The sequence below is a fragment of the Limobrevibacterium gyesilva genome, assembly GCF_025989185.1.
GTDB lineage: Bacteria > Pseudomonadota > Alphaproteobacteria > Acetobacterales > Acetobacteraceae > Limobrevibacterium > Limobrevibacterium gyesilva.
This window is the reverse complement of record NZ_JAPDNT010000001.1, coordinates 506,581-564,251: the sequence shown is the minus strand read 5'-3', so window position 1 is coordinate 564,251 and position 57,671 is coordinate 506,581. Positions and strand designations below refer to the sequence as shown.

The window sequence follows — 57,671 nt, the reverse complement described above, 5'->3', positions numbered from 1 at the left end:
CGTGGCCTTCGATCCGCCGCCGCCGGGCGGTCGCCAGTGGCGGATCGCGCATCTTTCGGACCTTCATGTGGTCGGCGAGCGCTACGGCTTCCGGATCGAGAGCGGGCGCGCCGGCCCTCGGGGCAACGACCGGCTGGAACGTGCCATGTCGCGGCTGGCGGAAGTGCATGCTGTGGCACCGCTCGATCTCGTCCTGGTTACCGGAGACATGACCGATTCAGGCCGACCGGCGGAATGGGCGGAGTTCCTGGACATTGTCGCCCGGTATCCGCTCCTCGCCAAGCGGATGCTGATCCTGCCCGGTAACCACGATGTCAACGTCGTGGACAAGGCAAATCCCGCGAGGCTCGACCTGCCGGGGAGCCCGGGCAAGCGGCTGCGCCAGATGCGGGCGCTTTCGGCAATCGCGGAAGTGCAGGGCGAGAGGGTCCGTCTCGTCGATCCCGCCACTGGTCGCCTCGGGAAGACGCTGTCGGAGGCGCTTGCGCCGCATCGTCAGGAAATCGTCGCCTTTGCTGACGCCGGCGGCCTCCGGCACGCCATCAGGTTGCGGCGTGTCTGGGACGCGGCCTTCCCGATGGTACTGCCGCCCGAGGCCGAGGACGGGCTTGGCACTCTCCTGCTCAATTCGAACGCCGAGACCCATTTCTCGTTCACCAACGCCCTTGGCCTGATTCCAGTCGAGCAGGCGCGCGCCGTCGCAGCCGTGATCCACCAGTTTCCCCGCGCATGTTGGATCGTGGCGCTCCACCACCACCTCGTGGAATATCCGAAGCCCGCAAAGGCCTTTTCGGAGCGAATCGGCACGGCGCTGATCAACGGGACGTGGTTCGTGCGCCAGTTCCGGCCGCTCGGCAGGCGCGTCGTGGCGATGCACGGTCATCGGCACATCGACTGGATCGGCGGCTGCGGCGATCTGCGTATCATCTCGGCGCCGTCACCCGTCATGGGCGCTGTTGGTGACGCGGAGAGCCACTTCCACGTCCACTCCTTCGCGGCCGGCGCCGATGGGCTGCTGTGCCTGTCTGCGGCGGAACGGATCACAATTCCGGGCGCTCCCGCCGCGCGCTGAGTCTATCCGCCGGTCTCCGTCGATGCGCGGGGAGAGCCGCCGAGCAGGCCAGCCAGCCAGCGGCTCGAAGGATGCTGCGCGCAGAAAGTGATCACGGCGATGACGATCGGCACGCCGATGAAGGCGCCGAACAGTCCCCACAGGAAGGCCCACAGCAATACCGCGAACAACACGACGAAGGGCGAGATCGAAAGCACCCGACCGGCGACCCGGGGTTCGATATAGCTGCCGACCAGGAATTGGATGGCGTTGAGGCACAGAAAGATCCCCAGCGCGTCCTGCCACGTCTCGAACTGCGCGATGGCGAAAAGAGTCGGAAGGACGGTAGCGAAGAAGGGACCGATGAACGGGATATAGTTCAGGGCGAACGCGATGACGCCCCATTCGGCGGCGAACTGGAGCCCGGTCAGCCGGGCAAAGAGCCAGACGAGTACACCTGTGATGACGCTCATCACAGTCCTTACCAGCATATACTTGCGAAGCTTGATTGCCGTCTGCGTGGCCCCATCCATCAGGACCCGTGCGTCTATCGGACTCTCGATGGCGCGGATCCTCCGCGCCATATCGTCTACCTCGGCGAGACCGATGAGCACGTAGACGAGGACAACGAGCCAGAAGCTCGTTGCGGTGTTGACGCGGCCCGTGATCTCCTGCGCCGCGCGCATCAGCCACCCGACGTTGAAATGTTCGGCCCACGGGGCGGCAACGGCGACGCCGTGCCCTTCGAGCCATGCCATGACCTGGTCATAAACAGCTTGGAACTGTGCCGAGTTGCCGACAAGCCATCGCCCCACCCGCCCAAACCCCCAGACGATCAGGGAACCGAAGGCGAGGAAGACGGACACGATAACGGCAACGCTGACGGCAAGCGCGAGCAGCTTCGGCAGCCAGGACTGAAGCCAGCGGTGCAACGGCCATACGAGGGCAATGATCAAGAGGGCAAACGCCACCGGGGCGAAGACCGAACTTGCCTGGTGGAGCGCAGCCGCCAGGGCCACGACCATGAGCAGACCGACCATGGTCTTGAGGCCGCGGTCCGCCGTCATGCGATGACGTCCTCCGTGTTGCTGCAGACGATCGACGCCGCGTCGTCGCTTGCATGGTCGTCAGTCCCCGTGGGCTCCGGCAAGCGGGAAACCAGCCTGTTATCGGGCTTTGCCTGTGATTCGGCGTAGAAGGCCGGCTGTTCGGGACGTTTGGTACGGGGCGAGTTGTACTAGCAGGCGGCGGGCATTCGCTACCAGATCGGCATTGAGTTGATTCTCTTTTTCATGGCGAGGGAGACATGCTGGCGAGGGGCAAGGACGAACGGCCCACTCTATTGCCCGCCGCAAGGCTGAGTATGGTTCACGCAGCGAGAAGCGCAGCAGCACGATACACACCACCACCGCCGGCCCACCGACATGGCGGGCGGTATCTCATCTTCGTTCACGCAGACAAACGTCAAGCTGCCTTGCACGGTTCTGTGCAGCTTTCCGATTATACCGGCGGTCGCCACGTCGAACGGCATCCCGGTGCTGTTCATGCCGATGACCTTAATCAGCTTCCTCCTTGTACATCTCGGCATAGTTCTGGAATTCTCTACCCACGTCCGCCGCCGCGAACGCTGCGAACCGACCGGACCAAAAGTAGGTACGTGGATCATGGGGCCGTAGCGGAGCGCCGGCAGGCGGCGTGTCGAATATCAGGCGCACACGGAGATTTGCAGTGCGATGAGGCCGATATACGGAGCGATCGGAGCGGCGGCCTGCGTCGCCGTCGTGGTAGGATAACATAATGCACTGGCCGGCAGCCGGTAGGTGCGAAACAGTTCATCTGCAACCTGACGGGTGCTCCTGCGTCGCCATGCAGATCCGGGACTCACACGAGTTGCTATTGAGCAAATGGCCCTGGTTTCTGCTGCTCGGCGTCGTCCTGATCCTGTGCGGCGTACTGGCCGTGATGCTGCCCGTCCTCTCCACCATTGCGGTCAGCTCCGTGCTCGGCGTCGTGCTCTCCATCGCCGGCGTCGTGAAAATAATCGAGGCACTGCAGGTCAAGGAATGGGCGGGGTCCACCTGGCATCTCCTGATCGGGGCGGTTGAGGTGGTGGGCGGGATCCTGATCTATCTCAATCCGCTGAAGGGCGCGCTTGCGGTCACGCTGTTGATCGGCATTGTCTTCCTGATTCAGGGCGTCATGCAGATCGCGCTCGCCTTCCGGGTGAAGCCGCAGTCCGGATGGGGCTGGCTGCTCATCGCAGGGCTGGTCGCCTTGGGTGTCTGCGCAGCGATGACGATGAAATTACGCTACACGAGTTTCTATACACCCGGGACCATGGCCGGGGTCGCGTTGCTGGTTGGCGGCTGTGCCTATGTCGCGATCGCCCTTGCGAACCGCCGGGCCCGGCGGACGCCGCGTCCGGCCTGAGAGATGCCCTTGAGACAACATAGTCCGATCACGATCACATTGTGCTTCCTGGGCGCCTTGATTGGGCTGGCGGCGTGCAAACCCGCCACCACTGTCGACGCCCCAATCCCTCGGCCCGTCCGGACCGTGACCACCACGAAGACCGATACAGGCGAGTCCATCGTGCTTACGGGGCACATCCAGGCCGAGGACGAAGCATCGATGGCCTTTCGGATCAGCGGGCGGATGATCGAACGGCGTGTCAATGTCGGCGATCGTGTCGAAGCGGGACAGGTGCTGGCGAAGCTGGACCCGCAGGACGAGGTGAATGCCTTTCGTTCGGCGGACGCTGCCATCGCGGCGGCGCGCGCTGCGCTACGTCAGGCCCGGGCGGAATATGAGCGCCAGAGGACGCTGCTGGCGCAGGGCCATACGCCCCGCAGGCAATACGAGATCGCCGAGCGAGCGCTGAGCACCGCGCAATCGCAGGTCGATGATGCGGAAGCGCAACTCAAGATTGCCGGCGATCGTGTCGGCCACACGATTCTGATGGCAGACGCCCCGGGGACGGTGACGGCACGGGGCGCGGAGCCAGGTGAGGTGGTGCAGGCAGGGCAGATGATCCTCCAGGTCGCCCGCGAGGGCGGACGCGATGCGGTTTTCGATGTGCCTGCGCAGTTGCTGCGTTCCGTGCCAGCCAACCCGACGATTGCGGTCACGCTGGCCGATGACCCCAGCGTCAACGCGACCGGGCGGGTACGAGAGGTCGCGCCGCAGGCCGACCCCGTCACACGGACCTTCCTGGTACGGGTCGGCCTGACTGATCCTCCGGCGGTCATGCGCCTCGGTTCGACGGTCAATGGCAGCGTCGAGCTGGAATCCACACCGGTCATTGCAGTTCCCGCAAGCGCGCTGACCGCGTCCAACAATCAGCCTGCCGTGTGGATCGTCGACCCGTCAGCGCTCACCGTTTCGCTGAGGAATGTCGAGGTGCTGCGGTTCGATCCGAGCATGGTGGTCGTGGACCACGGACTCGACGTTGGCGACATCGTGGTGACCGCCGGCGCACAGGCGCTGCATCCCGGCCAGAAAGTGCGCCTCCTGGGGCCGTCGTAGTGGGCTTCAATCTTTCGGATTGGGCGCTTCGGCACCGCCCGTTCGTGGTCTATTGCATGATCGTCGCGGTCATTGCCGGCATCACCTCGTTCACGCGCCTTGGGCGCAACGAGGATCCTGCCTTTGTGATCAAGACGATGATTGTGCAGGCCGCCTGGCCCGGAGCCAACCTGAACGACACACTGCTCCAGGTGACCGAGCGTCTGGAACGCACGCTTCAGGAGATCCCGAGCCTCGACTTCCTGCGCAGCTACACGACACCAGGCCAGACGACCATTTTCGTCAACCTGAAGCAGGAGACCACGGCCCGCGAAGTCCCGGACATCTGGTATCACGTCCGCAAAAGCATCGGCGACATGCGCCATACGCTGCCGCAGGGTGTGATCGGCCCCGGCTTCAACGACGAGTTCGGCGAAACGTTTGGGATCATCTACGGGTTCGTCGCCGATGGGTTCACCCATCGGGAGCTGCGCGACAAGGTGGAGGACATACGCTCCCGGCTTCTGCAGGTGCCCGACGTGTCGAAGATTGAGATCCTCGGGGCGCAGGACGAGCGCATCTTCGTGGAATTCTCGATCCAGGAGCTGGCGACACTCGGAATCGACCGGGCGACCCTGCTCTCGGCGCTGCAGGCGCAGAATATCGTCAGCCCGGCCGGGACGATCTTGACCGGCAATGAAAGGTTGTTGCTGCGCGTCACCGGCGCCTTCAATTCCGAGCAGGACCTTCTCGCCGTCAACTTCGTCGCCAACGGCCGCCTGATCCGCCTTCGCGACATTGCCCAGGTGCATCGCGGCTTCGTGGATCCGCCGCAGCCTTTGTTCCGTGTGAACGGACATCCGGCGATCGGCCTGGCCATCGCAATGCGGGAAGGGGGCGACATCCTTGCCCTCGGCCGCAATCTCAAGCGCGCAGTCCGCGAGATCACCGCCGACCTTCCGGTCGGCATCGAGCCGATCCTGGTTGCCAACCAGTCCGACGTTGTCGACGAGGCCATCAGCGAGTTCACCGAGTCGCTGTGGCAGGCGATTGCTATCATCATGGCGGTGAGCTTCATCAGCCTCGGAGTCCGGGCGGGCACCGTCGTCGCGCTCTCCATCCCGCTCACGCTCGCCATCACCTTCCCGATCATGGAGTTCTTCGGGATCGACTTGCAGCGCATCTCACTGGGCGCGCTGATCATCGCCCTGGCGCTGCTCGTCGACGACGCAATGACCACGATCGACGTCATGACCACCCGGCTCTCCCTGGGCGACAGCAAGGAGGCGGCGGCCACTTTCGCCTACCGTACCCTCGCCTTCGCCATGCTGACCGGGAGTTTCGTCACCGCCGCGGGCTTCGTTCCGATCGGGTTCGCGAGGAGCTCGGCGGGCGAATACACGTTTTCCATCTTCGCCGTCGTCGGCATCACGCTGATCGTCTCCTGGCTCGTTGCCGTTGTCTTCATGCCCCTGCTTGGCGTGGCGCTGCTGAAGCCCAAGCCGTTGGGCGAGCCTGGCCGGCTCATGACTGCGTTCCGCTCGGTCCTGGTGGGGGCCATGCGGTTGCGCTGGATCACCATCGGGATCACGCTTGCCTGCTTCGTAGCGGCCATCCTGGCGCTGCCGCTGGTGCCGCGGCAGTTCTTCCCGGCATCGGACCGGCCCGATCTTCTGGTGGACCTCAGGCTGCCGCAAAACGCGTCCATCTATGCCAGCGAACAGGCTGCCGTTCGGCTGGACGGGATCCTGCGCAACGACCCCGACGTGGCGCGCTGGAGCACCTATATCGGGCGCGGCGCCATCAGGTTCTATCTGCCGCTGTCCGTCGAGTTGCCGAACGACTTCTTCACACAAGCTGTGGTTGTCGCCAAGGACGTGCGCGCCCGGGAACGTCTGGAAGCGAAACTGGAACGGGCGCTCGCAGAGCAGTTCCCAGGTGCGGTCGGTCGCGTATCGCCGCTCGGCCTCGGTCCGCCGGTAGGGTGGCCGGTGCAGTACCGCGTCATCGGGCCGGATATCACCCAGGTACGCGAGATCGCGCTTCAGCTGGCGACACTGGTCGCGACGAATGCCGATGCGAGACGCGTGAACTTCGACTGGATGGAACCGGCGAGAATGGTCCGCGTTCGGATCGACCAGGACCAGGCGCGGCTCCTGGGCCTCAGCTCGCAGGCGCTTGCTTCCGTCATGAACACCGTGGTCACGGGCGTGCCGGTTACCCAGGTGCGTGACGATATCTACCTGGTCGACGTCGTCGCGCGGGCGACGGACGAGCAGCGCGTCTCGCTCGCCACACTTCGCACCCTGCAGGTTCCGCTACCCGGAGGGCGTACTGTTCCGCTCAGCCAGTTCGCCAGCTTCGATTTCGAGCAGGAGTACCCCCTGATTTGGCGGCGGGATCGTGTTCCGACCTTGACGGTGCAGGCCGATGTGGCCCCCGGCGCCCTGCCGGAAGGCGTTGTCGCGGCACTCGCGCCGGCGGTGGAGAAGCTGAACGCGAGCCTGCCGGCGCCATATCGGATCGACCTCGGCGGCACGGTCGAGGAGAGCGAGAAATCGCGAGCGTCCGTGTTCGCCGTGATCCCACTGATGCTGTTCCTGATGATCACTTTCCTGATGGTCCAGCTCCAGAGCTTCAACCGGCTGTTTCTCGTGCTGAGCGTCGTTCCTCTCGGGCTCATAGGGGTGATCGCGTCGCTTCTGCTTTTTGACCGGCCGCTCGGCTTTGTGGCCATCCTGGGCATTCTCTCCCTGTTCGGGATGATAGCCCGGAACGCAGTCATCCTGATCGAACAGGTGGAGGCGGAGCGGGCACAAGGCGTGCCACCCTGGGACGCGGTCATCGAAGCATCCGTCTCACGTTTTCGCCCGATCACGCTCACTGCCATTTCCACGGTGCTGGGCATGATTCCCATTGCGGTCACGATTTTCTGGGGACCGATGGCCTTTGCGGTCATGGGCGGGCTTCTGGTCGCGACCGCCCTTACGCTCATATTCCTGCCGGCCTTGTATGTCGCGTGGTTCAGGATCAAGCCGCACGAGGGCGAAACGTGAGCTGGGCCCGGAAAACTGAACCGTTCTGAGTGGATTATCCTTCCATTATTTCAATGGAATGCCCGCCGGGGGACTCGAACCCCCACGCCTTTCGGCTGCGGATTTTAAGTCCGCTGCGTCTACCGTTCCGCCAGGCGGGCGCCTGTCGAGAGGAAGGCCAGGGCTCCGTTGTCATCGCGCAAGCGGCGCAGCGGATAACCCTCAAATGACCGGAGGCGTCTGGAGCCCCCGGCCTTGTCGTCGCGTCACCCCACCCCTGACACCCGCCGCGCAATGTCCAGTGCCCGGCGCAGCAGGGTCTCACTCGCCTCCGGCGTCCGGAACGCGCTGTGCGCGGACAGGGTAACGCTGTCCAGCATCGTCAATGGATGCCCTGCCGGCAGCGGCTCTTCGTTGAACACATCGAGCGCCGCGTGGCCGATCCTTCCCTCCCGCAGCGCCGCGATCATCGCGGCCTCGTCCACCACGGCGCCGCGCGCAGTGTTCACGAGGATGACGCCCGGACGCAGCTTCGCCAGGCGATCAGCGCCGAGGAAACCGCGTGTCTCGTCGTTCAGCAGCAGATGCACGCTCAACACGTGGCTCTCGGCCAACAGCGTGTCCAGATCGACAAAGGCGACTCCAGGGGCGGTCTTCGGCGTGCGGTTCCAGGCCAGCACCCGCATGCCGGAGCCGCCGGCGATACGCGCCACTTCGCCGGCGATGCCCCCGAATCCCAACAGCCCGATGGTCTTGCCGGTGAGCTGCATGCCCTCGGTCCGCGGCCAGCCGCCGGCGCGCACACCGCGGTCCATCAGTGCCAGCCCACGCGCGGCCGCCCACATCAACGCAATCGCGTGCTCGGCCACGGCGATGTCGCCATAGCCCTTGATGATGTGAACGGTGATGCCGAGCTCGGCGAGCTCCTCGGGGCTCATGTAGCTGCGCGCGCCGGTGCCAAGGAAGATCACGTGCTTCAGCCGCTTGCACTGGCGCATCATGTCGGTGGGCATGTGGCTGTGGTCGTTCAGCACGAAGTCGTAGCCGCCGAGCAGCCCCGGCAGCTCCGGCGCGGTCACCAGTTCCTGCCGGTTCACCGCCACCGGCGGGTCGTCCGCGAGCTTCACCTTGTCGAAAACGTCCGCCAGCTCGTCACCCGCGTCGATGAACAGTCCCTGCATGCATACCCCCCGATTGCCTGCGGAGTCTGCGCGCCGGCGCGCGGGGCCGCAAGCCGGCAGCGGTGCGTTGACGCGCCGAGGGCCGCTGCCGCATGGTCGGCGCATGCGCCACCTGCTGTTGCTGTCTTTGCTGATCGCGTCGCCTGCGCTCGCGGCCAAGCCGCCGCCGCTGGGCGCCGACGAGGTCCCCGCGGCGCCAAGGCCGGCGCTTGCGCCGCGCACCACGGCGCGCCCCGCCGCCACCGGAACCGGCTTCGTCGTGGCCGACGGCCGGGCACTGACCAACGCCCATGTGGTCCATGGCTGCAGCCGCGTGGTCGCTCGCAACGCCGCCAACCGGACCGCGCCGGCACGGATCGACGCGACCGATCCGCGCCGCGATCTCGCCCTGCTGTCGGTCCCCGCCGGCTTCGGTCCGCCGCTGGCGTTTCGCGAGAGCCCGCCGGTGCGGCGCGGCGATACGGTCGTGACCTATGGGTTCCCGCTGGCCGGGCTGCTGTCCTCGGGCCCGACGCTGACATCGGGCGACATCAGCGCGCTGGCGGGCCTGCGCGACAATCCCCTGCATTTCCAGATCAGCGCCCCGGTGCAGCCCGGCAATTCCGGCGGACCACTGCTCGACGCCCAGGGCAATGTCGTCGGCGTCGTTACCTCGAAACTCAACGCCGCCCGCATCGCGCAGATGACCGGCGGCGACATTCCGCAGAACGTCAACTTCGCGGTGAAGGGCAGCGAGGCCGTGAGCTTCCTGGCCGAGAACGGCGTGCGCCCCCGCCTGTCCGCCAGCGCGGGTCCCGACCGCCGCACCGCCGAAATCGGCCAGGTGGCCGATCCCTCGACCATTTTCCTGCAATGCTTCCGTTGACCGGCGCCCCGCGCGAGGCGCCGGCCACGCTGAACGCTCAGTAGGCGCCCGCCCAGCCGTCCCGCCGCGGATCGGAACCGGCCATCCGCACGCCATTCGGCATCACCCGGATTGCCTGCATCGCGCATGGGCCCTCCAGATGGCCGACGCGCTTCAGCACGTGGCCGCGGCGTTCCAGCTCGGCCAGCAGGTCGTCGCCGAAATCGCTCTCGATGGTCAGCGCGTGGTCGCCGTCATGCGGCCAGTTGGCACCCTGGCCGGGCTGGCTGCTGGTCCAGCGCGGCAACTCCAGCGCCGTCTGCGGATCGGCGCCGAAATCCAGCATCGCCGTCAACACCTGCAGGTTCACCTGCACCTGGTTGTCCGCCCCGGGCGTTCCCAGCACGCCCCACAGCTTGCCGTCCTTCAGCACCATCGGCGCGTTCATGGTGTGGCGCACCCGCTTGCCCGGCTGCAACCGGTTGGCGTGCCCGGGCGCCAGGTGCCAATAGGCCATGCGGTTGTTCATCAGCACCCCGGTATCTCCCGCGGTCACGCCGGAACCGAAGGCGGAGTTGATGCTCTGGATGCCCGACACCGCATTGCCTTCGCCATCGACCACGCAGAAATAGGTGGTGTCGCCCACCGCCGCTGCCGCCTCCAGCGGGATGTCGGCGGCGCGGCCCATATCGATCCCGGCGGCCAGCTGGTCCGCGTACGCATCCGACAGCAGCCGGTCGAGCGGGATTGTCGCGAAATGCGGATCGGCGCCGTAGGTCTCGCGGTCCAGGAAGGCGCGCTTCTTGGCTTCCACCAGCACGTGCACGCGCTCGGCCGGCGACAGGCTCTGCAGGTCGAACCGCTCGACGATCTTCAGCATCTCCAGCATCGTGAAGCCGGTGGAGTTCGGCCCGGACTGGCGCACCTCCCAGCCGCGATAGGTGATGCCGATCGGCGCCTGCACCTCGGCCCTGCAGGCCGCGAGGTCGGCGGCGGTGATCAGCGATCCCGCCTCCTGCAGCCCCTTGGCCAGCCGCGCGGCCAGCCGCCCGCGATAGAAGCTCTCCGCTCCGTCCGCGGCGATCTCCTCCAGCGTGCGTGCAAGGTCCGGCTGCAGCACCAAGCCGGCCAGTTCCTTGCCCAGGAACACCCGCGCGCTGCGGGCATCGGCGGCCAGGCGGGCCTCGTTCTCGGTGGCGAAGTAGCAGTAGTTGTGCGTGGCCGCGAAGCCGCCCCGCGCCAGCGCGATCGCGGGCTCGGCCAGCGTCGCCCAGGGCAGGCGCCCGTGCGCCGCATGCATCGCCGCGATGCCGGCGAGAGAGCCCGGCACCGACACGCTCAGCTTCCCCACCGTCTCGATGCCGCCGCTGAACCGCTCGGGCGTGGCCGCCAGCGGCGCGGCGCCGGTGCCGTTGAACACCTCCGCCTCGCCGCTACCGCCCATGAACACGTGATAGAACCCGTCGCCGCCCAGCCCGGACATCATCGGCTCGACCACGCCGAGCGCGAGCGAAACCGCCACCGACGCGTCGATGGCATTGCCGCCGGCGCGCAGGATGTCCAGCCCCGCCTGGGTCGCCATCGGATGGTTGGCCCCGACCGCGCCACGGCGGCCCATGATCAGCGGGCGATGGCTTCTGGGGAAGGATTGCATGGCACGCGTCCTTACAGATGGGTCACGAAATGATCGGCGACGGCGGCGTAGACGCGAACGCGGTGGTCCGGCCGGATGAAGCCGTGGCCGGCATAGGTGAAGCGCTCGTAGCGCACCTGCTTCTGCCGCTGCTCCAGCGCCTGCACGATCTGGTCGCTCTCGTGCATGGGTACGCGCGGATCGCGGTCGCCATGCAGCACCAGCACCGGCGCCACCACGCGATCCACGTGATGGATCGGCGAGATCCTGCGGAACAGCGCGTCGTCGGTGCCGGGGAAGCCGTATTCGCGGGCGCGATGGTCGCGCCGCCAGGGCCCGGTGCGCTCCAGCAGCGTCACGAAATCGGCGATTCCGTAGTAGTTCACCGCGGCCTTCCACAACTCCGGCTGCAGCGTCACCGCCGCCAGCACCACCCAGCCGCCATAGGACTGGCCCATGATGCCGATGCGCTCCGGGTCGATGCTCGGCTGTGCCGCCAGCCACGCCCGCCCGGCCGCGAGGTCGGCCATGGCGTCCGGCCGCTTCCCCACCTCGTCGGCTTCCAGATAGGCGCGGCCATAGCCGGTGCTGCCGCGGATGTTCGGCATCAGCACCGCGAAGCCCTGCGACAGCAGCATCTGGATGTCGGCGCGGAAATTCGCCCGCGTCTGCGACGCCGGGCCGCCATGCACCCACACCACCGAGGGGAACCCGCCCGCCGGCGCCGGGCCGTGTGGCAGCGCGAACCAGCCGGGGATGCGCGTGCCGTCGAAGCTGGTCCATTCCACCAGCCGGGGCTCGATGAAGGTCGCGGGATCGATGCCGGCCTCTGCCAACGGGTCCGGGCGCACGAGTGGCCGGACGATGCCGGCCTGCCACAGCCAGATGCCCGGCGGCGCGCCCGGCCCCTGGGCGGTGAAGGCCAGGCGCACGCTGTCCGGCGACCAGGACAGGTCGGCGACGATGCCCACCGGCAGCCCGCCCACGGCCGGTCGGTCGGTGCCCAGCTCGCCCACGCGCAGCACGGCATAGCCGCGGTCGTTCTCGATCGTGGCCAGCGTCTTGCCGTCCGGCGACAGCGACCACGCCTCCACGTCACGGCCCTCCGGGGCGTAGATCGCCGTCGCGGCACCGGTGGCCGGATCGATCCGGCACAGCCGCATGAACGCGGCGTCCTGGTCTGTCAGCCCGTTTAGCGCCGTCCCGTCGCCGGTCCAGCGCACCGAGGCATAGCGGGCAGGGGAGGGGCGCTGCACCAGCGTCGCCGCCCCGGTCACGACATCCAGAATCCACAGGCGCTGGTCGGTGCTGCTGTGGTCCTCGATCACCGCCAGCCGCGTGCCGTCCGGGCTCCAGCTCGGCACCGTCAGGATGCCCGGCCCCTCCAGCAGCCGCACGCGGGCGCCGGTGGCAAGCTCCATCAGGCAGATGTCGTGGAAACGCTCGTCGCGATCGTTGCAGGCGAACGCGATGCGCGCGCCATCGACCGACCACGCCCCGAAATCATGGATCACGTCCGGCGCGTCGGTGATCTGCAGGGGTTCGCTGCCGGGCGCCAGCAGCACGAATTGCTGGCGCTCGTCGCCGCCGGCATCGACGCCCCAGATCAGCCGGTCATCGGCCGGGCAACGGCGCAGGAAGGCGACTTTCTCATCATGGAAACTCAATTGCCGCGGATTGCTGCCATCGGCATCCATCGCCCAGACCTGCGGCAGCCCCGCGCCACGCAGATGGAATAGCGTCCGCCCGTCCTTCGAGAAGCTCGGCGACGTGGCGGCGCTGATACGGACCCAGGCGTCGGTAGCGATCGGCATGCGGTTGTTCCCCTTCGTTCGGCCGGGCAGCATATCCTCCGTGGACGCGTTGGAAAGGCCCGGTCAGAGAGGCTTGAGCTCGCCGAGGATCGTCGGCAGCAGTTCCGCCACCGTGGGATGAATGTGCATCGCGCGCTGCATCACCGTGTACGGCGCCTTCGCGTACATGAGATCGAGCACGCAATGGACCACCTCGTCGCCGCCCGGGCCCAGGATGGCCGCGCCCAGGATCTCCCTCGTGTCGCCATCGACCAGGACCTTCATGAAGCCCTGCGTCTCGCCGCGTTCGACGGCGCGGGCCACCCGCGTCATCGGCCGCTTGCCAACCAGCACGCGCCGCCCCGCCTGGCGCGCCTGCGCCTCGGTCATGCCGGCCCTGCCGAGCGGCGGATCGATATAGAGAGCATAGGCCGCAATCCGGTCCGTCAGCCGCCGCGGGTCGTTGTCCAGCAAGTTCGCGGCCACGATCTCGAAGTCGTTATAGGCGGTGTGGGTGAAGGCGCCCTTGCCGTTGCAGTCGCCCAGCGCCCAGATGCCCGGCACGTTCGTGCGCAGCTGCTCGTCGACCGTGATGTAGCCGTGTCCGTCCCGCGCAACGCCGATGTCGTCGAGGCCGAGATCGTCGGTATTCGGCCGGCGCCCGACGGCGAGCAGCAGATGCGAGCCACGGATCTCGGGCGCGCCGCTCGTACAATCCACCTGCACGGCGACCTCATCGCTCTGCCGGGCCACGCTGATGCACGTCGCGTTCGTCCGCACGGCGATGCCTTCGCGCGCGAGGATGTCCTGTATCGCCAGCGAGACATCCTCGTCCTCGCGCTGGATCAGCCGCTTCCCCATCTCGACGATCGTGACCTCGCTGCCGAAGCGCCGGTACATCTGGCCGAATTCGAGGCCGATATAGCTGCCGCCCACGATCACCAGATGCCGCGGCAACTCGGCAAGTTCCATCATCGAGGAATTGGTCAGAAACCGCACGTGATCCAGGCCGGCCATCGGCGGCACGAAGGCGCGGCCCCCGACATTGATGAAGATCCGTTCGGCGCGCAGCAGTTCCGTCCCGACGCTGACTTCGCGAGGCGACACGAAGCGGGCATGAGCCGAATACAGCGTGCAGTTCGCCGTCCCTTGCAGGCTGGCGCCGAGGCCCTGCCGCCATTGCGCCACGACCGCATCCTTGCGCGCCTTCACCCTCTGCATGTCGACGCCCACATCGCCGCCGACCATCACGCCGTATTCCGCGGCGCGGCGCGCCATCTGGGCGGCGTAGGCGCTTGCCACCAGGGTCTTGGTCGGGGTGCAACCGGTGTTGATGCAGGTGCCGCCGATCAGCTTGCGTTCGACGATGGCGACCCGCATGCCGGCGCCCGCCAGCCGCATGGCCAGGGACGGTCCGGCCTGGCCGGTGCCGATGATGATCGCGTCGTAGTCGGGCATGGGAACCTCCACATACGAGCCATCGGGGGCGCCATGCGTCGCATGACCGTGGCGAGCCTAGCTCATCGGTGCAGGCGCAGGCCATGACCGCACCGATGCGCCGGACCGCATGGCCCGGAACCGGCCGCATCTTGCACGCTGGTCACGACGGTCCGAGCTTGGCGAGGGTGACACAAGACGAGGCGGGGCATTGTACCGATGGTCGTCCGACGGATCGTTCTCACGCTGTTGCTGGCGGGGTGCGTGGCCGAGCCACGTGTGGCGCTTGACCCCGCCGCCGCGCCGCCCGACGCGCTGCAGCAGCAGCTTGCGTTGCAACAGGCGCTGGACAAGACGCCGCTGCTGCCCGGCAACCGCGTTGCCTTGCTGCATGACGGCGCCCAGACCCTGCCGGCCATGTTCGCGGCCATGGCGGCTGCGCGCGACCATATAAACCTGGAATATTACACTTTCGACGACGTGCGCGTGGGCGGGCAGACCCTCGGCGATCTGCTGACCGAGCGGATGCGCCAGGGCGTGGCCGTGAACGTCATCTACGACAGCTACGGCTCCCGCGACACACCGACGAGCTTCCTGGACCGGCTCCGCCAGGCTGGCGCGCGTCTCACCGCCTTCAGCCCGCTGCACCCGCTGGAGGTCGGGCGGCTGACCAACCCGAACAGGCGCGACCATCGCAAGATCATGGTCATCGACGGGCGCACCGCCTTCGTCGGCGGGATCAACCTCGATCATGTCTACGAGAACCCGGCCGGATCGGGCGATGCCGACGACACCGCCGAGGCCTATTGGCACGACACCGACGCCCGCATCGACGGGCCCGCGGTGGCTGAGCTGCAGCGCCTGTTCATGGACACCTGGGCACAGCAGAAGGGCGCCCCCTTGCCGCAGCGCGACTGGTTCCCGAAGGTCCCCGCCCAGGGCGACCACTCCATCCGCATCATCGGCAGCGAGCCCGGCGAGGACCGGCCGCTCTATTACCTCTCGCTGCTCACCGCGATCCGCGCCGCCCGCGACGACATAGGCCTGAGCACCGGCTATTTCGTGCCGACCCACCAGCAGCGCGAGGAGCTCGCCCGCGCTGCCCGCCGCGGCGTGCGCGTGCGCCTCATCCTGCCGGGCCACAGCGATTCCGCGGATGCGCTGGCCGTCGGCCGCGCCGCCTATGGCGACCTGCTGGAGGCCGGGGTGCGCATCTACGAGACCAAGGGCGCCGTGCTGCACTCCAAGGTTGCGGTGGTGGATGGGGTGTGGCTGGCCATCGGCTCGTCCAACCTCGACCGGCGCAGCGCCGCGCTGAACAACGAGATTGACGCCATCATCCTCGGCCGCGGTACGGCGGCGGCGGTGGACGCCATGCTCGACCGCGACGCCGCCCGCGCCACCCCGATCGACCTGGCCACCTGGCGCCAGCGCCCGTTCGGCGAGCGCGTGCACGAGTTCGGCGCACGTTTCTGGGAGTGGCTGCTCTGAACTGCCGCTCGGTTTCTGCTTGAGCCGGCGAACAGGGCATGGTGAGTCATCTGCATGAACAAAGCAGTTCGTGCATCCTGCCAACCGGACCAGCGCCAGGCTGCGCTCGCGGCCAGGCGGAACCGCAAGATGGCGGCCTCGGCCAATGCATATGTCCGCGGCAGCACGACACGCTTCTACGCCTGGCTCGGGCAGTCGGATCGCTGCACCGTGCCGGATGGCCCGGAGGTCTGGATCTGCGGCGACTGCCATGTCGGCAATCTAGGACCGGTGGCAAGTGCCGACGGCGAGCTGGAGATCCAGATCCGCGACCTGGACCAGACGGTCATCGGCAATCCTGCGCACGACCTCATCCGTCTCGGTTTGTCGCTGGCCATGGCCGCACGAGGCTCCGACCTCCCTGGGGTCACCACGGCGCATGTGCTGGAACACATGATGGAGGGCTACGCGGCCGCCTTCACCCAGCCCGATGGCGCGGGTGACGGCCACACCGACATGCCGAAGGCGGTCAGGCTGGTGATGCGCAAGGCCGCCGGGCGCTCCTGGAGGAACCTTGCGGACGAGCGGATTGAGGGCGTCGCACCGGTCATCCCGCTCGGTCGGCGTTTCTGGCCGCTCGAGCCCTCCGAGCGCGCAGCCATCGACGCGCTTTTCGGCACGGAGGAGCTGCGTGCGCTGGCAACGGCGTTGCGCGGCCGGGACGACGGGGCGGATGTCCGGGTCGTGGACGCCGCATATTGGCGCAAGGGCTGCAGTTCGCTCGGCCAGCTGCGCTTCGCCGTCCTGGTGGCGGTCGAGGGGCGCAAGGGCCGGCTCCGGCACTGCCTGATGGACATCAAGGAGGCGATCGCCGCGGCAGCCCCCCGCTATGCCGATTCGGGGATGCCGCGTGACAACGCCCGGCGCGTCGTGGAAGGCGCGCGCAATCTCTCTCCCTTCCTGGGCGAGCGGATGGTGGCGGCACGCCTGCTGGATCGTGCGGTCTTCGTCCGCGAGTTGCTGCCGCAAGATCTGAAACTCCAGATCGAGCAACTGACGCGGGAGGAGGCGGTGGAGGTGGCGCGTTTCCTGACCACAGTGGTGGGCCGCGCCCATGCACGCCAGATGGACCCCGCGACGGGCGCGTCCTGGCTCGCTGAATTGCAGCGCAATTCTTCCAGGAGCCTGGATGCGCCGTCCTGGTTGTGGTCCAGCATCGTTGAACTCGTCGGCGCACATGAACAAGCCTATCTCGAGCACTGCCGCCGCTACGCCATGGAGACGGACGCAGCGTAGGGCGTGGGTTTCCAGCGGGACCGCGCCCGACCGATTCCGTTGAAAAAGGCGGTGGCTACCGGGCTCGCTGTCAGGCGTTCCTCAGGCGGCGAGCGCGGCCTACCCCAGCAGCAGCTTGCGCGCGATATTCAGCGCCAGCCCACGCGGCGCGAAGCGCACGCCCATGGCGCTCATCTGGTTCAGCGTCCCCGTCACCACCAGACGCCGCCCGGCCATCGTGGCCGCGAAGCCCTGCCGCGCCACCTCCGCCGCACTCATGGCATGACGGAACAGCCGTGAGTCGCCCATGCCGGCCGTGGCCGCGAACTCCGACTCGGTGGCGCCAGGGCACAGGCAGGTGACAGTGACGCCGGTGCCCTCGAGCTCGGCATGCAGCGCCTCCGACAGCGACAGCACAAAGGCTTTGGTGGCACCGTAGACCGCGAGGCCGGGCCCGGGCTGGAACGCAGCGGTGGAGGCCACGTTCAGCACCCGCCCATGCCCGCGCGCCACCATCGGCGGCAGGTACAGCCGCGTCAGCGCCGTCAGCGCCACCACGTTCACCTGCACGATGCCCAGTTGCCGCTCCAGCGGCAGCTCGACGAACCGCCCCAGCGCCCCGAAGCCCGCGTTGTTCACCAGCACATCGACCGGCCCGGTCTCCGCCAGCAGCCGGGCCGGCGCCCCGGGGTCGGCGAGGTCCTCGGCCAGCACCCGCGCATGCCCGCCCAGAGTGGCCGCCAGCGCCTCCAGCCGGTCGCGCCGGCGCGCCACCAGCACCACGTCGTGCCGGCCGCGCACGAAGGCGCGAGCCAGTTCCGCCCCGATGCCCGACGAGGCCCCGGTGACCAGCGCCACCGGCCGCACCGTCCCGCTCATCTGTCCCTCCTGCCTTCCATGTCGCTGCATCGATACTATTGTCCCGAATCCGAAGTTCGCCATCAGCGACGAACGTCGGGGGCAGGACACGAGAGCCGCGGCAACAACACGGAGACGCAGCCATGAAAGCGGTCTGGAACGGCACGGTGGTCGCCGAAAGCGACGACATCGTCACCGTCGAGGGCAACGCCTATTTCCCCGCCGCCGCTCTGCAGCGGGGCTATGTCACCGACAGCGACCACACCAGTATCTGCCCCTGGAAGGGCACGGCGCACTACTACAACCTGCAGGTCGACGAGCGCGCGAACCCGAACGCCGTCTGGTACTACCCGGACCCGAAGCCCGCCGCCGACAGCATCCGCGGCCGCGTCGCCTTCTGGAAAGGCGTGCGCGTCATCCCCTGACTTCCCCGTCCGCCCGCGACGCGCTAAGCGCAGAGGCAGAAACAACGGAGGGGGGACTCATGGCACAACAGCGCTTCCACGGCCGCGTGGCCGTCGTGACCGGCGGCGTCTCCGGTATCGGCTTCGCCGTGTCGCGGCGCCTGGCCATTGAGGGCGCGCGCCTGGCCATCTGGGACCGCGACGCCGCGGCCCTGGCCGAGGTCTCCGCCCGCCTGGGCATCCAGGTTCATACCGAGACGCTGGACCTCGCCGATGCCGAAGCGGTGCAACGCGCCGCCGACGCCACCGCGAAGGCGCTGGGAAAGATCGACATCCTGGTCGCCAGCGCCGGCATCACCGGGCCGAACATGCCCACCTGGGAATACCCGGTCGACGCCTGGCAGCGGGTGATCGGCGTGAACGTGAACGGCGTCTTCTACTGCAGCCGGGCGGTCGTGCCGCACATGCAGGCCGGCGGCTACGGCCGCATCGTCAACATCGCCTCGGTCGCCGGCAAGGAGGGCAACCCGAACGCCTCGGCCTATTCCACCTCGAAGGCGGCCGTGATCGGCTTCACGAAGTCGTTGGGCAAGGAACTGGCCAAGACCGGGATCGTTGTCAATTGCGTCACCCCCGCCGCGGTGCGCACGCCCATCTTCGACCAGATGACGCAGGAGCATATCGACTTCATGCTCTCGAAGATCCCGATGGGCCGGTTCGGCTCGGTGGACGAGGTCGCCTCCCTGATCTGCTGGCTGTCCAGCGAGGAAGCGAGCTTCAGCACCGGCGCCGTGTTCGACTGCTCGGGCGGCCGCGCGACCTATTGACCGGCCGGCGAACGAATCGGATCGACAGCGGCGTTGCGGTGTCGTTACCATCGCGCGCCCGGTTGAGGGGGGCAAAGGCCACTGGAAACGCTGGCAATCATCGAAGTGCTGTTCACGACGCTGCGGCAGGTTCCGCCTGACCTGCCCGGCGCCGTCGCCGCGGCCTTGGCGGCGGCGGTCGGACCCGATCCGGCACCCGACCTGCCCGCGCTGCGCGACTTCGCCCTGATGCTGGCCCATGCCATCGATGCCAACTGCATGGGCATGGCGGAACTGCCCTACCACAACCGCCACCACGTCGCCGAGGTGGTCCGGGCCATGGGCGCGTTGTGCGGCCAGGCCCGCGCGGACGGCGCCCTGGACCCCGCGCTGGCCGTGCTCGGCGTGGTGGCGATGGTCGGCCACGACTGGGGCCATGACGGCACGCCCGGCGGCGACGGCAGGCTGGAGAAGGGGGCCGCCGCTCGCGTGCTCGCCGCAGGTCCCCTGTCGCCGCTCGCCCGGCAGGTGGTGGAAGCCGTGATCCTGCGGACCAACCCCGCCCTGGTGCCCGAGAACGCCCGCCGCGTCGCCGGCGACCTGCCGCCCGGCCCGCTGGGCGCTCAGGTGGACTTGCTGTGCCGCCTGGCCAACGAGGCCGACGTCTTCGCCAGCCTGCTGCCCCGGCTGGGCTGGCAGCAGGCCGAGGCGCTCGCCCACGAATGGCGCGGCACGCCCAATGGCGAAACCGTTGCCACCTTCGCCGCGCGGCTGTCGCTGCTGCGGACCTACGCCCGCTTCTCCCCGGCCGCGACCCGCATGGGGCTCGCCAGCCTGTGCCGCCGCCAGGTGGACGCCTTCGCCGCCGTCGCCCGGCGCCTGGGCAGCGGCGACTGCCCGAACGAGGGTGCCGCGGCCCTGGACAACATGCCGCGCAACCTCGCCCTGACGATCTATGACGACACCCTCGCCGACACGGCCTACGAAGGCCAGGCCCGCACCGCCTGACGATCCGGACAGGATCGCCGGCATCACTCCGGCAGCACGTCTCCCGATCCGCCCATCTGCGCCGGGACATCCTTCATCTTCGGCAGGCCGTCGCGGATGCGCAGGACAGTTTCGCCATAGAACACGTGCAGTTGCGGTTCGAACGGCAAATCCGGGATCGTCGCCGCGTAGACGTCGACAAGCCCCATGCCCGGATGGTTGGTCATCAGGTGGCCGCCGCAGATCCGGCAGAACTGACGATAGCTGTTCTCCGTCTTGTGGAATGTCGCCAGGTTCTCTGCCCCCTTGGTCACGGCCACATTGTCCGGCTTCCACAGGGTGAATGCGTTGACCGGCCCGGCCGACCACGACCGGCAGTCGCTGCAATGGCAATACCCCATGGCTTCCGGGGCGCCCGTCACCGCCACCTCGATCGCGCCGCAGAAGCACTTGCCGCGATACGTGTTGTCCGCAGTGCCTGCCATCGTCCTCCCCCTTGTGTTGGCCGCGTCATGCTGGCGGCGATCGCCTGGAAATGCCCGAGCTTGTGGCCGTCCATGCGCTCCCGCAATCAAAGTTGTCGTGCGCGGGGGCCGAGCGACGGTCCCTGGCGCACCTTCCGGGTACGCCAGGGCATTTGCGTTCCTTCCTGCTCAGGCCGCCTTCGGCTGGATCGGCGGATGCACGTCGTCCGGGATCGGGCAGACATAGGGATTGTCCTTCGTCCGCTCCGCCAGATCGGCCTTCGCCCGGGCCACCAGCGCCTCGTCGCGGATGGCGTCAACCGCGGTCGCCGCCATCACCTTCGCCACGTGTACCATACCCTTCTTCGCCAGCGGCGACTTGCCCTGCGCCGTCAGTTGCCAGGAATGGAACGGCGTGCCAATGGCGATCGTCGCGCCATCCGCCTGCACCAGCGGCACCTTCCAGCTCACGTCGCCGACATCGGTAGAGCCCAGCATCGGCTCGCCGGTCAGCCCCAGCGGCACGATGAAGTCGCTCAGCGGCTGGTCCTTGCGGATCGGCAACCCGGCGCGGCGATACTGCGCGGCGATATCGGCCTCGGTCAGCGTCGCGCGGATCTGCTCGGCGAAGGCGCGGTCGGCCGCATCGAAGGGGGGTGGGCCCAGGCGCATGAAGTTGTCATGCATCGCCTTCTCCAGCGGCGCATTGCCCATCAGGTTCGATACGGCGCTGATGGTCTTCGTGTCCACGCTGGTCTCGGTCATCAACGCGGCCCCCTGCGCCACCTTCTTCACCCGCTCCAGCAGCTGGTTCATCTCGGTGATGTCGCGCGCCCGCACCGCATAGCGCACCTTCGCCTTCGCCTGCACCACGTTCGGCGCCACCCCGCCGCCGTCGAGCATGGCGTAGTGGATGCGCGCGTCGCTGGGCATGTGCTCGCGCATGTAGTTGACGCCGACATTCATCAACTCGACGGCATCCAGCGCGCTGCGCCCGAGCTGCGGCGCCGCGGCCGCGTGGCTCGCCCGCCCGGTGAAGGTGAAGTCGATGCGCGTGTTGGCCAGGCTCATCGCGTCGTTGACGCCGGCGAACGGCATCGGGTGCCAGGTGATGGCGATGTCCACGTCGTCGAAGCACCCGGCGCGTACCATGAATCCCTTGGCGGCGCCGCCTTCCTCGGCCGGGCAGCCGTAATAGCGCACGCGCCCCTTCAGGCCGTTCTCGGCCAGCCAGTCCTTCACCGCTGTCGCCGCCAGCAATGCGGCCGAGCCCAGCAGGTTGTGGCCGCAGCCATGCCCCAGCCCGTTGCCCGGCAGCGGCCGCGGCTCGGCCACCCCGGCCTCCTGGCTCAGCCCCGGCAGCGCATCGTATTCGCCCAGGATCGCGATCACCGGCCCGTCCTCGCCGGCCTCGCCCATCACCGCCGTCGGAATCCCCGCCAGGTTCGCGGTCACGCGGAAACCCTGCTGCTCCAGCATCGCCGTGTGCTCCGCCACCGAGTCGTATTCGGTGTAGGCGATCTCCGGCTTGTCCCAGATCCGGTCGCTCAGCGCCTCGAAATCATCCTTCTTGACGTCGACGAGGCGCCAGATCTGCTCGGAGTTCTGCATGTGCTTGGGGTCCCTGACCAGTTATTGCCACCCCCGACGATACGTCCCTCCGCCGCCCTTGCCCAGGCCGCCTCTAGGGCTTCCCGGCTGTGGTGGGGCGGAAGATGCGGTCGGACAGTTCGTCGAGGAAGCGGAACACGCCGTCCACGTTATAGCCGGCCAGCAGCGCCACCGCCGACAGTCCGAGCCCGCCCGCTGCGTCCGCCTTGCCGATATAGCTGGCGAACAGGCCGATAACCCCGCCGCACAGCACGCCCAGGATCGCGCTCTGCTGCAGCCGCGCGCGGTCGGTGTAGCTGAGCAGGGACGCATCAACCTTGCGCCGCAGCATGCGCAGCGTCGCCGCCATCGCGCCCAGGAAGCCATAGAAGACCGGCAGAATGTACTGGGTGATGCTGCCGAGGATCGATTCCGCGACGTTGCGCGACCGGTTGATGAAGGTCCAAAGGATTCGCTTGCATCCGTCCTCGCCGGTGGCGGGATCGTAGATGTCGCTGGCGGCCTGTTTGCACAGCGCGCCATGCCCGTCTGCGGCGTAGTCCGTCAACGTCGCCGGCACTACGCCGAACAGCGGGGCAAGCGGGATGGCCAAGGGCACGGCGACATTGCCGAAATGGACCGTCCAGCCCTCGCCGATCCGCTGCGTCACGGCGCTGCTCCAGTTCTGCAGATGCATGGTCACGATGAACAGGTCGCGCAGCACCTTCTCACGCTCGTCGCAGAGATGCGCCTGCCGGGCCGAGACGTACACTTTGCGGAATACCGCCGTTTCGCCGCCACTGCCGGAGGCATCGGTGCGTGTGTTCGCCGTGCCCGCCTCTGCGATCCAGGTGGGTGCCTGCACCTTTTCGGTTCCGACATAATCGCACAGCCCGATCACCATCCGGTGAGCGTCCACCGAGGCAACCTGCGTCGGCGCGGAGAACAACTTGTCCTCCTGCAACTCGAGCTGGGCATCGAGCTTGGCCCATTTGTCGGCCATGTCGTGCTCGTTTCCCAGGATGAGCCGGCCGGACAGCGCATAGATCGATACCATGACCGTCAGCAGCACCACCCCGACGGTGAGCCATTCGAATCCCCGCGCCCAGTGCGCGAGCTTGCGGGCCAGCATCTCGCGGGTCGGCTCATCCGGGTCGGGCGGCAGCGGCGGCATCGCCGGGGCGGGATCCGGCCGGGTACGGCGGACTCCCCCCAGCCACCGGCGGCAACGGCAGATGCGGGCGCGGCGGATCATGTAATCCTGGGTCACCCTGATCGAGTCCGCCGTTGCCGGCGCCGCGACGGCCGGCAGGAAATCCCGGCTCCAGTACACGAAGCAGACCGGGTCCAGCGGCGCCATCCCATCGGGGCGGCCTGGCGGGTTCGCCGGAAGCTGGTCGCGCCGGCCGGTCTGGAAGGCCGAGGCGATCTGGAACAGGCAGTTCAGGAATTCGGGATAGCTCGCACAGGGTGGCACGGTGTTCTTCGACGCGCTGTCCGCCATCCGGTTCTGCGTGTCCTCGAAATAGGTCAGCAGTCGCGCTTCGGGCATCTGCCCGAGATGCTGCAGCAGGATCGAGATGTCCTGCAGCGCCCGGTTGATATCGTGCCACAGTTTCGGCTGGTCCCAGAGCCATCGGTCGTCGGGCATGGGTCGATCCCCCCGCAACACGGCTTGCTGTGCTTTCGTGGCTCAGGCGGTGCCGCGACCTCGCGCGTTCCTGCCCCTGACGCGGCGCAGGCTGCAACGTCCGGGCGGCCATGACAGTGAACGCATTCACCGCGCGGCAGCCTTTTCGATCGAGCCGGACACCCCGGTGGCGATGGCAACTGACGTTGACCGGCTTGCGCAGCCCGCGACCCTGCAGTTCCCGTCTGTCGAAAACGGCTCACACCATCGCCAGCCCTCGCGTGGGCTGATCGCTCTCCGCTTATTGGCGCTTCGCCGGGGCGCCCGGCAGCACGGCCGCCACGCCTTCTGGATTGATGTTGAAAGCCAGGAATGTCAAAGGCTCGGCTCCGGGGTTCCCCCATTGGTGCACAAGGCCGAATGGCTCATAGATCAGGGAACCCGGTCCTTTGGCCTCTGGCGCCTTGCCGTCGACCGTGTTGGCCCCGGTGCCGGAGACGATGTAGTACAGAGCCGCTCCCGACCGATGATGTGGCGGGTTGGAGGGCATCTGAGCCGGAAACGTGATCCGTGTCAGATTGAGATCATAACCGCCGGGCCTCAGGTCGGGGATCGGCGACGCTGTGCGATACAATTCTCGTGCGATGGCTGGCGCCGTCTCGGCAGGCCGCTCCAGGTCCGTAGCCGGGACAAGAAAGAAATGCAGGAAGGTCGACGGCCCTCCACTCCCTGCCTTCAGCGCCGCCGTCTTCCCGCCGGCGACGAACAATCCCTCTCCGGCACCTAGAGTTTTGGTCTGGCCATCGACCGAAACCTCAGTCGATCCCGAGATCTGGTAGAGGACGCCATTGGCCGCCAAGGCGCCGCTTTTCTCGCCCGGCGGAAGGGTGACGCCCACCGCCCTGAAATAAAGCGGCACGTCTGTCACGCTCGGCAGCTTGGCGGCGGCGATGACTGTTCGGGTAACCGCCGCTGGAGTCGGCGTGTTTTGTGCGTCTGCCGGGGCGACGACGATCACCGCGCCGAGCAGCAGTATTCCGGTTGTCCTGAACAGCACGATCGCCTCCCAGGTCAACAGATGATCGGAGCACCATACGCGCCTCCGGCACTTGTTGGAACGGCAGGCAGTTGCGAACGGAATTTGGTCAGACAGGCGGCAACAGGCGTGGTCGCAACGGCCCCATCCGCCTGATCTTCACCACGACACTCCTTCGCCACCCAGGCTGGTGCGGAGACGATTGAAGCGACCGGCCGATCGTCAGCCCTTGCGCCCGCACGCGGTCGTCACGCGTGCAAGGGCCGCATTTGCTCCTTTCGCGGGGATGATGAAGGTGTGCCCGGCCAACCGCACCGCGATACGCTCCTGCGCTCGCGCCATCGCTTCGGCGATGTGCGACGACGCCGGCGCGGCGATCACCATGGGATCGCGGTCAAGCCTTGACCCATCCAACACCCACGCTTCAGTCACCGGTGCCTGCTGATCGACCCGCCAGGTGATGATGGTCGACGCTTTCTCTCTGGCCGCGTGGCTGAGCAGGGCCCTTGTGGAAGGGTCGCGTGGCACGATCCGCTGCGTCATTTCACGCGTCTTGCAGCGCACGCCCATCGCGATCGTATCGGTGTCTACCCCGGCGAACTGAACAAACGCGTCATCGATCGCGTCCTTGTATTGCCACGCCACCCATTGGTCCCGCCATCCGTCCGCGTCCTGGCCTTCAGCGAGTGTGCGGGCAACGGCCGGCGCGGAGCAGAGTGCGAGGACAGCAGCAATGACCAGGCATAGTGCCTGCAATGCGGCCTGCGATTGTCGCGGAATCGGGCACATTTGCCGAACCTCCGGAACGTGAGAGCGCGGCAACGATGGCATGGTTGGTGTTAAGGCAAGGCTTGGCCACGATCCTTCAGCGCCCCATTCCCCGAGACGAAAAAGGCCGGGAGGCAGACGCCCCCCGGCCCTTGCAACGCCACCCTGCGCCGAAGCGTCAGGCCGCCTTGGCCATCCCGCGCAGCACATACTGCAGGATGCCACCGTGGCGGTAGTACGACACCTCGTCCAGCGTATCCACGCGGCACAGCACCGGCACCGTGTCGACCTTGCCGTTCGGGCGATGGATCACCAGTGACAGGTCCATCCGCGGGCTCAGCGCGTCCAGCCCGATCACGTCCAGAAGCTCTTCGCCGGTCAGGCCCAGGCTCTTGCGGTCCATGCCTTCCTTGAAGGTCAGCGGCAGCACGCCCATGCCCACCAGGTTGGAGCGGTGGATGCGCTCGAAGCTCTCGGCGATCACCGCGCGCGCCCCCAGCAGCATCGTCCCTTTCGCTGCCCAGTCGCGCGACGAGCCGGTGCCGTATTCCTTGCCGCCGATCACCACCAGCGGCACGCCCTCGGCCTTGTAGCGCATGGCCGCGTCATAGATCGGCATCTGCTGGCCGGAGGGCAGGTGCTTGGTGATCCCGCCTTCCACGCCCGGTACCATCTCGTTGCGGATGCGGATGTTGGCGAACGTGCCCCGCATCATCACCTCGTGGTTGCCGCGCCGCGCCCCGTAGCTGTTGAAATCCTTCTGCGGGATCTGCCGCTCGCTGAGGTACTCGCCCGCCGGCGAGTTCTTGCGGATGTTGCCGGCCGGGCTGATGTGGTCGGTGGTGATGCTGTCGCCCAGCACCGCCAGGATGCGCGCGCCCGTGATGTCGCTCACCGGCGCCGGCTCCATCGTGATCCCCTCGAAATACGGCGGGTTCTTCACGTAGGTGGAGCCGTCCGACCAGCTATAGGTGTCGCTGCCCGCGGCAACCTCGATCGCCTGCCACTGCTTCGGCCCCTTGAACACCTCGGCGTAGCGCTTCAGGAACTGCTCGCGCGACAGGCTTGCGCCCACCACCTCGGCGATCTCCTTGTTCGTGGGCCAGAGGTCCTTCAGATGCACCGGCTTGCCGTCCTTGGACGTGCCGATCACCGCGGTGGTGATGTCCTCGGTCATCTTGCCCAGCAGCGCATAGGCCACCACCAGCGGCGGGCTGGCCAGGTAGTTCGCCCGCACGTTCGGGTGCACCCGGCCCTCGAAGTTGCGGTTGCCCGACAGCACCGACACCGCCACCAGCCTGTTGTCCTCGATCGCGTCCGCGATCGCCTCGTCCAGCGGGCCGGAATTGCCGATGCAGGTGGTGCAGCCATAGCCCACCGTGTTGAACCCGATCGCATCCAGGTCCGCGCTCAGCCCGGCCTTGTCGAGGTATTCCGTCACCACCTGCGAGCCCGGCGCCAGCGAGGTCTTCACCCACGGCTTCGGCGTCAGCCCCAGGGCGCGCGCCTTGCGTGCCACCAGGCCCGCGGCCACCATCACGTTCGGGTTCGAGGTGTTGGTGCAGCTGGTGATCGCCGCGATCACCACGTCGCCATGGGTGATCTCGTAGTTCTTGCCGGCCACCGCGGCCTTCATGCCCACGTCGTTGGCGGGAACGCCCAGGCTCTTGGTCAGCTCGGCCTTGAACGCCGGTGCGGCGTCCTTCAGCAGCACCCGGTCCTGCGGCCGCTTCGGGCCGGCGAGGCTCGGCTGCACCGTGGACAGGTCCAGGTCCAGCGTGTCGGTGAACACCGGCTCGGGGGTGGAGGCATCGCTCCACAGCCCCTGCGCCTTGCAGTACGCCTCCACCAGCGCGATGCGCGCGGTGTCGCGGCCGGACAGGTGCAGGTAGTCCAGCGTCACCTTGTCCACCGGGAAGAAGCCGCAAGTCGCACCGTATTCCGGCGCCATGTTGGCGATGGTCGCGCGATCGGCCAGCGACAGCTCGGCCAGGCCGGGGCCGAAGAACTCCACGAACTTGCCCACCACGCCCTTCTTGCGCAGCATCTGGGTCACGGTCAGCACCAGGTCCGTGGCGGTCGTCCCCTCCGGCAGCCGGCCGCGCAGCCGGAAGCCGATGACGTCGGGGATCAGCATGGCGATCGGCTGGCCGAGCATGGCCGCCTCGGCCTCGATGCCGCCCACGCCCCAGCCCAGCACGCCCAGGCCGTTCACCATGGTGGTGTGGCTGTCGGTGCCATACAGCGTGTCCGGATAGGCATAGCTCTTGCCGTCCAGCTCGGCGGTCCACACCGCCTGCGCAAGGTATTCCAGGTTCACCTGGTGGCAGATGCCGGTGCCCGGCGGCACCACCTTGAAGCTGTCGAACGCGGTCTGGCCCCAGCGCAGGAAGGCATAGCGCTCGGCGTTGCGCTCGAACTCCACGCCCACGTTCTTCTGCTGCGAGTCGGCGGTGGCGAAATAATCCACCATCACCGAGTGGTCGATCACCAGATCGACGGGCACCAGCGGGTTCACCTTCGCCGGGCTGCCGCCCAGGCGCAGGATGCCGTCACGCATCGCCGCGAGGTCCACCACCGCGGGCACCCCGGTGAAATCCTGCATCAGGATGCGCGCCGGCTTGAACGGCACTTCCCTGGTCGAGGACGCCTTTTCCAGCCAGCCCGCGATCGCCTTCGCGTCGTCCACGGTGTAGGCCTTGCCGTCCTCGAAGCGCAGAACGTTCTCCAGCAGCACCTTCAGGCTGACGGGCAGGCGCGAGATGTCGCCAATCGTCCTGGCGGCCTCCGCGAGCGAAAAATATTCGTAGGAGCGGCCCTGCACGGAGAGCGTGCGGCGGGTCTTCAGGCTGTCCTGCCCGACTGACTTCATGAGAAGGTGCCTCTGCGTTGCGCCACGCGCGTCGCAACGGGGGGATTCCCCGCGGCGGGCGGGCGGTGTTTGTTACCGGCGGTCGGGCTTAAACCACACCAGGGCGAGTCCGTCCACACGGCAGCCGCAGGTAACTGGTGCGGCACGGTATTATGCCCAGGGTGAAGCCGCGGGCGATGGGGGTCTGGTGCTCGAGGCGGATGGGCTGGCGGCATTTCGGGGCGAGCGTCTGGTGCTCTCCGGCATAGGCTTCACCGTGGCGGCGGGCGGCGCGCTGTTGCTGGTCGGCCCGAACGGTTCCGGCAAGTCGACCCTGCTGCGCGTCCTCGCCGGCTTGGTCCGCGCCGAGGCCGGTCATATGCGCTGGCAGGGCGAGGACGCGCTGGCCGACCTCGTCGCCCATGCCGGCCGCGTCGCCTATCTCGGCCACCAGGACGCGGTGAAGCCCGGCCTGACCGCCGCCGAGAACCTGCGCTTCTGGGGCGCGCCGCCCGCCGTGGCGGCCGCATTGGAGGCAGTGGACCTCGCCCGCCTTGCCGACCTGCCGGCACGCATGCTGTCTGCCGGGCAGAAGCGCCGGCTCGCTTTGGCCCGCCTGGCGCTCACCCAAGCCCCGCTCTGGCTGCTGGACGAGCCGACCCTGGGCCTCGACACCGCCTCCGTAAGCCGCTTCGGCGCATTGCTGGCCGCCCACCGCGCCCGCGCCGGCGTGGTGGTCGCCGCCACCCACCTCCCCTTGCCGCTGCCGGATGCCGCGGAGCTGGCGCTGGCATGACCCGTTTCCTGTCGCTGCTGTCCCGCGAGCTGCGCCTGTCCATCCGCCACGGCAGCGATACGCTCGCCGCGCTGCTGTTCTTCCTGCTCGCCGCCGCCCTGTTCCCGCTGGCCATCGGCCCGGCGCCGGAAACCCTCGGCCGCCTGGCCCCCGGCATCATCTGGGTCTGCGCTTTGCTCGCCGCCCTGCTGCCGCTCGACCGCCTGTTCGGCGCCGAGCTGGAGGACGGCTCGCTCGACCAGCTTCTTCTCTGCGGCCTCCCGCCCGCCGCCGTCGCCTTGGCCAAGGCGGCCGGCCACTGGCTCACCACCGGCCTGCCGCTGTTGCTGGCCGCTGCCCCGCTCGCGATCATGCTGCGCATGCCCGAGGACGGTATCCCCGCCCTGCTCGCTGGCCTGCTGCCCGGCACGGCCATCCTGTCGCTGCTCGGCAGCGCCGGTGCCGCCATCGTGCTCGGCGCCCGCCGCGGCGGCGTGCTGCTGCCGCTGCTGGTCCTGCCGCTGGCTGCCCCGGTGCTGATCTTCGGCGTCGGCGCCGCCGATGCCGCCACTGGCGGCCTGAGCCCGCGCCCGCATCTGCTGCTGCTCGCCGCCCTGCTGGCCGCCGCCCTGCCGCTCTGCCCGCTGGCCGCCGGCGCCGCCTTGCGCCACGCCGCGGAGTAGGGGCCATGGGCAGCGACCGCACCATGCTGGGCATCGGGCTGGGCGTATTCGCGTATAGCCTGTTCGCACTCCACGACGCCTCGAACAAATGGCTGGTCGCCACCCTGCCGGTCTGGCAGGTGCTGTTCTTCCGCAGCGTCACCATCGTGATCGGCGCCGTCGCCGTCGGCCGCACCGCCCTGCTCAGCCGGGCGCTGGAGACGCAGCTGAAGGGCCCGCTGCTGTTCCGCGGCGTCATCACCCTGGCCGCCTGGCTGTGCTACTACACCGCGGCGCGCAGCATGCCGCTGGCGCAGCTGCTGACGCTGTATTTCAGCGCCCCCATCATGACCACGCTGCTCGCCATCCCCCTGCTCGGCGAGCGTGTCACGGCCGCACGCTGGATCTCGGTGATCCTTGGCTTTCTCGGTGTGCTGATCGCCAGCGACCCGTTCGGCGTGCGCGCCTCGCTCGCCACCGCCCTGGTGCTGATCGCCGCCGCCTTCTGGGGCTACGCCATCATCCTGATGCGCCAGATCGCCCGCCGCGAAAGCTCGCTGCTGCAGATGTTCTACCAGAACCTCTGCTTCCTGGTCGTCACCGGCACGCTGACGGCGTTCAGCTGGGTCCCCCCAACGACCGGCGAACTCGTCCTCCTGCTCGCCGTCGGCGTCCTCGGCGGCCTCGGCCAGTTCTCCTTGTTCGAAGGCGCCCGCTTCGCGCCCGCCTCGGTGATGGGCACAGTCGAGTACTCGTCGCTGCTGTGGGCGTTCGTGCTCGGCTACGTGATCTGGGGCGACATTCCATCGCTACCGGTCTTCGCCGGCGCGGCCACGATCCTGGCCGCCGGGATCTTCCTCGTGGTGATGGAACGCCGCGCCGTCCGCAGCTGATCAGCCGCCGGGGCCCTGCCCGCCCATCATCTTCCTGATGGCGCCCACGATCACCAACAGGATGCCGCCGCCGATCCCGCCGCCAACGACCTGTTGGACGATCGACCCGATGTCGAGGCCGCCGCCCCCGGCGGCGCCACCCACCAGCATCTGCAATACCTGGCCGCCGATCCCGCCGCCGACGATCCCGGCGATGCTGTTGCCGACCGTCCCGAGATCGTATTGTTTCATCATGTTGCCGGCGACATTGCCGCCAACCGCGCCTGCCACCAGTTCGATGATCCAGCCGATGACCGATCCGCTCATTCCCATCCCCTTCGTGACTTCGCCGAGCGCATCCCGCCGGAACGGCCCGGAACGGGATCAAGGCAAGTTCGAGAAGAAGCCGGTGAACGCCCCCAACCACCTCATGTCCACGGCCGCCGCGGCGCGCGTTTCGGCAGCGCGACGCTATCGGCTCCCACCGGGGATCACGACGAAAATCGGCGATCGGGCGATCGTTCTTGCCAAGAGTTGATGGCCCGTGCCCAGCCTGGCCCGGGCGCAATCGGGCCCGAACACGGCCCTTATTCCGGCCCCACCCGGAACAACCGCACCCCCGGCACTATTGCGCCCACCTCCACGCCGAAGCGCCGCAGCACTGCGATGTCCTCCTCGGCCGCCTGCGTGGCCACCACGTAGCGGGCGTCGGAGCCCAGCAACGCCGCGGGATCGCCCAGCCGTGCCTTCTGCCCGTGGAACGCCGTCCCCTGCAGGAACGCCGCATACAGCGCCGCCGTATTCCGCACCCCCAGCGCCGCCCACCCGCCCGCCGGCAGCTCCAGCCGCCGGAACGCGGCGTCCAGCGCCTCCGCCTGCACATACCCCGCGTTGCTGCGCCCCAGGAACGCGTGCACGGCCCCCGGCAGCACGCCGATCCCGAACGACAGCGCCACCAGCACCACGCCCACTGGCCGACCGCACCCCGCGCCCGCCGCGACTGCGCCGCCGGTCGCGAACGCCAGCCCGGTCAGCAGCGGCACCGCCGCGAGGTAGTAGCGCAGATCCCCCGCATATACCGGCAGATAGGGCAGGGCGGTCGCCACGATCATCGCCACCGCCACCCTCTCCGCCCGCCGCGTAGTCCGCCCGGCCAGTGCCGCCACGATCGCCCCGACCACGCCCAGGCACAGCGCATCGAACCCGCGCAACGCCGTCAGCACGAACAACGCATTGCGCAGCACGATCCGCACCTGGAACAGGAACAGCTGCGCCGACGCGAACGGCGACCAGTCCGCATAGGCATCCACCGTCGGGTCCTCCCACGTCGTCACCCGACCCGCTGCCACCCGGTAGAAGCTGTTCATGAACGGATGCTCGAAATCCGATCCCGGCCCCACCAGCGCATGGTTGATCCGTCCCGCGCTGGACAGCATCGGCACGCCGTAATGCACCGACACCGCCACCACCTGCGGCACCACCACCACCGCAAGCCCCGCCACCACCCAGCCGAACGCCCCGGCCAACGCCCGCGCCGGCCGCTCCCGCCGCCACGCCTCCAGCACGAACACCAACGCCAGGAACACCGCGGCCGCCGGCAACGCGATCGCCTTGGTCAGGAACGCCGCCCCCAGGCAGAGCCCCATCGCCACCTGCCACCGCCGCGCCGTCATCCAGTCCGCCCGCGCCGCGATCCAGGCCGCCAGCAGCATCCACCCGGCCATCAGCAGGTCCGGCGTGATCGTCGCCGTCGACCAGTTCACCGCCACCAGCAGCACCACCGCGCCGGCCACCGCACGCTCCATCCGCCGCGCCAGCGCCGCGCGCAGCCACAGCATCGCCGCCATGCCGAAGAACCAGCCGGACACCCCCATGGCGACCCGCGCCCCGAGGGTCGGCAGCGCCGTCCCCTCGAACAGCACGATCAGCCAGGGGAACATCGGCCCCCAATACGCATTCACCGCGCGCGTGAAATCGCCTGCCCGCCAATAGTGCGCGATGCGGATATACGCGACGCCATCGGGGTTCATGTTCTCCATCGCCCGCGCCCCGGCCACCGCCAGCGCCACGGCCAACACCACGCCGAACGCCACCGTCTCGGCCAGCGCCCTGCGCCCGCCGGCATGCCGTTCCCCAAGCATCGTTTTCGCCTATCCTTCCCCCAACCGGCCCGACGCTATCGCATCGGGGGATATCGGGACATATCGGGCTCGCGCCGTGAAGGACAGGCTGTTGCGTCACAGGATCGACTGGATCGTCTTCGCCGTCATCCTGGCCACCGGCATCGTCCTGCGCCTGCATGACGCGATGACCCGCCCGCTGCATTTCGACGAAGGCGCCACCGCCTATTTCGCCGGCCTTCCCTGGGCCGACCTGTGGGGGCCGCCCGCCCGGCTGGAACCCAACCCGCCGCTGTTCTACGCCATCGCCCATCTCGTCCGCGCCACCGGCGCCCCACTTGAGGCCCTGCGCCTGCCCGCGGTCCTGTTCGGCGTGCTCTGCATCCCCGCCGCCTACGCCGTGGCCCGCCAGCTCGGCGGCCACGTTGCCGGCCTCATCGCCGCCGCGCTGGTCGCCACTTCGGCCGAGCATGTGCTGCTGAGCCAGCTCGCCCGCGCCTACACCCTGCTTGCCCTGGCGGCCCTGACCGCCACCGCCTGCCTCGTCCACATCCTGCAGGCCCGGGCCGATCCGCGCCGCCGCGCCGTCCCGGCCACGCGCATCGCCTGGGCCGGCTACATCCTCGCCTCGCTGGTGGCGCTCTACGCCCACAACACCGCCGTCCTGCTGTTATTCGTGCTCAACCTGGTCGCGGCTGCGATCTGGGCCACGACGTTGCGCCGCGACCGCGGCTTCGCCCGCGCCTGGATCGCCGCCAACCTCGCGATCGTCGCCCTCTACGCCCCCTGGCTGCCGATCGTCGTCAACCAGTCCGTCAACGACCTCGCGGGCTTCTGGATTCCCACGCCGACGCTGCTGGCGATGCGCTACGAGGCGATGAACACCTACGGCCAGCGCTACCTCCACCGGGGCCAGCCCGCCATCGACGCCGCCTTTCTTCTTCTCGCCGCTCTCGGCGTGCTGCATCACCGCAAGAACCGCGTCGTCCCCGCTCTCGCCATCCTGGTCCTCGCCGGCGTCCCGGCATTGACCTGGCTGGTCAGCCAATGGCGGCCGATCACGAACGGAAAGACTCTGTTCTGGCTGCTGCCGCTGTTCATGGTGCTTGTCGCCCTCGGCTGCACCTGGTTCCGCCGCCTCGCCCCCGTGGTCGCGTTGCCCCTGGTCCTCGCCCAGCTCGTCGCCACCACCCAGGTCTTCCACGCCCCCTTGCGTGAGGACTGGCGCGCCACCGCCGCCGTGCTGCAAGCCAATCTCCGCCCCGGCGACACGCTCTATCTGGATCCCGCCGCCGCCACCGTCCTGCTCGACTACTACGGCTGGCGCCGCGCCGGCGTCACGCTGCTCGGCGACACCGGCGGCGAACGCTGGTTCCGCCATTTCCCCGGCCGGCTGATCGACCCCGGCGCCCTGCCCACGAACACCAGGCTGTGGCTGCTAACCCGCGGCCCCGCCACCGACAACCGTGCCTTGCGTGAGCGCATGCGCACCGATTTCACCCAGGAATTCGGTCCGAACATCCGGCTGTCATTGCTGGTGCCGAAGTAGACCCTCGCCTTCTCCCGCGGCCCGAATCCCCTTCAATCCGGTTGCGGAGTTGTCAAAAACCGCCCTGGTGGCCCGGTGTATCGTTCCTGCCGCCGGGCCGGCTTCGCCGCCCGGAGAGCAGCCGCTCCGGCGAAGCCACGCGCCGCTGCCGCACCAGACGGGACTTCGGCGCGATGCACCAACCGACCCGGCTCGCCCTGCTTGCCATCGGCGTCACGCTCCCGGCCCTGGCCGCCCTGGCGCAGGACACGCCGCCGGCCACCGAGCCCGGGGTGGTCAACCTGCCGCAGATCGACGTCGTCGGCACCACGCCCCTGCTCGGCTCCGGCGTCGCCCGCGACCAGGTGCCGGCCGAGACCCATGTCCTGACCGGCCGCGACATCGTGCGCACCGGCATTCCCCAGGCCGTCAAATCGCTGGAGGACAATATCCCCGGCGTCAACCTCAATGCCGCCGCCGGCAATCCCTACCAGCCGAACCTGCTCTATCACGGCTTCGAGGCCTCCCCCCTGCAAGGCACGCCGCAGGGCATCGCCGTCTATGTCAACGGCGTCCGCTTCAACCAGGCGTTCGGCGACACCGTGAACTGGGACCTGATCCCGGACGTCGCCATCGACACCATGAACCTCGTCGGCTCGAACCCGGTCTTCGGCCTGAACGCGCTGGGCGGCGCGTTGTCCGTGCAGCTCAAGAACGGCTTCACGTACCAGGGCGCCGAATTCCGCATGTTCGGCGGCTCGTTCGGCCAACTCGGCACCACCCTGCAATACGGCAGAGGCAACGGCCACAACGCGGCCTACATCGCCGCCAGCGTCCAGCACCAGGGCGGCTGGCGCGACCTGCAATCCTCGGACCTTTATCAGGTATATGGCGACATCGGCTGGCGCAGCGACCGCGCAGAGGTCCACCTCAACGTCGAGGGCGCGAACACCGCGCTCAAAGGCCCCGGAACCGCCCCGGTCGAACTGCTGAACGCCGACCGCGCCGCCCAGTTCACTGCACCGAACGCCATCCACAACACGTACGCCCTGGTCAGCCTGTCCGGGACTCTCGCTGTGAGCGACACCACCTTGCTGCAAGGCATCGTCTACTACGATTCCTTCCTGCAACGGGTCATGAACGGCAATGTGACGGACTTCACCCCCTGCAACGACGGCAGCGGCAACCTGTGCGATTCGTCCGGCGCCGTCGCCACCAGCCGCGCCGGCACCCCGATCCCCGCCTTCCTCAACGGCGGCCCCTATTCGCAACTGGACAGCCAGACGACCAACACCAACGGTTACGGCGCGTCGCTCCAGGCCACCAACCGGAACGAGCTGTTCGGCCAGGCGAACCAGTTCGTCGCCGGGCTGAGCTTCGATGGTTCCCACACCACGTTCGACGGCAACACGCAGATTGGCGGGCTCGACCTGGACAGCCGGGCCTTCATCGGCCCAGGCATCGTGGTCGACCAGCCCGGCGGACCGATCACGCCGGTGCGCACCAACGTCACCACGGCCTATTACGGCGCCTTCTTCACCGACACGTTCTCGATCACGCCCAGGCTCGCGCTCAACGTCGCCGGCCGCTTCAACGCCGCGCAGGTCGATCTCAGCGACCAGAACGGCACCGCGCTGACCGGCAACCATAGCTACAACCGGTTCAACCCGTCGGCGGGCCTCACGTGGAAGGCGCTGCCCTGGCTCACGCTCTACGCCAGCTACGCCGAGGCGAACCGCGCGCCGACCCCGGCCGAGCTGTCCTGCGCCAGCGCCGCCTCTCCCTGCAGCCTCGCGAATTTCTTCGTCGGCGACCCCAGCCTCAAGCAGGTGGTCGCGCACACCGTCGAAGCCGGCCTGCGCGGCAGCCTCGCGCCGGTGGAGGATGCAAACCTCAACTGGTATCTCGGCTATTTCCACACGTCGCTGAGCGACGACATCCTGTTCGTCAACAGCCCCATCCAGGGCCGCGCCTTCTTCACCAATGTCGGCACGACGGTGCGGCAAGGCATCGACGTCGGCGCCCGGCTGACCACCCCGCGGCTGCAGGCCTGGGCCAATTTCGCCTGGGTCGACGCCACCTTCCAGAGCCCGTTCGTCGAGTCGAGCCAGAACAACCCGGCCGCCGATGCCAGCGGCAACATCTTCGTCCGCCCCGGCAACCGACTGCCGGGCATCCCGCCCTACCAGGTCAAGCTCGGCGTCAACTACAGGGTCACCGACGCCTGGACCATAGGGGCGACCGCCATCGGCGCCAGCGGGCAATTCCTGTTCGGCGACGAGGCCAACCTCACCCGGAAGCTGCCGGCGTATGTCGTCCTCAACCTCAACACCAGCTACAGCCTGACCCGCAACATCCAGGTCTTCGCTACCGCGCAGAACATCACCAGCGCCAAATACGACACCTACGGCACGTTCTCGCCGACCTCCTCGGTTCCCATCGTGCAGGTGCCCGGTGCCACCAATCCGCGCAGCTACAGCCCGGCCGCACCGGTGGGCATCTTCGCCGGCGTGCGCGTCACCTTGTAGCCGGCTCTCGCGGGTGCGTAACTTGCGCAAGGCCCCCGATCACGATCAAAGTTCGCCTCGTCCCCCTTGCCTCCACGCGTGAAGGAGTCCGGCCGTGTACGAGCTTTTCATCGGCAACAAGAACTATTCGTCGTGGTCGCTGCGCCCATGGGTTCTCATGCACGAACGCGCCATCCGGTTCGACGAGCGCCTGGTTCCGTTCACGCGGGGATCGAACTTCGATGCGTTCCGGCACTTCTCGCCGAGCGGAAAGGTTCCGTGCCTGACCGACGCTGCCACCATCGTGTGGGACTCGCTCGCCATCGCCGAATACCTCGCCGAGCGGCACGACGGCGTGTGGCCCGCGGATCGCGAGGCTCGTGCCTGGGCCCGCTGCGCCGCGGCCGAGATGCATTCCGGCTTCGGCGTGTTGCGCGAACGCTGCACGATGAACTGCGGTGTCCGGATCCGGATCGACCACATGCCCGTGGAACTGGAACGAGACATCATTCGGATCGGCGAGCTCTGGAACGAGGGCCTCGCCCGCTTCGGCGGCCCCTTTCTCGCGGGCGCGGCCTTCACCGCGGTGGACGCGTTCTTCGCGCCGGTCGCATTCCGCGCCATGACCTACGATCTTCCCCTGGACGACACCGCCGCGGTCTACGCGGCACGACTGCGCGCGCTGCCGTCGATGCGGAAATGGTACGCCGACGCGCTTCTGGAGTCTTGGCGAGAGCCCGGCCACGAGGCCGAAGCCAGGGCGGCCGGCACATGGTTGGAGGACCACCGGGTCAAGCCCAGCGGCGCTCGTGCCGGATGACACCTGGATCGCGACCAACCGCGGACGGGTGCGGCGGTACGACCGAGTGTGCTGAGCGGGTAATCACCTGACAGTGGGCCGCACCGGCGGCGCGCCGACCGTCAAGAGTCTGGGCGCGTCGCCGGCGTGGCCAGCCCAACGAAGCGCTCGACTCAGACGCTCCGCCAACCGTCCGCCTCCCGCGATTGATTTTGCCTGACCAGCATCGATCGAGCCGATAGCGGATTGCGCAAGCCGAGCCATTGGGGCGAAGTGACCAAACAATGAGGCAGCCGAATACGTCCCCGGCTACTCCCGGCGAATGGCCACAGCCGAACCCAGCCCCGCAGCGTCCCGCTCCGCGTCGTGCAGCACGCGCACGAGCACCGGCTCGTGCCGTCCCCGCAGCCGCGCGGCGATTTGCGGCAGGCCCTCTCCTGAAACGCCAGCATTGCGGAACACGTCGTCCGAAACGATCGCCTCGCACCCGATCTCCTTCGTCAATTCCTCCAGCCGTGCGGCCACGTTCAGCGGGTCGCCGATGGCAGTGAACGTCACGTGGTCGCGAAAGCCGATCTCGCCCATCACCGTGCGGCCGCAATGCAGCCCGATGCCGAAGCGGATGGGCTTGCGCAACTCCTGCTCCAGCGCCGCACTCAACTGCCCGATATTCGCCGCCACCAGCGGCAGGGCCGCGAGCGCCTGGCGACACGCCGTGGCCGGGTCGGTGCCGAGGCCGAAGATCGCCAACAACCCGTCACCCAGGAACTGGTTCGGCAGACCCCCCGCCTGCACCACGGCCGCCGAGACCGCGCTCAAGAAGCGATTGACCACGAAAATCGCATCGAAGGGCAAGCGCCCCGCCGCCAGGCCGGTGGAATCACGCATGTCCACGAACATGAAGGCGGCGAAACGCTCTTCCGCGATGGCGCGAAGCTGGCGCCGCTGCACGAAGGCGTTCGACGCCGCCGGCGGCACCAGCGGCCAGACGGATATGTCGTGCGTCGGCCGCAACTGGCAGGCCAGCCGTATCGAGTGCCAATCGGCGCCCATCCGCGCCAGCACGCGCCGCTCGATCTCGGCCGGTGCCGGCGCCGGCGCATCGCCGAGCACGCGCACCCGGCACAACGTGCATCGTGCACGCCCGCCGCATGCGCTCGCATGCGGTATGCCCGCCATCCGGCTCACCTCCAGCACCGAAAAGCCAAGCGGGGCGTATACCTCTCGCCCATCCGGATAGCGTACGCAGAAGCGCCCGGCCCAGCGCTCCCGCATTGTGCGCACCAGTCGGGCGAGCAGCACCAGCAGCAGCGCACCGCCGTCGAAGACCAGGAACCCGTCGCGCAGCTCCGTCAGCCAGAGATTCTGTGCGTCCGTTCCGGTAAACGCCGGCTGGATCGCGCCTGCACGCCAGGCCGGATCGCGCGCCAGCGCCATCACGTCCCGCCCCCCCTGCACATAACCGAGCAACGCCAGTACCGGCAGCAACACCGCCGCACTCAACAGCACGCTGCGCCAGGCGGAGAACCACGGCTTCAACCGCAACCAGAAATAGATGCCATAGCATCCGTGCAACCACGCCACGGTCAGCAACACCAGTTGCAGCCATCCGAAGAACGGCGACGCCAGCCAGAGCGAATACAGAAGCTGCGCATAGCCCTTGTCGAGACCGAATGCCGCGAAGGAGATGCGCGTGTTCGCAAGATGGGTCGCGAGCAGCGGCGGGATGCACAGCCCGAGCACGAGTTGCGCCAGCTCGCTCGCCGTCCAGTGCAACGACCGCCGCTCGTAAAGCGCCCACAGCCCCAGGAAGAAATGCGTCGCCAGCGCCCCGTACAGCGCGGTCGTGCCAAGCCAGCCCTGCCAGATGAATTTCTGCACCAGCAGGCCGCGCTCCAGCCATCCGAGCGAGGCGTTGCCCAGCGAATGGTTCAGCAGATGCGTGCCGACATAGGTGAACAGCACCAGCCCGCTCGCCAGCCGCACCGGACGTATGCCAGCCGGCCGCAACCTTCGAAGACTGGGGAGACGTGCCAGCAGCGTCGCCATTGCGCATCCGCTACAGGAATGTCGCGGCGATATCGACCGTCGATGCCCGGCCGAGCTGGTCGTAGTTCGCGCCCAGCCACGCATCCGCCGCCGCGCGGCCGGCGTCGCACAGTTGCACGAGAAACGGCCAGCGCGCATTGCGCTTGCTGGCCGCACCGAGCTTGCCGACGACATCGTCCGCGAAGATGCTGTGCATCCGGATGCGCGGCAGCAACCCTTCACGAATCTCACCGTCATCGATCAGCTTGCTGACGAAGGTGATGGCCCGCATCTCGCGCATCAGCGACGAATTGAACGAGATCTCGTTCATCCGGTCGATGATCTCCGGCGCCGATCGCGGAACCTCCGGCCGCACCAGCGGATTGATGTGGACGATCAGCACGTCCCTGCTCCTGCATTCGTAGATCAGCGGAAAGATCGCGGGATTACCCATATAGCCGCCATCCCAGTACGCCTCCCCGTCAACCTCCACAGCCTGGGAGAGGACCGGAATGCAGGCGGAGGCCAGCACCGCATCAACGGTGATCTCCCGATTGCCGAAAATCTTCAACTTGCCGGTGCGCACATTCGTGGCACACAGGAACAGCCGGGTCGCGCCGGCATCCTCGCGCAGGCGATCGAAGGCGATGCTCTCGTTCAGCACCGCCCGCAGCGGGTTCCAGTTCCATGGATTGAACTCGTAGGGCGACATCACCCGTGTCAGGAAATCGAACATGACGAGGGCGGGGGACAATCCAGGCGCGCCATCGCCCAGCCACCAATCGAGGAACGACGCCTGAAACGGCCCGAACGAAGCGACCTCGCTGACCCGCCGCCAGAATGTGCCGAGGGCCGCGCGCGCCCCCTCGCGCCCGCCGACCGCCAGGCCGTGCGCGAACACGGCCGCATTCATCGCCCCCGCGCTCGTGGCCGAGATTCCCTCGACGGCAATGCGATCGTCCTGAAGCAGCCGGTCGAGCACGCCCCAGGTGAAGGCGCCATGCGCGCCGCCGCCTTGCAAGGCGAGATTGATCGTCTTGCCGCCAGTCTTTCCGCCGTGGTCCGAACGATTCCGCGAATGGCGTGTCCGTCTGGTGTTGGCCATTGTTCCTGCTCCCGGAGACTCCGCGCGATCCTTTCACGACACCGGCCGCTGTCCCCATCCGGTTTCACACTTGTCAACAGTCCCACAAGCGGCGCGGTGTATGGTCCGCTGCGCCAATGCGGCTGGTCCATGCGCGGCAGCCGGAGGGGTGTTGTGACGGCGCGTGAAGCCACCGCGCATGCGGGAGGGAATCATGACGCAGGAACCGGAAGGCGGCCGTGAAAATCTGTCCCTGTCACGGCGGCGGCTGATGCGCGCGGGCGGCGGCCTGGTCGGCGCGGCAGCATTGGCGCCAATCGCCGCCTTGGCCCAGGGCAACGCCCAACTCGGCACGCCGCCGAGCGTGATCACCAGCCCGCCGCGAAGCTGGCGGGCGGACACGCCGAACACCTACCCCGATCCCGACATCATCGTCGTCGATCCGGCCTTCAACCAGTACCTGCTCGGCATCACCGCCATTCATCGCCTCTGGACCGGCTCGAAATGGGCCGAGGGCCCGGCCTGGTCCAACATGGGCCGCTATTTGCTGTTCAGCGATGTGCAGGCGGACACCCAGTACCGCTACATCTGGGACAATGGCCGCGTCACCGTGTTCCGCCGCCCGTCCTACAACAGCAACGGCAACGCCTTCGACTTCCAGGGCCGTCAGCTCTCCACGCAGGATTTCTTCCGCCGCGTGGTCCGCTGGGAACATGACGGCACCATGACTGTCATCGCCGACTCCTACCAGGGCAAGCCTCTGAACTCTCCCAACGACCTCGTCGCGCACCCCGACGGCAGCATCTGGTTCACCGATCCCCCGTACGGCGACACCCTCTCGGAAGGCCACCCCGATGCGGCGGGTGGCCCCACCAATCCGGCCGGCCTGTTCAACCCGTCCACGGGCGCCGAGAACGCCACCGCCATCGGCGGCCAGAAGCGCGAACTGCCCACCAATGTCTACCGCTGGGACCCGCAAGGCCGTCTCGACGCCGTCATCTCCGGCGACGACTTGCCCGACCCCAACGGCATCTGCTTCTCGCCGGACTACAAGACCCTCTACGTCATCAGCACCGGCAAGGGCCCGGGCGACACCGGCGCCGGCGGCAAGGGCGACATCTACGCCTTCGATGTGCAGGGCATGAGAGTCAGCAACAAGCGCCTGTTCACCGACATGGTGGTGGACGGCGTGCAGTGCGGCCCCGACGGCATGCGCGCCGACGTCACCGGCGCGCTGTGGTGCAGCTCCAACGCGCCGCTCGGTTATTCCGGCGTGCTCGTGTTCAGCCCCCAGGGCAAGCTGCTCGGCCGCATCCGCCTGCCGGAAGTCGCCGCCAACGTCGCCTTCGGCGGCCCCAAGCGCAACCACCTGTTCATCTGTGGCAGCCAGTCGCTGTATGTGCTGCAAGTCCAGACGCAAGGCGCGGCCCCAGGATGATCGCGTTCGGCTGACGGCCAGGGTGGGGCGGACGGGCAGCGGCGCTTTCACCCGGCCGCCACCGCTCCCGCCAGCTCCTGCACCAGAACGCGCTGGTTCTCGGCGTAGTCCACCGGCACGGTCACCAGATGCAGGCCGCCGGCGCCGAACGCGGCCTCCAGGGTCGGCACCAGCGCATCGGCATTCTCGATCCGCCAGCCTTTGGCGCCATAGGCTTCGGCGTATTTCACGAAGTCCGGATTGCCGAAGTCCAGCCCCCAATCGGCGAATCCGTCCACCTCCTGCTTCCAGCGGATCATGCCATAGGCGTTGTCCTGCAGGATCAGCACCACCAGGTCGAGCCCTAGGCGCGCGGCCGTCTCCATCTCCTGGCTGTTCATCATGAACCCACCGTCGCCGCACACCGCCAGCACGCGCCGGCCGGGATACAGCATGGCCGCCATCATCGCCGACGGCAGCCCCGCCCCCATCGTTGCCAGCGCGTTGTCCAGCAGCAGCGTGTTCGCAACCCGTGTGCGGTAATTGCGGGCGAACCAGATCTTGTACATGCCGTTGTCGAGCGCCACGATGCCGTCCTCCGGCATCGCCTGGCGCACGTCGTGCACGATGCGCTGCGGCGTCAACGGGAAGCGGGCCTCGGTGGCGCGGTCCAGGATGCGGTTCAGGATTTCCACCCGCAACGGCAACAGCGCCGAGGCATTCGCGAGCCGTCCCTCCAGCCGGTCGGCCAGCAGCGCCAGGCTCGGCCCCACGTCGCCGACCAGTTCGGCATGTGGGAAATAGACCTCCTCCACATTGGCCGGGATGTAGCCGACATGGATCACTTTCGGGCCGCGCGGCCCCATCAGGAACGGCGGCTTTTCCACGGTGTCGTGCCCGATCGACAGGATCAGGTCGGCGCGGTCGATGGCGCGATGCACGTAGTCCCGCTCGGACAGGGCGGCGGTGCCCATGTAGAGGTCGGACCCGCCGGTAACGGAGCCCTTGCCCATCTGCGTGTTGAAGAATGGCAGCCGCGTGCGGCGGATGAAATCCGACAGCGCCCCGGCCAGCCGCGGCCGGCTTGCCGCGGCCCCCAGCATCACCAAGGGCCGCTCGGCCGCCAGGATCATCTCGGCCGCCCGGTCCAGCGCGGCGGCGGGCGCCACCGGAAGCTCGATCGGGTGCGGCGGCACCAGCGGCACCGGCGGCGCCTGCTCGCGGGCGATGTCCTCGGGCAGTTCGAGATGCACCGGCCCCGGCCGCTCCTCGGCGGCCACCCGGAACGCCTCGCGCACCAGCGTCGGGATCGTCGCGGGGCTCACGATCTGGCGCGCGGACTTGGTCAGCGGCTTCATCGTCGCGACCACGTCCACGATCTGGAACCGCGCCTGCCGGCCGGACCTGATGGGCTTCTGCCCGGTGATCATCACCATCGGCATCGCCCCGAGATGCGCATAGGCCGCGCCGGTCACGAGGTTGAGCGCGCCCGGCCCCAGCGTGCTGAGGCACACCCCGGGCGTGCCGGTCAGGCGGCCGAACGTGGCCGCCATGAACGCCGCCGCCTGCTCATGGCGCGTCAGCACCAGCCTGATGCGCGATCCCCGCAGCGACTCCACGACATCCAGGTTCTCCTCGCCGGGAATTCCGAAGATGCGCTCCACGCCTTCGTTCTCCAGCGCGGCCACCAGCAGATCCGAACCCTTTGTCATCGATGCCGCCTTCCTGTGCGTTGGCGAGAGCCACGCAATCCAGCACGGTCCGATCACGAAATTCCGCCCGTCTGCTGCGCCGCTCCGGCAGGTTATCATGACGTAATCTGCTCAATGCGGCCACGAAGGAGCGATGCGACATGGCGGGTGCGACCGTGGATGACGCCGGCGAGCGTCTCTATCTGGATGATCTTCACGTCGGGCAGCGTTTCGCGAGCGGCACGCATGTAATCGACGAAGCGCAGATCAAGGCCTTCGCCGCGGCGTTCGATCCGCAGCCGTTCCATCTCGACGACGCGGCGGCGCGGGCCACGCTGTTCGGCGGGCTGGCCGCGAGCGGCTGGCACACGGCGTCGCTCACCATGCGGCTTCAGGTCCAGGGCGGGCTGCCGATCGCTGGCGGCATTGTCGGCGCGGGGGGAGAGATAACCTGGCCGAAACCCACCCGCCCCGGCGACATCCTGTGCGTCGAGAGCGAAATCCTGGAGATCACACCGTCGCGATCACGCCCCGACCGGGGCATGGTCACCGTGCGCAGCGAAACCCACAACCAGCGCGACGAGGTCGTGCAGGTGCTGACGGCGCGGCTGGTAGTGCCGCGCCGCCCGCCGAACGAGAACCGGGAAAGCCCCTGACGGCCGGACGATCAGGCGAGCGCGCCGCCCGACAGATCCGCCACTTTCCGCTGCAGGCTGGCGACCAGGGCGGTGCCGCCGCCGCGGGTGAGCTCGCTGCGGAAGTCGGAGCGCTGGACGGCCACGCGGCTGATCGCCCCGTCGGCAAGCACGTCCACCGCCCGCCATCCGCCGCCCGTCTGGCGCATCACATAGCCCAGCACCGTGACCGACCCGGAGTTCGAGACAATCCGCGTGGTGACGACCTGATCGCCATTGCCGACCGCCCGGGTCTCCGGCGCGATCTGGAACGTCTCGCCGGCGTAGCTGTCGAAATTCGCGACATAATTGGCGATCGTGTAGCGGCGGAACGCGGTCCGAAGCTGGTCCTGCTGGTCGGCCGGCAGGGTTGCCCAGCGCGGTCCGACCGAGGTTCGCAGCACGGCATCGAGGTCGAAAACCTGGTCGACGCTCGCGGCCACCATCTCGAAGCGCTGGCCGAAGGGCGCGGGCCGCCCGGCCTTCATGGCGGCGACGAGTGCCGCGTTCAGCCGCTCGACCGGAGCCGCCGGGCCGGCGCCCGGCTGCGCGTGCGCAACGCGGGCGAGCCCGCCGGCGGCCATCGCGGTGGCGACGGCAAGACGCAACAGGGTTCGGCGCTCGATCGGGTTCACGGACATGGATGCACCTCCAGATCTGCTCTACGCTTGTGCGTGCGCGGGCACGCGATGCGAATGTGATTGAACCGGCCGGCGCCCGCTGTGAAACCGATCACAGGGCGGGAAGATTGACCGAGGCCGCGCCGCCTTGCCGGGAGTGACTTGTACGGGGACATAGCCAAACGGCGGCGAAAACGCATCCCCCTGTTCGCTGATATCGGTTATGCCCGCAGCAATGGACCAGGCCGGGCGGCGCGCAGGGAGAACGCCAAAGGCAGCCAGGGGCGGTCGGGCCAGCGGAACAGGCCGTCCGCGCCTTTGGCCAGGCAGGTGAACATGCGCCATGGCACGACGGCGTGCTCGTGCAGGAACTCCAGCGCCAGCCCCGCGCGCAGCAGCCCGGTCACCACCTCGCCCAGCGGATGCATGAACTGGTGCTGGCGGGTGTTGCGCAGGCTGACATGCGGGTTCGCGTAGTCGCAGCCCTGGTCCAGGATCAGCGCCTCGCCGAGGAAGTAGGGCACGTAGAAGCCCGGGCGCCCGTCGCCGCACGGCGTCTCGTCGTCCAGCACCAGCGCGGCCGGATGTCCTTCGGCCAGATACAGCGCGCCGCCGGGCTTCACGAACCAGGCGACGACCTGCGCCCAGCGCGCCACATCCGGCAGCCAGCACAGCGCGCCCCAGGTCACGAACACCAGATCGAAGCCCTGCGGCTCAGGAATGGCAGCCGGCGCGTCGTAGACGTTTGCCTCCACGAACCGCGCCCGTCCGGCGAGCCCCAGTTCCGCCGCCAGCTCCCGCGCGACGGCGATGGCGCGCGGCGAGAAGTCGAGCCCCACCACCTCGGCCCCGCGCTGCGCCAGCGTCAATGTGTCGGCACCGAAATGGCATTGCAGATGCAGCACCCGCTTGCCCGCGACCGGACCGAGTTCGCCCTCCTCGATCGGGTGCAGCCGGCCGCGCCCGGCGCGCAGCGCGGTCAGGTCGTAGGCGCGCGGGTCCAGATGCGCGTCAACGCGCTCGTCCCAGTTCGCCCGGTTCGCCTGCAGCCAGTCGGGTTCGTTCATCGGACATCTCCGGATCAGCCCTGTCCCCTGCGCCGCCATATACACGCTGCGCGCGGAATCGGGCAGGCGCCTGGGGCACGCGCGGCGCCGGGCTGGCGGCATCCGGCCTCATCCGCCGAACAGCCGCTTCCAGAAACGCCCAGGTCCCGGCTTCGGCTCCCGCCTGCCATGCGCCACGTGCGGCATGCGCGCCGGGGGGCGGAGGGCGCTGCTGATCAAGTGCCGTCCGGTGTCGCCGGCGGCAATCAGGGTGCGCTGGAAGCCGACGATGCGGGCTGAGTTCTCGTCCGGTGCGGCCGCTTCCAACCCCGCCGCGCGCGCGTCGGCCGCAACGAGGTCGTCGGCGCGGCGCAGCACATCGACCAGCCGGAGCGCGCTTTCGAGGCTGGCAGGTTCGCCCCAGCACGCGGCGGCGTCAGCGCGGAAGCTGCGCGCGGCCGCGTCGTCGCCGGCATCGTCGGCGGCCCAGGCGGCTTGCAGCAGCGCCTCGGCCCGCTGTGCCGGCGGGCACAGCATCGCCCAGCGCAGGAACGCCAGCGCCGCGGCCGGCGTGGCCCGCACTGCCTGATATGCATCCGACCGCACGATCGCCGCCGCTTCCACCGGCAACGCCGCGAGATCGGGCGCGGCGGCGCCGCAGCCGCGGCAGGTGGCGATCCAGCGGCCGAGCGTGGACCGCGTCGGCTCGCCCGGGCGCAAATCGAGGTCGGGCGCCAGTTCCGGCGGCGGCGCGCGGAACGGCGGGCGGGCCGGCGTGCCGCAGACGGCGCAGACGCGCGGCGAGGGCGGTTCGGTCATGACGCCTTGCTATCCCGCCGTGCCTCGAACCGATAGGGGCTGGCGCTGGTGGTGAGCGGATCGAGCGCCAGCCGGTGCTCCAGCGGCGGGAACGCGCGGCTGCGGCAGTCCGGGCGGTCGCACAGCCGGCAGGACAGGCCGATGCCCACCACCGCACGCTCCAGGTCCAGTCCGTCGGCGTAGACGAGATCGCCGGCATGGGCGACGTCGCAGCCCATGGCGATGACATGCACCGGCGGCGGCTCGCCCCAATGTGCGGCCGGGGCGATCACGGCGCGGGCGAAGCACAGGAAGGTGGCGCCGTCCGGCAGTTGCGCCACCTGCACCCGCACGCTGCCGGGCGTGGCCAGCGCGCCATGCACCACCCAGCGCGGGCAGGAACCGCCGAAGCGCGCGAACGGGAAGCCGGCGGCGGAGAAGCGCTTGGAGACGTTGCCGGCGGGATCGACGCGCAGGAAGAAGAACGGCACCCCCCGCGCGCCCGGCCGCTGCAATGAGGACAAACGCTGGCAGGCCTGCTCGAAACTGACGCCGAAACGGGCGGCCAGCGCGTCCACGTCGTGGCGCAGCTCGTGCGCCGCGGCCAGGAACGGCGCGTACGGCATCAGCAGCGCGGCGGCCACATAGTTCAGCAGGCCGACGCGGATCAGCGCCGCGGCCTCGGGCGAGGAGGGGGGCGTGATTTCGACCACGTGCTCCACGGCGTCGCGCGCCTCCAGCAATGCCAACTGGAAGGCCATGTGGAAGCCGCGGCTTTCACGCGGCAGCATTTCCGACAGCGCCAGGCTGCGGGTTGCCGGATCGAACCGGCGCAATGCGTGGTCAAGCGGGCCCACGGTGACGCTGAGCCCGTGGCGGCCGCGCAGGCGTTCGGCGATGGCGTGGTTCGTCTCCGCCGGACGCACGCCGAGTTCCGCCGTCAGCGCCTCGGCCGCGGCTTCCAGGGCGGGGAAATGGTTGGCGTGCTCGTTGAAGAAATCGCGCACCTCCTCGGTCGGCACCTGGATGCGCCGGCCGGAGGGCAGGGCGATGCCGCCGGCATCCTCGTGCGCCACCCGCCAGGCGCGGTACAGCGCCAGCACGGCGCGTGCGGCGGCGGGACTGGCGGAGGCAAGCTGGGCCACCTCGGCTTCCGGCACCGCGTCGGCGCCCAGCAGCGGCTCCGCAAAGATCTCGCGCAACTGCGCCTCCAGCTGGCGTTCCGCGGTGCCCGACAGGGCGGAGAAATCCACCCGCAGGGTCTCCGCCAGCTTGATCAGCAGCGAAGCGGTGACGCCCCGCTGGTCGTGCTCGATCAGGTTCAGGTAGCTGGCGGAGATGCCGAGCCGCGCGGCCAGCGCCTGCTGCGTCATCTGCTGTTCCTGCCGCAGCCGGCGGACGGTGCGGCCGATAAGGGGGCGCGCCATTCTTTACAACCTTTACAGATTTACAGACGGCCCGGAAAATCTTGTGACCCGATTGCAGCCTAGCGCGCATTTTCCGGATAAACTTCGCAATCGCAATGTGAATTATTGACGCCAGCACCGGCGCTGGCCCGGCGCCCTTTGGAGACAATTCACATGCGCCCGACCCCGACCCTCTGCCGCATCCCCGACGGCGTTCCCGGCGGCCCGGCCTTCGACGCCGAACGCTTCAACGACATCGTCCGCGACTACAGCGCTGCCGATGTCGAGCGGCTGTCCGGCAATTTCCGCGTTCGCCACACGCTGGCCGAGATGGGCGCGCGGCGGCTGTGGCAGATCCTGAAAAGCGAGCCGTTCGTGAACACGCTGGGTGCGATGACCGGCAACCAGGCGGTGCAGCAGGTGAAGGCCGGGCTGAAGGCGATCTACCTCTCGGGCTGGCAGGTCGCCGCCGACGCCAACACCGCCGGGCAGATGTATCCGGACCAGTCGCTGTATCCCGTGGATTCCGTGCCGAACGTGGTCCGGCGCATCAACGCCGCCCTGCGCCGCTGCGACCAGATCGCGCGGCTGGAAGGCGACACCTCCACCTACTGGATGGCGCCGATCATCGCCGACGCCGAGGCGGGGTTCGGCGGCGCGCTGAACGCGTATGAGTTGATGAAGGGCATGATCGAGGCCGGCGCTGCCGGCGTGCATTTCGAGGACCAGCTCGCCAGTGAGAAGAAATGCGGCCATCTGGGCGGCAAGGTGCTGGTGCCGATCAGCCAGCATATCCGCACCCTGAACGCCGCCCGCCTGGCCGCCGACGTGGAAGGGGTTGCGACCTTGCTGCTGTGCCGCACCGACAGCCATTCCGCGCAGCTGCTGACCGCCGACGTGGACGAGCGCGACCGCCCGTTCATCACCGGCGAACGCACCGCCGAGGGCTTCCACCTGATACGCAAGGGCATCGGCGTGGACTACGCGATCGCCCGCAGCCTGGCCTATGCCCCCTATGCCGACCTGCTGTGGTGGGAGACCAGTGAGCCGAACCTGAAGGAAGCGGAGAAATTCGCCAACGCGATCCACAGACAGTTCCCGGGCAAGATGCTGGCCTATAACTGCTCGCCCAGCTTCAACTGGCAGAAGAAGCTGGCGCCCGAGGACATCGCGCGGTTCCAGCGGACCATCGGGTCCATGGGCTACAGGTTCCAGTTCGTGACGCTGGCCGGCTTCCATAGCCTGAACTACTCGATGTTCCAGCTTGCCCGCGGCTATCGCGACAGGGGCATGGAAGCCTATTCCGAGCTGCAGCAGGCCGAGTTCGCGGCCGAGGCCGATGGCTACAGCGCGACGCGCCACCAGCGCGAAGTGGGCGTGGGCTATTTCGATGCGGTGGCGATGGCGGTGTCCGGCGGCAAGGCCTCCACCACGGCGCTGGCCGGCAGCACCGAAGCCGCGCAGTTCCACGATGGCCATGAGGACGCACACGCGGCCGCGCCCGAGCCGGCGGCTGTCGCCCCGGCGAAGAGTGCCCAGGACTACGACGAGGGCCTGGTGCACTGCCACGAATGGGCGGCCAGCGCGACGGCGAAGTAACGAAGTCGCCGGGGGTACAAGGGGCGGGCTCCCCCGCCTAGCCCCACCCCGGCTTCTCCTTCCGTCCACCGGACTAAAGAGTGGATGGCCCCTCCCGGCCTTGGAAGGAACAACTCAAGCGACCCGGCGCAGATGGGGCACATGCGCGCCGGGTCGATTTTGTTTGGTGAGAAACGAAGTCGCAAATGCGGCGTGCCAGTCAGGAATTCAATGTGCGACTCGTCGGTCCATGGATAGCGTGCCGCTAACTGGCATGCATCGAACGATCTCTTTGTGGTGGGTCGCGCGACAATACCAGATAGTGGGTCCGTCAAGCCATAAGGCCACAGCATTTTGCGATATTGGCCCCCGCAGTCTGATTACGGTGTTGCAGTGAGGCCCGCTTTCTGGAATGACTGACCGCGACAGAAAAAGCCCGGCGGTTGCGACGCCGGGCCTGCCAGATACCCGCTGCTACTAGGAGTCTGAGCGGACAGGTCAGTACATTTGTCTTAATTTTGTCGATAACGAGAAAACCTGATCTGGTCAAGGGCTCCGTTCATGTCTCGGCAATATGCCGGACGCAGGAGTACGAATATGGCTATTCTAAAATGGACTACGTGCGGCAGCGGTCATTGGTGCGCCTTTGACACCTTGGACCTCTCCAGTATCGGCCAGACGATCGGTGTGTATATCATTTGGCACGCGGGCAATCCAAGTAGGATTGTCCGTGTTGGGCAAGGCGTGATCGCTGATCGGATCCACGAACACCGCCGGAATGCGAAAGTCACTCAATACCGCCGATATGGGACGCTTCGAGTCACGTGGGCAGCGGTCCCCACGGCGTCTGGCCGGGATGGGATTGAGCGGTATCTTGCGAACACGTGGAAACCACTAGTCGGAGACGCGTGGCCTGATGTTCATCCAATCGCGGTAAACTCTCCATGGGGATGAGGGCTTGATATCCGGCCAGGATCGCATCTATGGCTTCTACCAACTTCATATATTGGTACCACGCCCATGGAGGTTCCTGGCCGGCATCTAACTTCGCCTGCGCCCAGTCGCGCACTCGTCGGAGTTCGTCGTCCATGCTTCTGTCCTTTGCTCGCCGTCTTCGTTTGTTCGCCCGTCGGCACCCGCCTTGCGCTCACAGTCACTTTGCCCTGAACGCAGATTTGTCCTCGTTGGTTCCTAATGACCGAGCGACATCCTCGAAGCGGTGAATTTGCCCATCCTTGGAATCCTCCACTAAGTCCTTTGGTCCTCGCATGGTCGTAGCCCCGCCTAAGCCACCACACTTGCAGCATATCTACATCGACGAAAGCAGTCAGACGCAGAATCGATTTTTAGTTCTAGGCGGCATAAACGTGCCATCGGAAACCGTTCAACACCTAGAGGATGAAATTAGGCGATCGCGGCTACCAGCCCTCCCGTACGGCGAAATGAAGTGGCAGAAGGTCTCAACTTCAAAACTGGATACTTATAAGCGCGTTTCAGATGTAGTTCTCAGCCCATCCCAAGGGCCTTTGCGGGCCATCGAATTTCATTCTCTTGTCGTAGATACGCGCAAACTGAAAGATAAAACGTTTAATAAAGGGTCGCGTGAAGTTGGTTTCAACAAAGAAATTTACCAACTTTGCCAGAAATTTGGCCGCATACACCGATCCGCGTTATTCCATGTATATCTGGACAATAGAGACACTAATTCGTCCACGAATGAACTTAGAAATATTTTGAATTTTGGCATAAGGAGCGGCCAAGCTGATCGCGATTGGCCGTATAGACGGGTGCATTTTCGCAATTCGTCGGATTGTCTTAGCCTGCAAATCGTAGATCTTTTCTTAGGTGCTATCGCCTTTAAACTAAACGGACACTACGCTGCCATCGGCGCATCTGAGTCGAAACGCTCATTGTCCGATTTCATATTGCAAAAAGCAGGGGTTCGTAGTGTTGAAAAGGACACGGCTGTGCGCGGCAGATTTACTATTTGGCACCGTCAATTGAAATAGTCTGGTCCTGCGACTCTAGACGATTCCTCGTCACCGTCTTTGGACGGGTCCACTGCCTTTGGCAGTGGCTTCGAGTCGCAGGAGTGTGTCCTTATAACGTGGTAATTGTACCACAGTCAAATTCTTTTACGGTATCGTTGACGCCTGTAAGTCAATCGCTTGGCAAGCGATACCCCGCAACACGGTTGCGACCCGCATCGCATTATCTACACCCAGCCTCGCTCGATTGTTGTACCGGGGCCGCCCATATGGAAGGGACGGGCGGAGTTGCCACGCTCCAACAGCGTGAGGACCGTCAGTTAGTTTCCGTAGCACGACTCTGACATCTCATGGCGGCCCCGGTGAAGACTCGCGAGGGGGTGGCAACGGGCGCAATCGGCTCAAGCTTGCGCCCGTTGTCGGAATGGAGAGAGCGGAATCCAGTGGCAAGCGGCGGCGTTGGCGGCGGGCGAGATCGCGCAGGGTTGGACGAAGGAAGGGGGACCCGGCGGGGCGATCCTGCTGTTCGATGCCGACGATATCCGCGCGGAAGCCTGCGGCGGGCTGGCCAGCCTGGACCTGCCGTTCCGTGCCGATACGGCGGTGCGTTTCGCCGTGATCAGCAAGCATTTTCTGTGCGGGCCGTTTGCGGCGGACGGATGCATCTCGGGTTCAACGACGCGCTGGGCGTACACCTGAAGCTGCCGCCGGCGCTGGGCGCCGCGTCGGTGGGGCGCGCCCTGCCTGCCTGGTCCGGTCACCCCTTGCGAAGGCTGATGATGTAGGCGGCGATCGCGTCCGCCTGGTCCTGTGGCAGCCCGGTGTTCAGCATGTGCAGATGCGGCTTCTGGATGACGGCACTGAGCTTCGCCGCCGTGGCCCCCTGACGGTTGGCGATCGCGTCGAAGGCAGGCGCGTCGGTCCAGCCGCGTTGGCCGCTGGGAACGACCACGTGGCAGCGAGAACAGAGTTGCTGCGCGAGCGTCTGGCCGGTCGCAGCATTGTTCGGTGCTGATTGCGCGTATGCGCATGGGGGCGCCATTGCCAGACAGGCCGCGGCAATGACACCCGGGATGTCCCATACGGTCGCCATTCTGCCCGCGATCTTCGCCGTCTCACGGGGCCCTCGCAAGGCTTTTGACCGGCGCCGAGGCGGGTATCGGAAACCGTCATCCTGGCGCAGGCGTCCTCGCAATCGGGTGATCAGCGCGTGGATCGCATCGGATTGGCGATCCTCGCATTTGTGACCGTTGCGACATGATGCCGCGGTCATGCCGGCCACCGACGTCTCCGGGTGGGCCCCGGCGAAGCATCGCAGGGGGTTGGCAACGGGCGCGATCGGGCCAAGATCGCGCCCGGTGTCTGTACGGAGAGAGCAGGATGCAGTGGCAAGCGGCGGCGTTGGCGGCGGGCGAGATCGCGCAGGGGTGGACGAAGGAAGGCGGGCCCGGCGGGGCGATCCTGCTGTTCGATGCCGACGATATCCGCGCCGAAGCCTGCGGCGGGATGGCCAGCCTGGAGCTGGACCTGCCGTTCCGTGCCGATACGGCGGTGCGCTTCGCCTCGATCAGCAAGCATTTCCTGTGCGGGCTGCTGGCGGCGGAGGGGCGGATCGGGTTCGAGGACGCACTGGGCGGACCTGCCGCTGACGCCGGCGCCGGGGGCCGTGACGGGGGGCGGATGCTGGACATGACCAGCGGGCTGCCGGACGCCATGGATACGCTGTGGCTGCTGGGCGTGCCGCCCACCGCCACGCTCGACAAACCTTATCCCGCAAAAGCCAAGATGCAGCTTCGGCGATGCAGGGGCGTGCGCATGCAGTTTGTGAGACCGCGTCGCCAGACGGAACTTGCACGGCGCTGCAGGGTAGATCAGCCTTCGGGCGGGATGTTTGCGTCGGGGTTCTCGTCGACCCAGCCGGTGAAAATCTGCCAGGCGAGGGCTAGCAGGGTTGCGCCGACGAACATCCCGATGATCCCACCCGTCGCCATGCCGCCGAGCGCGCCGACGAGGATGACGGGCATCGGCACGTCCACGCCGCGGCCAAGCATCAGCGGCTTGAGCACGTTGTCCGCCATGCCGGAGACGAGCAGAAGCGCCGTGTAGATAATCGCCTCGCCCGTGCCGGCGCCGCCGCGCGACCAGATCCAGGCGATCGCCGGCAGCGTTACGATCACCGCGGGAACCTGGACGATGCCAAGCACCAGAACCATCGCGGCGAGCGCGCCGGCCCACGGTACTCCCGCAACGAGGAGCGCAAGGCCGACGAGGATCGCCTGGATGAGTGCCACACCTACCACGCCCTGTGCGACGGCGCGGACGGTCGCGGTGGAGAGGCGGGCGAGGCTGGCCCCGCGTGGCTCGCCGGCGAGGCGCTCGAAGACGGACTGGCAGGCGCGGGCGCCTTTTTCGCCGAAGGCCATGAAGATGCCTGCGAGAACGAGGGCGCCGAGAAAGGCGAGCAGGCCTCCGACGATGCCGGCGACGAAGCCGAGCGCCGAGCGGGCGAGTTCGCCAATCTTTGGCTGCATGCTTTGCACGAGGGCGGGCAGATCGTCGTGCGCCAGGCTCCACATGGCGTGGAGCTTCTCGCCAATGATGGGCCAGGCCGCAACCGCCTCGGGTGGGGCCGGGATCTGCAATGTGTTCTGCTGCACGGCCTCGATCAGGGTCCGGATGGAGTCGCCCAGCGAACTCATCAATAAGGCGATGGGCACGACCAGCACGGCGATGCCGAGCAGCACCAGCAGGGTCGCTGCGAGCCACGACCGTCCGCCCAGATGGGCCGCGATACGCAGGTGCAGCGGGTAGACGGTCACCGCGAAGATCAGGGCCCAGATCGTGAGCGGGAGGAAGGGGGAAAGAACGCGGTAACAGAGCAGTGCCATGGCGAAGAGAACGCTGGCACGGATCAGCACCTCGAGCAGGCGGTGCCCGAGGCGTCGTTCGAAGTCCGCGTCGGGTGTGGAGAGCGGCGTCATGATGAGGTCACCACACGATCCGTCCAAAATCCCACGCTAAGCCGAGGTTGCCGCTCCTCGCTGGAACCCGGCCCAACCCGGTCCGGAGGCCCCTGTGCCGTGGCTGATCAAACTGATAACGGAACCCGAGGTGCTTTATGCCCTGACATCCCCAATCGTGTGTCGTTTCCGACCAACGTTCCAACACTGCGCAACCGGAAGCCGCCGGTTGTTTGAGTCGGCACTGATCACACCGCCCAACCGGAAGCCGAATGCCGTATTGGCGTTCTTCGTCCTCCTCTTATTCGCGCCGCTCGCCGACCAGGTGAGCAAGAAGCAGCCGCCGCATACGACGGCGTCGGATCGCGCCGCCGGCGACCAACATGCGCGCGAGCCGCCGCTCATGATCGCCCCCACCCTCCTCGTCGTCATCCTCTTCGCCGTCATCGGCTTGCGCGCGCCGTTCGCGAAGCAGGTGGGCAAGCAGCAGCCGGCGCACGCGACGGCGGCGCATCACACCGCCCGCGATCAAAAGGCGAACGAGACGCCGGTCCTGGCCACCCTCATCCTCATCTTCATCCTCGTCGTCTTCGTCCTCGTCTTCCTCCTCACGCGCTCCCGCACGGCGCTCCCTGAGCAGGCGGGCGAGCAGCAAACGGCGCAGGCGGCGTCGGCGGACGATGCCGCCCCCGATCAGCAGGCGGACCAACCGGCGATCCTCGCCGCCCGCCTCCTCCCCGTCCTCCCCCTCGCCTTCCTCACCTTCCTCGTCCTCCTCGTCTTCCTCGTCGTCCCGCTCGCTGCGCTCCTTGAGGAGCCGTGCGAGCAGAAGGCGGCGCAGGCGGCGTCGGCGGGCGATGCCGCCCGCGGCCAGCAGACGAACGAGGCGACGCTCTTCGCTACCGCCTTCGTCCCCGTCCTCATCCTCCCGCTCCCGGCCCTCCCGCAAGAGGTGCGCCAGCAGCAGATTACGTATGCGGCGGCGCCGCAGCATGCGGCTGCCGATCAGCAGCCTCGCGATCTCCCTGTCGTCTCGGCCACCTCCTTCCGAACCAACCTCATCTCGATCACGCAACAACGCGCCGGCTGCCATGGCATCCCCCTCTTGTTGCTGAGACTTAGTCCTGCGCCGGCCCGGCCGGGCCGGACTGGCGCGGCTTCGCGGCAGCGCCGGATGTTTGCTGCGCGGAGCCGCCCTCGGCTTCCGAAGCGTGCGGTGCGGTAACCTGCTGCAGTGCCGTGGCCAGGATCGCCTGACCCAGCACGCTGCGTTGAAGCAAAGCCGTCGTGCGGCTTCGTTCCATCAACGGCAGCAGCAGGGTCCGCCGCACCTCAGCTTCGTCTTCCGACTCTGGCACCTCATCCGTCTCGTCCCCGTTCCCGAGGGCGCAGGCTATTCCGGCTTCGAAGGCCTGCTCGACGATCGCTTCCAGTGTGTGCGAAGACTTGCTTGCTTGCAGGCTCGCCTTGTCTTGCTCGGACAGCTGGCGGCGCGCGCCTGTACTCTCCACCTTCTCGAGCCTGGTAATCTGGCCAGTGCTCGCATCGATGGTGAACGCGAACAGATCCGGTCCGGCAGACGAAGGCTTCTCCTCGTTTGGTACCTTGGGATTTTCCGCAGTCTCGGTGCTCTTAGCCATTTGCAACTCCTTGGAGTTCGATGTCTAAGGTCACGTGGCACCCAGGTCTTTGCGAGCGCCTCCTAGCAGATTTGTCGGACGACGGTCTTGGTGGGCATCCCCCAGCATGGACAGGCCGCCCACGTGGCGCGGGAGCCTACCAGAGATTTGGGTGTCCCATCACGTTGGGCGGCCGTCAACTTCTGGCGACCGCCTGAACGTGAAGGGCCAATGACTGAGAGCTGCCCGACTATCCGGCGCGACAGCTGGGGTCCACGTTCTGATCAAGCCGCGACCGCAGCAGGTCGTGCTCGCCGCTGTCGCTTCGCTCTCGGGGTCGCATGCGATTCTCGCTCGCTGCCTCCTGCCCACGGAATCACGGCACTCCGCGTCGGATCAATTCGTAAGGATATAACGCCACACTCGCGATTTTCCGACAATCATATGTCCTCAAAACTCAAGCCTCGGGATTTGTCAAACGACAGAGATGGGCGGAAAGCACCATTGCGTCACATCCTGTCCTGGACCTCGGCGCATCACACGGTTCGATCAACGAAGTGGCGCGACACAAATCGCGCCATTCCGGCGTGTCATATGCAGATCGTTAACGTGCCATCATCAGCGATGGCGCAGCGTCGCGCTCCATCGCCAACTCGGCTTGGAGGCTTTCGACGTCACGGAATATCGAGGCGACGGCAGGCACTTGGCCGTTTCGCTTGAGGCGCAGGAGACAGTCTTTGCGCGCAATATCTCCGTCGATTGTGAGTTCGTCCCATCTCTCAGCACGGCCGACATAGTTGATCGGGATGTCGTAATGCCGACCTCAGAAGAACGGGACGGGGATAAATCTCGCGCGCAGTCTGGAGTGGGACCCCTGGGCCG

49 protein-coding genes and 1 tRNA gene (1 of these 50 running past the window's edge) are annotated in these 57,671 nt (G+C 67.6%); 23 read left to right on the top strand and 27 right to left on the bottom strand.

Going from position 1 to position 57,671, the window contains the following annotated elements:
• Positions 1–1,072, top strand: partial view of a metallophosphoesterase family protein gene (locus OL599_RS02745; protein WP_264712060.1) — the 3' portion only. Its footprint begins 677 nt before the window's first position; 1,072 of the gene's 1,749 nt are visible here — the last part of the coding sequence; its start codon lies beyond the left edge, outside the window; its stop codon occupies positions 1,070–1,072.
• Between the two features lie 2 nt (positions 1,073–1,074).
• Here the strand turns inward: OL599_RS02745 and OL599_RS02740 are convergent, their stop codons facing one another.
• Entirely contained in the window at positions 1,075–2,118 is a 1,044-nt protein-coding gene (locus tag OL599_RS02740; RefSeq protein WP_264712059.1) for an AI-2E family transporter, read from the bottom strand.
• 357 nt (positions 2,119–2,475) lie between these two features.
• Here OL599_RS02740 and OL599_RS02735 point away from each other — a divergent pair, with 357 nt between their 5' ends.
• From OL599_RS02735 to OL599_RS02720, 4 genes are all read left to right on the top strand, one after another.
• Positions 2,476–2,727: a hypothetical protein gene (locus OL599_RS02735; RefSeq protein WP_264712058.1), complete on the top strand. Its 252-nt coding sequence runs from the start codon at positions 2,476–2,478 to the stop codon at positions 2,725–2,727.
• 190 nt (positions 2,728–2,917) lie between these two features.
• A complete protein-coding gene (locus OL599_RS02730) occupies positions 2,918–3,481 on the top strand; it encodes an HdeD family acid-resistance protein (RefSeq protein ID WP_264712057.1) in 564 nt (187 codons plus the stop codon).
• A gap of 126 nt (positions 3,482–3,607) precedes the next feature.
• A complete protein-coding gene (locus tag OL599_RS02725) occupies positions 3,608–4,576 on the top strand; it encodes an efflux RND transporter periplasmic adaptor subunit (RefSeq protein WP_264712056.1) in 969 nt (322 codons plus the stop codon).
• Complete coding sequence (locus OL599_RS02720) at positions 4,576–7,611, top strand: efflux RND transporter permease subunit (RefSeq protein WP_264712055.1); 3,036 nt, start codon at positions 4,576–4,578, stop codon at positions 7,609–7,611. Before OL599_RS02725 ends, OL599_RS02720 begins: the two co-directional genes overlap by 1 nt.
• A 59-nt stretch (positions 7,612–7,670) precedes the next feature.
• Here the strand turns inward: OL599_RS02720 and OL599_RS02715 are convergent.
• Together OL599_RS02715 and OL599_RS02710 are read right to left on the bottom strand one after the other, a co-directional pair.
• Positions 7,671–7,751: transfer RNA gene (locus OL599_RS02715), tRNA-Leu, on the bottom strand.
• Positions 7,752–7,856: 105 nt separating this feature from the next.
• Positions 7,857–8,771, bottom strand: coding sequence for an NAD(P)-dependent oxidoreductase (locus tag OL599_RS02710; protein ID WP_264712054.1), 915 nt, complete (start codon positions 8,769–8,771; stop codon positions 7,857–7,859).
• 103 nt (positions 8,772–8,874) lie between these two features.
• Here OL599_RS02710 and OL599_RS02705 point away from each other — a divergent pair, with 103 nt between their 5' ends.
• A complete protein-coding gene (locus OL599_RS02705; protein ID WP_264712053.1) occupies positions 8,875–9,636 on the top strand; it encodes a S1C family serine protease in 762 nt (253 codons plus the stop codon).
• Between the two features lie 37 nt (positions 9,637–9,673).
• Here the strand turns inward: OL599_RS02705 and ggt are convergent, their stop codons facing one another.
• From ggt to OL599_RS02690, 3 genes are all read right to left on the bottom strand, one after another.
• Entirely contained in the window at positions 9,674–11,269 is a 1,596-nt protein-coding gene (gene ggt / locus OL599_RS02700) for a gamma-glutamyltransferase (RefSeq protein WP_264712052.1), read from the bottom strand.
• 11 nt (positions 11,270–11,280) lie between these two features.
• Positions 11,281–13,062 carry a S9 family peptidase gene (locus OL599_RS02695; RefSeq protein WP_264712051.1) on the bottom strand — a complete coding sequence of 594 codons (1,782 nt, stop codon included), beginning with the start codon at positions 13,060–13,062 and terminating at the stop codon, positions 11,281–11,283.
• Between the two features lie 63 nt (positions 13,063–13,125).
• Positions 13,126–14,499 carry an FAD-containing oxidoreductase gene (locus tag OL599_RS02690; protein ID WP_264712050.1) on the bottom strand — a complete coding sequence of 458 codons (1,374 nt, stop codon included), beginning with the start codon at positions 14,497–14,499 and terminating at the stop codon, positions 13,126–13,128.
• Between the two features lie 198 nt (positions 14,500–14,697).
• Here OL599_RS02690 and OL599_RS02685 point away from each other — a divergent pair, with 198 nt between their 5' ends.
• Positions 14,698–15,969, top strand: a complete 1,272-nt coding sequence (locus tag OL599_RS02685; protein WP_264712049.1) for a phospholipase D-like domain-containing protein — start codon at positions 14,698–14,700, stop codon at positions 15,967–15,969.
• A gap of 54 nt (positions 15,970–16,023) precedes the next feature.
• Positions 16,024–17,244, top strand: coding sequence for a DUF2252 domain-containing protein (locus OL599_RS02680; protein ID WP_264712048.1), 1,221 nt, complete (start codon positions 16,024–16,026; stop codon positions 17,242–17,244).
• A 99-nt stretch (positions 17,245–17,343) separates the two neighbouring features.
• On the opposite strand, the gene OL599_RS02675 is transcribed toward OL599_RS02680, so the two are convergent.
• Positions 17,344–18,102: an SDR family NAD(P)-dependent oxidoreductase gene (locus OL599_RS02675; RefSeq protein ID WP_264712047.1), complete on the bottom strand. Its 759-nt coding sequence runs from the start codon at positions 18,100–18,102 to the stop codon at positions 17,344–17,346.
• A 122-nt stretch (positions 18,103–18,224) separates the two neighbouring features.
• Between OL599_RS02675 and OL599_RS02670 the strand changes: the two genes are divergently transcribed.
• From OL599_RS02670 to OL599_RS02660, 3 genes are all read left to right on the top strand, one after another.
• Positions 18,225–18,506 (top strand): DUF427 domain-containing protein, encoded by a 282-nt coding sequence (locus OL599_RS02670; RefSeq protein WP_264712045.1) that lies wholly within the window; start codon positions 18,225–18,227, stop codon positions 18,504–18,506.
• Between the two features lie 59 nt (positions 18,507–18,565).
• Positions 18,566–19,312 (top strand): SDR family NAD(P)-dependent oxidoreductase, encoded by a 747-nt coding sequence (locus OL599_RS02665; protein WP_264712044.1) that lies wholly within the window; start codon positions 18,566–18,568, stop codon positions 19,310–19,312.
• A gap of 105 nt (positions 19,313–19,417) precedes the next feature.
• Entirely contained in the window at positions 19,418–20,299 is an 882-nt protein-coding gene (locus OL599_RS02660; RefSeq protein WP_264712043.1) for a 3',5'-cyclic nucleotide phosphodiesterase, read from the top strand.
• Between the two features lie 23 nt (positions 20,300–20,322).
• On the opposite strand, the gene OL599_RS02655 is transcribed toward OL599_RS02660, so the two are convergent.
• The 6 genes from OL599_RS02655 to acnA all read right to left on the bottom strand — a co-directional run bounded on the left by OL599_RS02655 (position 20,323) and on the right by acnA (position 28,638).
• The gene (locus OL599_RS02655) at positions 20,323–20,763 is read right to left on the bottom strand and encodes a GFA family protein (RefSeq protein WP_264712042.1); all 441 of its coding nucleotides are present in this window, start codon (positions 20,761–20,763) and stop codon (positions 20,323–20,325) included.
• A gap of 168 nt (positions 20,764–20,931) precedes the next feature.
• The gene (locus OL599_RS02650) at positions 20,932–22,353 is read right to left on the bottom strand and encodes a M20 family metallopeptidase (RefSeq protein WP_264712041.1); all 1,422 of its coding nucleotides are present in this window, start codon (positions 22,351–22,353) and stop codon (positions 20,932–20,934) included.
• 73 nt (positions 22,354–22,426) lie between these two features.
• Positions 22,427–23,983 (bottom strand): hypothetical protein, encoded by a 1,557-nt coding sequence (locus OL599_RS02645; RefSeq protein ID WP_264712040.1) that lies wholly within the window; start codon positions 23,981–23,983, stop codon positions 22,427–22,429.
• Between the two features lie 280 nt (positions 23,984–24,263).
• Positions 24,264–25,019, bottom strand: coding sequence for a cupin domain-containing protein (locus OL599_RS02640; RefSeq protein WP_264712039.1), 756 nt, complete (start codon positions 25,017–25,019; stop codon positions 24,264–24,266).
• A 201-nt stretch (positions 25,020–25,220) separates the two neighbouring features.
• The gene (locus OL599_RS02635) at positions 25,221–25,787 is read right to left on the bottom strand and encodes a hypothetical protein (protein WP_264712038.1); all 567 of its coding nucleotides are present in this window, start codon (positions 25,785–25,787) and stop codon (positions 25,221–25,223) included.
• A 157-nt stretch (positions 25,788–25,944) separates the two neighbouring features.
• Positions 25,945–28,638: an aconitate hydratase AcnA gene (acnA, locus tag OL599_RS02630; protein WP_264712037.1), complete on the bottom strand. Its 2,694-nt coding sequence runs from the start codon at positions 28,636–28,638 to the stop codon at positions 25,945–25,947.
• Positions 28,639–28,825: 187 nt separating this feature from the next.
• On the opposite strand from acnA, the gene ccmA reads away from it, so the two are divergent.
• Genes ccmA through OL599_RS02615 form a run of 3 tightly spaced genes read left to right on the top strand, consistent with a single transcriptional unit; the run spans position 28,826 to position 30,947 of the window.
• On the top strand, positions 28,826–29,413 hold the full coding sequence (gene ccmA, locus OL599_RS02625) for a heme ABC exporter ATP-binding protein CcmA (protein ID WP_264712036.1): 588 nt from the start codon (positions 28,826–28,828) through the stop codon (positions 29,411–29,413).
• Complete coding sequence (gene ccmB / locus OL599_RS02620) at positions 29,410–30,075, top strand: heme exporter protein CcmB (protein ID WP_264712035.1); 666 nt, start codon at positions 29,410–29,412, stop codon at positions 30,073–30,075. Before ccmA ends, ccmB begins: the two co-directional genes overlap by 4 nt.
• 5 nt (positions 30,076–30,080) lie before the next feature.
• Positions 30,081–30,947, top strand: coding sequence for a DMT family transporter (locus OL599_RS02615; protein WP_264712034.1), 867 nt, complete (start codon positions 30,081–30,083; stop codon positions 30,945–30,947).
• Here the strand turns inward: OL599_RS02615 and OL599_RS02610 are convergent, their stop codons facing one another.
• Positions 30,948–31,253, bottom strand: a complete 306-nt coding sequence (locus tag OL599_RS02610) for a hypothetical protein (protein ID WP_264712033.1) — start codon at positions 31,251–31,253, stop codon at positions 30,948–30,950. It abuts the gene before it with no gap.
• On the opposite strand from OL599_RS02610, the gene OL599_RS02605 reads away from it, so the two are divergent.
• Positions 31,237–31,464: a hypothetical protein gene (locus tag OL599_RS02605; protein WP_264712032.1), complete on the top strand. Its 228-nt coding sequence runs from the start codon at positions 31,237–31,239 to the stop codon at positions 31,462–31,464. The genes OL599_RS02610 and OL599_RS02605 overlap by 17 nt on opposite strands.
• Positions 31,465–31,513: 49 nt before the next feature.
• Here the strand turns inward: OL599_RS02605 and OL599_RS02600 are convergent, their stop codons facing one another.
• Positions 31,514–33,067, bottom strand: a complete 1,554-nt coding sequence (locus OL599_RS02600) for a hypothetical protein (protein ID WP_264712031.1) — start codon at positions 33,065–33,067, stop codon at positions 31,514–31,516.
• Positions 33,068–33,158: 91 nt separating this feature from the next.
• On the opposite strand from OL599_RS02600, the gene OL599_RS02595 reads away from it, so the two are divergent.
• The 3 genes from OL599_RS02595 to OL599_RS25980 all read left to right on the top strand — a co-directional run bounded on the left by OL599_RS02595 (position 33,159) and on the right by OL599_RS25980 (position 37,901).
• Positions 33,159–34,595: a glycosyltransferase family 39 protein gene (locus tag OL599_RS02595; protein ID WP_264712030.1), complete on the top strand. Its 1,437-nt coding sequence runs from the start codon at positions 33,159–33,161 to the stop codon at positions 34,593–34,595.
• A 173-nt stretch (positions 34,596–34,768) separates the two neighbouring features.
• Positions 34,769–37,102: a TonB-dependent receptor gene (locus OL599_RS02590; protein ID WP_264712029.1), complete on the top strand. Its 2,334-nt coding sequence runs from the start codon at positions 34,769–34,771 to the stop codon at positions 37,100–37,102.
• A 94-nt stretch (positions 37,103–37,196) separates the two neighbouring features.
• A complete protein-coding gene (locus OL599_RS25980; protein ID WP_264712027.1) occupies positions 37,197–37,901 on the top strand; it encodes a glutathione S-transferase N-terminal domain-containing protein in 705 nt (234 codons plus the stop codon).
• 288 nt (positions 37,902–38,189) lie between these two features.
• Here the strand turns inward: OL599_RS25980 and OL599_RS02580 are convergent, their stop codons facing one another.
• Both OL599_RS02580 and OL599_RS02575 read right to left on the bottom strand, forming a co-directional pair.
• Positions 38,190–39,866: an adenylate/guanylate cyclase domain-containing protein gene (locus tag OL599_RS02580; protein ID WP_264712025.1), complete on the bottom strand. Its 1,677-nt coding sequence runs from the start codon at positions 39,864–39,866 to the stop codon at positions 38,190–38,192.
• A gap of 73 nt (positions 39,867–39,939) precedes the next feature.
• On the bottom strand, positions 39,940–41,013 hold the full coding sequence (locus OL599_RS02575; protein ID WP_264712024.1) for a patatin-like phospholipase family protein: 1,074 nt from the start codon (positions 41,011–41,013) through the stop codon (positions 39,940–39,942).
• A 193-nt stretch (positions 41,014–41,206) separates the two neighbouring features.
• On the opposite strand from OL599_RS02575, the gene OL599_RS02570 reads away from it, so the two are divergent.
• A complete protein-coding gene (locus OL599_RS02570) occupies positions 41,207–42,430 on the top strand; it encodes an SMP-30/gluconolactonase/LRE family protein (protein ID WP_264712023.1) in 1,224 nt (407 codons plus the stop codon).
• 47 nt (positions 42,431–42,477) lie between these two features.
• Here the strand turns inward: OL599_RS02570 and OL599_RS02565 are convergent, their stop codons facing one another.
• Positions 42,478–44,121, bottom strand: coding sequence for an acetolactate synthase large subunit (locus OL599_RS02565; protein ID WP_264712022.1), 1,644 nt, complete (start codon positions 44,119–44,121; stop codon positions 42,478–42,480).
• Between the two features lie 140 nt (positions 44,122–44,261).
• Here OL599_RS02565 and OL599_RS02560 point away from each other — a divergent pair, with 140 nt between their 5' ends.
• The gene (locus OL599_RS02560; RefSeq protein WP_264712021.1) at positions 44,262–44,756 is read left to right on the top strand and encodes a MaoC family dehydratase; all 495 of its coding nucleotides are present in this window, start codon (positions 44,262–44,264) and stop codon (positions 44,754–44,756) included.
• Positions 44,757–44,767: 11 nt separating this feature from the next.
• Here the strand turns inward: OL599_RS02560 and OL599_RS02555 are convergent, their stop codons facing one another.
• The 4 genes from OL599_RS02555 to OL599_RS02540 form a co-directional block, all read right to left on the bottom strand.
• Positions 44,768–45,415 (bottom strand): ABC transporter substrate-binding protein, encoded by a 648-nt coding sequence (locus OL599_RS02555; protein WP_264712020.1) that lies wholly within the window; start codon positions 45,413–45,415, stop codon positions 44,768–44,770.
• Between the two features lie 200 nt (positions 45,416–45,615).
• Entirely contained in the window at positions 45,616–46,461 is an 846-nt protein-coding gene (locus OL599_RS02550; RefSeq protein WP_264712019.1) for a class I SAM-dependent methyltransferase, read from the bottom strand.
• A 108-nt stretch (positions 46,462–46,569) separates the two neighbouring features.
• A complete protein-coding gene (locus tag OL599_RS02545) occupies positions 46,570–47,259 on the bottom strand; it encodes a hypothetical protein (RefSeq protein ID WP_264712018.1) in 690 nt (229 codons plus the stop codon).
• Positions 47,256–48,665, bottom strand: coding sequence for a helix-turn-helix domain-containing protein (locus OL599_RS02540; RefSeq protein ID WP_264712017.1), 1,410 nt, complete (start codon positions 48,663–48,665; stop codon positions 47,256–47,258). Before OL599_RS02540 ends, OL599_RS02545 begins: the two co-directional genes overlap by 4 nt.
• Positions 48,666–48,818: 153 nt before the next feature.
• On the opposite strand from OL599_RS02540, the gene aceA reads away from it, so the two are divergent.
• On the top strand, positions 48,819–50,243 hold the full coding sequence (aceA, locus tag OL599_RS02535) for an isocitrate lyase (RefSeq protein ID WP_264712016.1): 1,425 nt from the start codon (positions 48,819–48,821) through the stop codon (positions 50,241–50,243).
• Positions 50,244–51,042: 799 nt separating this feature from the next.
• On the opposite strand, the gene OL599_RS02530 is transcribed toward aceA, so the two are convergent.
• Positions 51,043–51,312, bottom strand: a complete 270-nt coding sequence (locus OL599_RS02530) for a hypothetical protein (RefSeq protein ID WP_264712015.1) — start codon at positions 51,310–51,312, stop codon at positions 51,043–51,045.
• Between the two features lie 208 nt (positions 51,313–51,520).
• On the opposite strand from OL599_RS02530, the gene OL599_RS02525 reads away from it, so the two are divergent.
• Both OL599_RS02525 and OL599_RS02520 read left to right on the top strand, forming a co-directional pair.
• A complete protein-coding gene (locus tag OL599_RS02525) occupies positions 51,521–52,231 on the top strand; it encodes a DUF3800 domain-containing protein (RefSeq protein WP_264712014.1) in 711 nt (236 codons plus the stop codon).
• Positions 52,232–52,669: 438 nt separating this feature from the next.
• The gene (locus OL599_RS02520; protein WP_264712013.1) at positions 52,670–52,909 is read left to right on the top strand and encodes a hypothetical protein; all 240 of its coding nucleotides are present in this window, start codon (positions 52,670–52,672) and stop codon (positions 52,907–52,909) included.
• Between the two features lie 58 nt (positions 52,910–52,967).
• On the opposite strand, the gene OL599_RS02515 is transcribed toward OL599_RS02520, so the two are convergent.
• From OL599_RS02515 to OL599_RS02500, 4 genes are all read right to left on the bottom strand, one after another.
• A complete protein-coding gene (locus tag OL599_RS02515) occupies positions 52,968–53,492 on the bottom strand; it encodes a c-type cytochrome (protein WP_264712012.1) in 525 nt (174 codons plus the stop codon).
• Positions 53,493–54,081: 589 nt separating this feature from the next.
• Positions 54,082–55,191 (bottom strand): AI-2E family transporter, encoded by a 1,110-nt coding sequence (locus OL599_RS02510; RefSeq protein WP_264712011.1) that lies wholly within the window; start codon positions 55,189–55,191, stop codon positions 54,082–54,084.
• Between the two features lie 280 nt (positions 55,192–55,471).
• Positions 55,472–56,263, bottom strand: a complete 792-nt coding sequence (locus tag OL599_RS02505; RefSeq protein WP_264712010.1) for a hypothetical protein — start codon at positions 56,261–56,263, stop codon at positions 55,472–55,474.
• Positions 56,264–56,288: 25 nt separating this feature from the next.
• Complete coding sequence (locus OL599_RS02500) at positions 56,289–56,810, bottom strand: hypothetical protein (RefSeq protein WP_264712009.1); 522 nt, start codon at positions 56,808–56,810, stop codon at positions 56,289–56,291.
• Between the last annotated feature and the right edge of the window lie 861 nt (positions 56,811–57,671).

What these genes read in the sequence shown, in the direction of transcription:
- OL599_RS02540 (WP_264712017.1), bottom strand. Translation starts at nt 48,665, where the DNA reads ATGGCGCGCCCCCTTATCGGCCGCACCGTCCGCCGGCTGCGGCAGGAA.
- OL599_RS02560 (WP_264712021.1), top strand. Translation starts at nt 44,262, where the DNA reads ATGGCGGGTGCGACCGTGGATGACGCCGGCGAGCGTCTCTATCTGGAT.
- OL599_RS02615 (WP_264712034.1), top strand. Translation starts at nt 30,081, where the DNA reads ATGGGCAGCGACCGCACCATGCTGGGCATCGGGCTGGGCGTATTCGCG.
- OL599_RS02610 (WP_264712033.1), bottom strand. Translation starts at nt 31,253, where the DNA reads ATGAGCGGATCGGTCATCGGCTGGATCATCGAACTGGTGGCAGGCGCG.
- OL599_RS02695 (WP_264712051.1), bottom strand. Translation starts at nt 13,062, where the DNA reads ATGCCGATCGCTACCGACGCCTGGGTCCGTATCAGCGCCGCCACGTCG.
- OL599_RS02575 (WP_264712024.1), bottom strand. Translation starts at nt 41,013, where the DNA reads ATGGCCAACACCAGACGGACACGCCATTCGCGGAATCGTTCGGACCAC.
- OL599_RS02680 (WP_264712048.1), top strand. Translation starts at nt 16,024, where the DNA reads ATGAACAAAGCAGTTCGTGCATCCTGCCAACCGGACCAGCGCCAGGCT.
- aceA (WP_264712016.1), top strand. Translation starts at nt 48,819, where the DNA reads ATGCGCCCGACCCCGACCCTCTGCCGCATCCCCGACGGCGTTCCCGGC.
- OL599_RS02565 (WP_264712022.1), bottom strand. Translation starts at nt 44,121, where the DNA reads ATGACAAAGGGTTCGGATCTGCTGGTGGCCGCGCTGGAGAACGAAGGC.
- ccmB (WP_264712035.1), top strand. Translation starts at nt 29,410, where the DNA reads ATGACCCGTTTCCTGTCGCTGCTGTCCCGCGAGCTGCGCCTGTCCATC.
- OL599_RS02530 (WP_264712015.1), bottom strand. Translation starts at nt 51,312, where the DNA reads ATGGACGACGAACTCCGACGAGTGCGCGACTGGGCGCAGGCGAAGTTA.
- acnA (WP_264712037.1), bottom strand. Translation starts at nt 28,638, where the DNA reads ATGAAGTCAGTCGGGCAGGACAGCCTGAAGACCCGCCGCACGCTCTCC.
- OL599_RS02505 (WP_264712010.1), bottom strand. Translation starts at nt 56,263, where the DNA reads ATGGCAGCCGGCGCGTTGTTGCGTGATCGAGATGAGGTTGGTTCGGAA.
- OL599_RS02665 (WP_264712044.1), top strand. Translation starts at nt 18,566, where the DNA reads ATGGCACAACAGCGCTTCCACGGCCGCGTGGCCGTCGTGACCGGCGGC.
- OL599_RS02600 (WP_264712031.1), bottom strand. Translation starts at nt 33,067, where the DNA reads ATGCTTGGGGAACGGCATGCCGGCGGGCGCAGGGCGCTGGCCGAGACG.
- OL599_RS02605 (WP_264712032.1), top strand. Translation starts at nt 31,237, where the DNA reads ATGACCGATCCGCTCATTCCCATCCCCTTCGTGACTTCGCCGAGCGCA.
- OL599_RS02645 (WP_264712040.1), bottom strand. Translation starts at nt 23,983, where the DNA reads ATGCCCGACGACCGATGGCTCTGGGACCAGCCGAAACTGTGGCACGAT.
- OL599_RS02690 (WP_264712050.1), bottom strand. Translation starts at nt 14,499, where the DNA reads ATGCCCGACTACGACGCGATCATCATCGGCACCGGCCAGGCCGGACCG.
- OL599_RS02675 (WP_264712047.1), bottom strand. Translation starts at nt 18,102, where the DNA reads ATGAGCGGGACGGTGCGGCCGGTGGCGCTGGTCACCGGGGCCTCGTCG.
- OL599_RS02670 (WP_264712045.1), top strand. Translation starts at nt 18,225, where the DNA reads ATGAAAGCGGTCTGGAACGGCACGGTGGTCGCCGAAAGCGACGACATC.
- OL599_RS02740 (WP_264712059.1), bottom strand. Translation starts at nt 2,118, where the DNA reads ATGACGGCGGACCGCGGCCTCAAGACCATGGTCGGTCTGCTCATGGTC.
- OL599_RS02705 (WP_264712053.1), top strand. Translation starts at nt 8,875, where the DNA reads ATGCGCCACCTGCTGTTGCTGTCTTTGCTGATCGCGTCGCCTGCGCTC.
- OL599_RS02500 (WP_264712009.1), bottom strand. Translation starts at nt 56,810, where the DNA reads ATGGCTAAGAGCACCGAGACTGCGGAAAATCCCAAGGTACCAAACGAG.
- OL599_RS02545 (WP_264712018.1), bottom strand. Translation starts at nt 47,259, where the DNA reads ATGACCGAACCGCCCTCGCCGCGCGTCTGCGCCGTCTGCGGCACGCCG.
- OL599_RS02710 (WP_264712054.1), bottom strand. Translation starts at nt 8,771, where the DNA reads ATGCAGGGACTGTTCATCGACGCGGGTGACGAGCTGGCGGACGTTTTC.
- OL599_RS02570 (WP_264712023.1), top strand. Translation starts at nt 41,207, where the DNA reads ATGACGCAGGAACCGGAAGGCGGCCGTGAAAATCTGTCCCTGTCACGG.
- OL599_RS02510 (WP_264712011.1), bottom strand. Translation starts at nt 55,191, where the DNA reads ATGACGCCGCTCTCCACACCCGACGCGGACTTCGAACGACGCCTCGGG.
- OL599_RS02550 (WP_264712019.1), bottom strand. Translation starts at nt 46,461, where the DNA reads ATGAACGAACCCGACTGGCTGCAGGCGAACCGGGCGAACTGGGACGAG.
- OL599_RS02655 (WP_264712042.1), bottom strand. Translation starts at nt 20,763, where the DNA reads ATGGCAGGCACTGCGGACAACACGTATCGCGGCAAGTGCTTCTGCGGC.
- OL599_RS02555 (WP_264712020.1), bottom strand. Translation starts at nt 45,415, where the DNA reads ATGTCCGTGAACCCGATCGAGCGCCGAACCCTGTTGCGTCTTGCCGTC.
- OL599_RS02685 (WP_264712049.1), top strand. Translation starts at nt 14,698, where the DNA reads ATGGTCGTCCGACGGATCGTTCTCACGCTGTTGCTGGCGGGGTGCGTG.
- OL599_RS02735 (WP_264712058.1), top strand. Translation starts at nt 2,476, where the DNA reads ATGGCGGGCGGTATCTCATCTTCGTTCACGCAGACAAACGTCAAGCTG.
- ggt (WP_264712052.1), bottom strand. Translation starts at nt 11,269, where the DNA reads ATGCAATCCTTCCCCAGAAGCCATCGCCCGCTGATCATGGGCCGCCGT.
- OL599_RS02590 (WP_264712029.1), top strand. Translation starts at nt 34,769, where the DNA reads ATGCACCAACCGACCCGGCTCGCCCTGCTTGCCATCGGCGTCACGCTC.
- OL599_RS02635 (WP_264712038.1), bottom strand. Translation starts at nt 25,787, where the DNA reads ATGTGCCCGATTCCGCGACAATCGCAGGCCGCATTGCAGGCACTATGC.
- OL599_RS02650 (WP_264712041.1), bottom strand. Translation starts at nt 22,353, where the DNA reads ATGCAGAACTCCGAGCAGATCTGGCGCCTCGTCGACGTCAAGAAGGAT.
- OL599_RS02730 (WP_264712057.1), top strand. Translation starts at nt 2,918, where the DNA reads ATGCAGATCCGGGACTCACACGAGTTGCTATTGAGCAAATGGCCCTGG.